Below are 56,267 nucleotides of genomic sequence, written 5' to 3' on the forward strand. Positions count from 1 at the left end.
AACCCCCCCCCGCGGGGGCGGGCGCCGGGCCCCCGCCCCCCCCCCCCCCCCCCCTCGCCCCCGGGGGGGGGCGCGGGTCCCACCCGCCGGACCCCCCCCCCCCCCACCAGTCGGCTTCAAGCCCCAGCCCGCCGTTCCTGTTGCGTAGTTCAGCGAAGCATGTCAGTCGGCCACGGGCGGCTCGGGCGCAGGCTGGCTACCCTGCTGGCGCAGCTCCTCACGCCTCGTCGCTTCAATCGCCTCCACTCGCCGGGCCTCGGCGTCGATCTCGGCTGTGCGAACTTGAGCCCGGGCACCGATCTTGGCCTGCACGACGACAGCAGCCGCTGCGGCGAAGCCTGCTGCTCCACTCACGATGTCGCCGTACGGGATGCCCCCAAGGGGCTCCAGCGGCTCGTCCGGGTCGTGATCTCTCGCGGGAACCACTTCAAGCACTTCTGCCAGGCTGTCGACAATGTCGTCAGCCGACCCTTCGTCGGGCGTATCGATGCTGTCTGCCATGCCCGTAGGCTAAAGCAGCCCCCGCGTCACGAGAAGGTCTGGGCTGACTGGTGGCTCCTCATGACGCCCGATCGGGACGAAGCCGAGCAGGATCGCTTCTGGGCTCGACCACCTGCGGGGACATCGCTATCCGGGCCCGATGCCGGCCCGGGCTCGCCGCCGAGTCGGCGCAGGGGCCGCAGGAAGCCTGTTTGCGACATCCGTGCCCACACCCCCGCGTCCGTGGGGTGAGCGGCGATCGGCCGGGCCCGGGCATCCCGGGCCCGGCCGGAGGGCGTGCTTCGCCGCCGCGCGGAGCGTCAGCGGCCGGGCGGCCGGGTGTCCGGCGGGGCGAAGCGCGGGTCGTCGGCGGCCGCGAGGGGCAGTTGCCGGTCGGCGGCCGGGGACTGCGTCTCGGCGCTGGCCGTTCTGGTCCACCGGTTGGTGCGGGTGCGGTCGCCTTGGCCGTCGGTGGGCTTGACCCTGGGGGGCTTGGGGAGCAGCTCGCCTTGGCCGGCGCCCGGGCGCAGGCTGGTGATGCGCGGGCGGTCGCCGTGGACGTCGGGCACGCCTCGGGCCCGGAGGTAGTGGGCGAACTGCCAGTTGCGGCAGGTGTTGTAGGCCTGGTCGTTGGCGTTCGGGTCGTCGTCGGGTATGTCGGCGTCGGTGAAGTGGATGGGCTTGACGCCGTCGAGGTGGACGGTGAGGCCCTTCACGTTCAGGGTCTCGGTGTGGCCGGGGGCGGCCTCGACGGCCAAGTGCGGGTTGTCGTCCCACCTGTAGGGGGCGGTGGTGACGCCGCACAGGTACCAGGCGAGTGCGTGCGGGAACTCGTCCAGGTCGATGGTGGCTTCCTGGGTTCGTTCGTCGACAAGCCGGCTGTAGCGGCCGTGGAGGGCGACCGCGCAGTGCCGGCTGAGGTCGATGCCGGTGACGTACTTGAGCCACAGGTGCCGATACCTGCGGTCTCCGACTTGGACGGTCATGGATGGCAACTTGCTTATCCCATCTGCCAGTTGAGGATTACCTTACATATCTATTCTATACTCATTGAAGGGGTTGTCCTAAGCGCCGTCGCGGTCCCGGCAGGCCCGCATCAGCGCCTCGACCAGCGGCTTGTGCCTGTTGTGCCGGTAGTCCCCCGGGTACTCCATGTTGAACTCCAGCTCCAGGGCGGCCCGCCGCTGCTCCTCCGGGATGGCCTTCGGCTTCCGGCACACGGCGTAGATGTTGCCGCCGTTGGGGTTGCCCCGGGTCTCGACCTCCTCGAAGTACCGCTCCATGAGGGCCCGCAGCGATGCGGGGTCGTGGAACCGCTGCATGGTCCAGACGCCCTGCCTGAACGACGCGGTGAAGCCGTCCTCGTCCAGGAACTCGATGCTGCGCCGGTAGCGGCCGTTGTTGCGGGCCTTCTTGCCGCTGACCCTGCGCTCGACGGAGCCGAGGGAGCGTGTCCCGGTGTAGAAGGTGCCGTCCTTGGCGAGCAGCGAGTTGCAGGCGATGACGACGGCCGCCTCGAAGTCCAGCGACGTGATCGAGTTGATCACGCTGTCGAGCACAACGACGTCGTACAGGCCGTTCGCGGGGATGTCCCGTTGGAGGTCGCGGATGTGCGAGACCGTCGCCGCGACATCCAACGCGTTCTGCTTGCCGGCGGCCTTGACGTGCGGCTCGTACCAGTGCGCATCGAAGCCCTGGGCCTTGATCCGCTTGATGTAGGCCAGCTCTCCGGCGCCGAAGTCCATGATCCGCTGGCCAGGGCGCAACGCGGGAAGGACGTGCTGCTCGTAGGTGGTGGACTTGTTGGAGTCGCCGTCGTCGCCGCCGAGGCGGTGCATCTGGCACCAGTGCTGCGAGTACGCCTTGATGCCGAGCTGGGTGTAGTCGTAGACGCCGTAGTCGCCGTCGAGCCACACCGCCAGCTCGTCGGCTTCCTGCACGGACAGCCGGTAGCACAGCAGCGGCAGCTTGAGGTCGGCGACGACCACGGCGTAGTCGTTGTTGAGGATGACCCTGCCGGCCGAGTCGGCGACGACGGACCCCCAGGTGCCGTACCGGGTGACGAGGCGCCGGATCTCCGCCTGGACAGCGGGGTTGGAGCGGGAGACTGCGGTCACGTCTTCGGGGGCGATCCACTCCCAGCCGTGGGCGTCCGGTTCGGACGCCGGCACCCGGACCTTGGAGCCGTCCGTCTCGATGCTGTTGTGGAGCAGGTTGAACTGCACTTCGTCCTGCGTACTGACGTGACCGTCGAGGAGGATCGCCGGGGCATGGGTCTGCCCGATGGCCTTCAGCGACTTGGTTCGCTGGTGGCCCGCGACGAGGATGTGGTTCCCGTTGACGATGACGGGCTTCACGCAGCCGAACAGGGCCAGGGATCGCTGGAGGCGGTCGAACGCCTCCTCGCTGAGGCGGCGCGGGTTGTAGGGGGCGGGCTTGAGCTGCCCGATCGGGTACGACTCGATGAACTCAGGCATCGGCCAGCTCCCGCTGGTCGAGGAGGTAGTGGGCGAACCCGGTGTCGGTGCCCCGCGCGGTGTAGAAGGCGTCGTGGACGTTGTTCAGCCGCTCCACCTCGTCCTTGGTGATCTGCACGCGGGTCGTGCCCCACTGGACGAAGCCCCACTGAAGGTGCTCGTCGGCGGTCTTGTCGCCTTCCCTGTCGGTGGTCTCCGCGGCGAGTTGGGACGGCAGCTCGATCGAGTCGAGGAGGTCGTCCACGGCGTCTTGGTCGTAGCCGGTGCCGTCGAGGTCCGGGAGGGAGGACAGGATGTCGGCGAGGAGTTCGGTGTCGTACCCGGCGAGGTCGGAGGTGCGGTTGTCGACGATGACGATCTTCGCGGCATCATCGTCGTCCACGTCGACCCACGTCACGGCGATCTGGTCCCAGCCGCGCTGAACGGCGGCGTCCCAGGTGTGATTGCCGGCCAGGATCTCGTTCGGGCGGCCGGTCAGCGAGCCCTTGTTGACGACGATCGGCTTGAACTGGCCGTGCCACTTGAGGGAGTCGGCGACGGAGTTGATGTCGCCGCGCCGCGGGTTGCGGTGGTAGCGGGTCAGGTCGCCGATCGGGACGGCGAGCGGCAGCAGGGAGTCGACGATCCGGTCGATCGGTTCACGCTGAGGCACGGAGCTGGTCTTTCGTAGGCCGATTCCCCGCGCCCTACGCGGCAACAGCCTAGACGACACAGCTGCGGCGTTCCTCATGTACCGGCTTGAACAGGGCGTTTGACGAGCAGCGAGAGGTTCATGAAGACTCCTGTTGGGTGGTCTGGCCGAACAGGCCGCACCCGCTCTCCCCTGATTGCAGAGGAGAGTGCTCGTATGCCTAGATGTTCTTCGTTGCGCCGGCGCGTAACGGGAACGTACGGCTACCTGCATAGTTGCGGGAAGAGCAGGCCCCGGCAGGGGCAGGTGGTTCGCCACCAGGCAGTAGAGGTGTGGATCGCGCGATCAACACCTGCTGTACGAGACGATGCGCCGGCAGGGATCTCGGTTCGAACCTTGTCCGCTTAGGCGGGAGGTCGAACCGACCTGCCCTGCGCTGGATCGGCTCGACCTCCCACAGGGAGGTAGAGCGTGGAACGTGCCCTTCTTGCTGCTTGCATCTTCTTGATCGGATTGCTGGCGGCTCTTGTCTCGGGGCTGGTGTCTCGTGCCGATGGCGCCAGCTGGCCCGCCGCCGTACGCGGCGGCGCCGCAGCGTTCTTCGCAGCCGTCATGTTGTGCATCACCGCAGCCACCTTCTTCACCGGCGGAAAGTAGCCCGCTGGGGATCCTCCCCGCGGGTGGGCGGATCGGGCGAGCTCAGTGAAACGTACTTCGCGTACCGTGCTCGCTTCACTGGGGCCGGAACATGGGTGTGCCCGGCCGGGAGGGGACTCGGCCGGGCACACGTTCGCGGGGAGGGCTTAGCCTTCGCCTCGGTCTAGATGGCGGGCCTGCTCGGGGGTGACCTCGCCGGTGCAGAGACGCCGGACGATTCCGGCTCGCTGGTGGAGCGGGCTCGTGCCGGCATGCAGGAGGTCGACGGCTGCAGCGAGGCGGGCTCTGGCGTCGGCGAGCTGGGTTTCGGCGGCGTGCGCGCGGTCCCAGAGGGCGTCCAGCTCGGGGTCGGTGATGGTGGTGGCGGTGGGCCGCTGTGGGCCTGCCTGGGGGCGCTCCTGCTGGGTCACTTCGGGCTCCGTTCCGCTGGGTCGAGTAGACGGTAGCCGGTCCGTCGGACGTGTCCCATCGCGGTGGTCGCGGTCGGGTGGAGGGCTCCGAGGAGGATGTCCCGGCGCCGGGGGTGGGCCGTCGAGGGTCTCGACCTCGGCCCGGCCGCCGCTGAGGGCGATGATCCGAATTCGGCGTCCTTCGTCGAGCGGGTGGCAGGAGATGTACTCCTGTCCGGGCGCCGGCTGGGGTCCAGTCATCGGTTGTTGCACCGGCAGAGGGCGGAGACGGGATCGCACCAGGAGTCGCACGCCTTGCACCAGATGGCTCCGGGCCAGGGCGGGGTGCGGTCGGGTTCGGTGGTGCTGGTGGCGGTCACTTCGGTGTCGTCCTCTGGCGGTGGGAGTTGAGGGCCAGGAGCAGCAGTTCGCGGTGACGGGCCGCGTTCGGGTCGGGCCAGCGGGTGCTGTATTTCCGGGGTCCGGGCTTTGTCGGCTGGGGAGGTCTGGGGTGGTCCCGTTCTGCACAGAGCGCGGAGAGGGGTCCGTATCGTTCCTGCATCAGCCGGGCGTACGCCTCGGGGTCTGCTGCGTCGTTGGCCCTGTAGGTGTCGGGCATGTGCTGCTCCTTGGGTGTGCGCAGGCCCGCCCAACGCGGAGCGGTCGGGCGGGCCTTGGTCGTGACGTGCTGGCTGGCGTTTCCCCTCGTGGCCTGCTCACGGGAGCGGCCCGGTTCTGGAAGGTGGGGCGCGGGGGGAGTGCCGCCATCCAGGACCGTGAGGGGGGTGTCACGGCGCGTGTCACCGGGGGGTGGTTCCGGATGGGGCGGTTCCGCTCCTCGGTGACATGCAGACCGTATCACCAATGAGTCCCCATACAAGTTGAGGGTCTAGGGCAGGTCCGTGGACTCCAGTTCTTCCACGGTGCAGCCGTCGAACGGGGCGGTCCCGAAGTCGTCGGTGTCCGGGTTATCGCCGGACGGGGCGAACAGTGCGTCCTGGCTCCCCTTCCCGTACCAGGCGGTGGGGGGCATCTGGATCCAGTCGGGCCGAGGCATGTGGTCCGGTCCTTCCCTGAGTGAAGTCGTTCGGGTCATCTTGCAGCGGATTCGGCCCGGAGGCGCAGCCGGGGCCGTCCACATACGGGCGGGCCCGGGGTATCACTCCGGCCTGCGGAAGCGTCCGTACGACCGGGCCCTCCCGGGCGGCCCCTTTCGGGGCCGCCGGCGGGTAGGCCGTCAGGCGGCGACGGGCACCGGGGTCTCGTCGGTGGCGGTGTCGCCGTCGGCGGTCGCACCCTCGGCCACAACCTGGGCCAGCATGTCGGCGAACTCGGCGTCGAGGTCGGCGGGCTCGGTCGAGTCGTCCTCGTCGTCGGGCTCGGCCAGGTTGGGGGCCTGAGCCGCGGCGGAGGCGACGACCTCCTTGGCGTCGGCGAGGGCCTTGGCCTGCCGGATCTGGAACTTGGCGTCCTGGACGCTCTTGGCGGTGCGCTCCAGCTGGTCCAGGCGGGTGCTCAGCTGGCCCTCCAGGGCGGTGGCCAGATCCTCGACGGGGGTCTTGGCCAGCTCCTCCAGCAGGGCGCGAACCCGCTCGATCTGGTCGAGCTTGTTGCGGGTGCTCTTCTGGACGGCGACGCGCTCGGCCTTCTCCTCCTCGCTCAGCTCCGCGATGTCGAACATCGAGGGCTGGCGCTCCTGCTCGCGGACCTGGTGGGCGAAGTGGAGCAGGGTGTTCTCGTCCATCGGCTGGCCGCCCTCTCCGCCCTTGGCCCACTTGGTGATGACGGCCTGCTGGTTCTCGGGCTTGAGCTCGGAGATGCGGTGGGCGGCGGCGGTGCCGATGTGGCCGTGGGTCAGGTGGTGCTGGACGGCGGGGATCAGGTCGAGCAGCTGGAGGCGGATCTTGATGTAGCGGGGGGTCTTGCCGAAGGACTTGGCCACGTCGGCCTCGGTGAGGGGGCTGCCGTCGTCGTTGGTGTCCTCGTCGAGGATGCGCCGGTAGCCCCGACCCTCCTCCAGCGGCGTCATGTCGGCCCGGTTGACGTTCTCGGCCATGGAGCGGACGAACGCCTTGATGTCGGAAGGGACGTCGACGATCTCGGCCTTGATGGTGGGGTTGCCGACCTCCTTGTTGGCGCGGTACCGGCGCTCGCCCATGACGATCTCGTAGCCGCCCTGGGGGCGCCGGCGGACCTCGATCGCGGTCATCACGCCGTGCTTCTTCACGGAGGCGATGAGTTCGTTCATCTTCTCCTCGTCGAAGTACTCGCGGGGCTGGGCCGGGTTGGCGTGGATCTGGGTCATCTTGAGCTGCTTGGCCATGGTGTTGTTCCCATCCGGTAGTGAGGAGGTCCGTCCCCCTCTCTCTTGTTTAGATTCTATACTCATTGAGATGGGGGCACAACACCGGGGCAGAACAAGATCAAAATTTCCCGTCGACCCGCCAGGATTATTCAGAGACCCTGAATAACCGGCTCATCGGTCACGAACCACCATGCGAGCGAGGGGTTTCAGCACGAACCGCAGGGGCATTCAGCGATATCCGATCCGCCGCCTTCGGAGTCCCGAGAAGCACGAGGGCACCAAGCACCGCGCGGCCAGCCAGGGGGTTTCCACCACCGGGCTCGGATTCCACCCCGGCCTGGCGAAGCTCTGCGAGCACGCGCGCCACCCCTGCGCTGTCGATAACCACCGAGAAGCCCCCATGTGCGGGCGCGGGTGCCTGGATGCAGCCGCGCGGACTCGGCCCCGGCATGGTTCAGCGAAGGCCAAAGGGCCGCTGAGCTGGTTGGATGGCCCGCAGCCTGCCTTAGCTTGCATGCGAATCCATGGGCTGTCAAAAGTCGGCCCGTCCATTCACAGACGGCGGAGCGGCTAGACTTCCTGTTGCCGATCGCCAACAAGAAGCCGCTGCGCGGTGCAGAAACACCGGGAATCCAAGATGTCCACGCGCTCCCCCACCGCCGACAGTATGTGGAGCCTGTCCGCGAAGCTCGCGTTCCTACGCGAACGCCTCGCCAGAGAGACAGGGAAGGTCCCCACCATCCGTGATCTTGCAGCGCGGACGGTGGATGAGAGTGGTAAGCCAAGCCTCGACCACACAGTGATTCACCACACGTTAAACGGGACTAAAGCGAATCCTCCCTGCCGTACCATTGTGGGGCTGGGCCAGGCATTCGAATGCCCGCCGGCGTTCCTTCTGCCCGGGCCCCAGGACCTGGATTCGCTGGAGGTCTACTACGGCTACGAGCAGGCCCGCGAGGCGCTGCGCCTGGTCGCCGAACTCGGCGAGAGCGGCGTTGAGGGGCTTCTTCAAGCCGCACATGCCCTTCGGGCGGCGCGCGGCTTGAAGGCCGCCCCGGACGCGACGCCCGCCGACGACAGTCGCAAGCCCCGACGACGTGGGCGGCTGTCGCGCGCCGAGGCTGCCGAGGCGAGCCGCCAGGAGATCCAAGGGCTTTACAGCTGAACCTGCCGCAGTCTGCGGCGGCACCAACCGAAAGAGAACGATGGACTTCGCGGCCCCAATCCTCGGCGCAGCCCTGGTCGTCGCCACCGCAACCGCCGCCACAACCATCCGCCTGGCGATACGAAGCCGGGGAACCCGGTACTCCCGGGCTGGCAGATGGCCCCTGGACCGCTGGAGCCGTTACGCCGCCGCTTCCAGTGGCTCCGCCTCGATCTTCTTCGCTCTGCCCGGCGTCAGCGCCCGGATCGAATCCGTCACCGGAGTCGACAACCTCGGCATGGTGATGGTGCACCTGCTCGGAATCCTGACCGTGGTGAGCCTCCAAGCGTTCCTCGTCACCTGGACCTACCAACGAGACGCCTGGCGGCGCGCCTTGCGTGTCCGCTTCGGTGCGGCCTTCGGAGTCGCCGTGGCGATCACCGTGCTGGGTCTCTCAGCGCCGAGCGGCATCGACTTGATCAACGGGTACGCCGATGCCGGCGCCGCCATCTACCTACTGGTCATCGACGCCTACTGGGCAGTGACCGGCATCGCCGTCGCCTGGGACTGCCTGCCCCTGGCGATCTGCAACGCGCGAGGGGGCCACCGCTCCATCGCCGCCGCGCAGGGGCTGATCGCCGCCAGCGGATTCGCCTCCGCACTCTGGGGAGGCACCGAGGCCGCTTTCGTCGCCGTCACCCAGATCCGGGGCGACGCGTGGAGCACCAGCGTGCAGGACGCTGTGAGTTCCTCGTCCGCCGGGCTGTTCGGGCTGTTCCTGTTCAGCGGCATCGCTGTCTCGATCCGCGCACGACACAGCAGCCGCTGACCTGCCCGCGGGTTGACTAAGCGGCGGTGCGAAGGTCGGGCGGCGGCGGCAGGTGTCGCCACCACAGCTTCACCCGGCCGGGCTTGATCGTGCGCGTCCCCCGGCCTGCCTGGAAGATGTCGATGCGGTACAGCATGAGCAACGCCAGCCCGGCCTTCGCTTCGGAGGGCGCCGTGTTCCACCAGGCGACCAACTCGTCCACGCTACCGGTGACCGGCGTCGCCGCAGCACGCTCCAGACGTCGGATCGCCCGGTTGAGGGCCTTCGTCTCCCGTGCAGCCTCGGCCTTGGCGATCCCGGCGCTCTTGGCGGTGATCTGCTTGCGGAGCACCATCGTGCCGAGGGAGTCGACCGTGGCACGGACCTCCGCCAGCCGGTCCCGGTGCGTCGCCAGCTCCCGGCGTGCCTCTTCGCGCGCGGCTTCCAGGGACTTCTGGGTGCCGGGCAGCATCAGGCGGGCGACGATCTGCTCGCCGGCGTGGTCTTCGAGGAGCCCGGCGGAGATGCGGACCTTGCCGCACTCCCCCGGCCGGTCGGCGCGGGGCCCGTCCGGGCAGCAGTAGCCGGGGTGGCCCGCGTTGGTGCGCAGCCCCTGGGTGCTGGCTCCGCACAGGCCGCACGTCACGAGATCGGTCGAGCCGAACAGATAGTCGTAGTCGGGCACCGGCTCGGCGGCGCTACCGCCCTTGTTCTTCTTCGCCGTCTCGGCGGCGTCCTGCTTCTGGAGCTGGGCGAACTGGGCAGGGGTGATCATGCCCGGGTGGCCGGCGTCGACGAGTTTGCCGTCCGGGCCGTACGTGAGACCGGCGATGGCCGGGTTTCTCAGGAGCCGGGCCAGGGTCTTGCCGGTGAACGGGGAGCCGAGAGTGCCTACGAGGCCCGCGGCGCGCAAGGAGGCCGCACCGACGGCGTAGGGCTCCCCGCCGATGCGGCGCTCCACGGCCGCCCGTACAGCCTGTGCCTCGTCTTCGAGCAAGGCGCGCTTGGCCGCGTCCGCGAAGCCGAAGATTCTCGGTGCCACCTGTGTCCCATCCCATCGCGCCACCGGCACCTCGTGATGGCGACACTTCAAAGTGTCACCATCACGTGGTGCCCGTCACGAATCCATGACAAGTCCCTCGACCTGGAGCAACCTCCACAAGGACGCGGTGAGGACACGTCGCGTGCCGCTCACGGCGATCAGGTCCAGCGGAAACGTCCCCGCCTTGATCGCCTCGTACGCCTTGTTCGGGCCCATCCCGAGCGCGCTCGCTGCCGTCGTCACACTGATCGTGACAGGCAGACTCAGAACCTCGCGCAGCGTCATGCCCCGCTCGGCCTTCACGGCCCGCTCATCAGACTTGTCGATCTTCATGTTCAGTACGTTGTCGCGATCTCCCCCGCGCCAACTTGGGTCCAGCCTACCCGGGCCGGAAAGACCGGTAAAGGTAACGATGGGCAACCAACGATAGCGAAAGTCGTGGACATACAACAATCGACCGACCCGCCCAACACCTCCACCCAACCGCCAAGTCCCCTGGCAGTAGGGGTCGTTACGTACACAACCGGCGCACGATGAGGCATAATAGAACACATATTCTAGTGACTGCCCGTGGAGGCCCACGGCCAGCAAAGAAGCGAAACGAAAGGCAAGGCTCGGACGCATGTTCGAGAAGCGGACTTACAAGAGGTGCACCTGCAAAGGCCCGAAGGTCTACCAGCGCGGCCCGAAAAAGGGCCAGCCGATCCTGAACCGGGACGGCACCCCGAAACTCGCCGAACTCGGCTCGGCCTGCCCCGACCTCGAAACACGAGGACACGGCAGCTGGTACTTCTTCCTCTACGCCGACTCCGACACCACCGGCAGGGCCCCGATCCGGGTCCGCCGCGGCGGCTTCCGGACGCAGGACGACGCGATCGCGGAGGCCAAGACGACCTGGGAGGACATCCAGGCTGGCCTGGACGTGACCGTGGAGGAGACGTTCGGCGAGTACCTGCTGCGGTGGGTGGAGAAGAAGAAGAGCGTCGCACTGTCCACCGCCGACAAGTACGAGGAGCACATCCGGCTCCACATCAACCCCTTCGCCGGCCAGGTCGACCGCCGGGCGGTGCGCAAGCACCACATCGAGGCGATGTTCGCGGGCATCCAAGACCGCAACACCACCATCCAGGCCCACCGCGAGTACGTCGCACTCCTCACCGAGGACTGCGAGCGCAAGCGGGAGGCGTGGCGCAACGGCTCCAAGACGGACCGGCCGGTCCTGCGCGCTTCCTGGCACGACGCCCGCGAACTTCTCGCCAGCGAGCGCAAGAAGATGCGGCGCATCACCGACCTCCCCACCCAGCACCGCATCAAGGCGACGCTCTCCTCAGCCCTTGCGGACGCCGTCCGCGCCGAGGAGGTCCGGAAGAACTGGGCCGAGCTGGTCGAGCTGCCCTCGGCGTCGCCGCCGAAGCCCATGCTCTGGACTCCAGCCCGAGTCGCCAGGTGGCGCGAGACCGGCGAGATTCCGGGCAAGGTGATGGTCTGGACGCCCCAGCTGACCGGCGAATTCCTCGACTTCACCGTCAACGACCCGCTGTTCGACCTCTGGCACTTCATGGCGCTCCGAGGGCCGCGCCGCGGTGAAGCGTGTGCCCTGTCCTGGACTGAGGTTGATCTCGACGCCATGTCCGTGACCATCAGCCGCCAAGTCGTCTCGATCGCCTACAAGCTGTTCGGGACGACACCGAAGGCCGGGTCCGAGCGCATCCTGTCCCTGGACACCGAGTCGGCCCGACTGCTGGAGAAGCGGCGGCTCCTCCAGGCCAAGCAGCGGATCAAGGCCGGTCCGGCCTGGAAGAACGAGGGCCGGGTGTTCGCCCAGGAGGACGGCTCCGGATACCACCCGGATTACCTCACCCACCGGTTCAAGAAGCTCGTCGAACTCGCCCAGATGCCGCCGATCACCCTGCACGGCCTCCGCCACGGGGCGGCGTGCATCGCCCACGTCGGCGGCTCGAAGCCCAAGGAGATCTCCGAACAGCTCGGCCACTCGACCATCAAGATCACGATGGACACCTACACCAACGTCCTCCCCGAGGTGCAGCGGGTCCAGGCCGAAGCCGCCCTCGCGGTCGTCCCCCGTTCCGGCCGACCGGCCGCACCAGCGCCCGCTGCGGCTACGGCCACGCCCGAGCCGCCCCCCGCGCCCGTCGCGGCTGTACCGGCCCAAGCAACACCGGCGGCAGCCCCCGAGGTGCGCCCGGCCAGCGGCGGCCGACTCACGGCGCTGCGCCGCGTCCGGGAGAAGCGAGCCGCAGAGAAGGCGCCTGCCACGGTGTAGCCGGACGCTCTCTGTCGGAGGCGGTGGCGGCCAGCAGGCCACCACCGCCTCCCGCGTTTCCGCAGCGACTCAGGCCGTGCGGTGCTCGCGCTCCAGCCAAGCCAGCTCCGCCAGCCACAGCGCCGTGTCGTCACCCGGCCGCTCGAAGGGCTGCTGGCGCGCCAGCTTGAAGAACCCGCCGGACGGCCGACCGGTCTCCCTCAGCACGACGACGGCCGACAGCATCGGCATGTCCTTCCCCCCGTGGGCGCGGGTCGCGTCCTCCAGCAGGTACGGCATCGGCCCCTCGTGCGCCGGCACCGCGTGGCCTCGGTCCGTGAGCATGTCGCTGAGCCGGGAGTAGTAGAGCGGCTGGAACGGCCGGGTAACCCAGTCGAGCAGGATCTCCTCCGCAGCCTCCAGCGCCGCCGCGTACTCTGCGTCACCACGTCGCATGGCACCCCCGCTACCCGCATCCGGTCTTCTGCCCCAGAGAATGCCTCACCAGCGAGCGGGGCGAACGGCGAACTTCGGAACTCACCGGAGGCCCGGTCTGCGGACGTTCTGCGGCGGAAGGGACTCGGCCGACGGGCCGGACTGTCAAGGTGCCGGAGGGCGGTCCCCCGCGCGGGCGTGCGGGGAGGGCTGTCCTGCGCCTGTTCCCCGGGTTTTCCCCGAGCGGGTGAATCTCAGCGTGTTGGGCGGCGGCCGGTCCGACCCCTACCCTATGCTTCTGCCCGGGAGCCCTGGCGTTTTGCCTGGTCAGGTGGCTCTTCTGCCTGACGAACCATCACGGCCGAGTGTGGGGCGGGTGGGACTCGAACCCACGACCAAGGGATTATGAGTCCCCTGCTCTAACCGGCTGAGCTACCGCCCCGGTTCGCAGTGCGCGACGGCAGGCCGGTCGCGGCAGCAGCAGACGGCCCCGAAAGGCCGTCCCGGGCAGCATAGCCGGTCGATCACCCGTGGTGCGCGCCGGGGGCGCACACGGGTGCGCGCGCGGGGGCGGGCGGACGGCGGTGGCGCGGGGCGGGCCGGACTGGTAGATCTTGGTCGCGAACGGCGGGACGCGTGAACGGCCGCTCCCGCCCCGAGGACGAGACGGAGCCCCCGATGCCCTCCCGCCCGGCCCGGACCGCGCGCGCCGCCAGGACGGCCACCGCGGCGGCGCTGCTCCTGGTCGCCGCGATCGCGTGCGGCGCGGGACAGGGCGGCGGGCGGACGGCGGTGGTGGCCCCGCAGAACCCCGCCTGGGACCGGGTCGGCACGCTGGCGGTGCACACCGCGCAAGGGCCCCGGGCGTGCACGGCGAGCGTGGTGCAGAGCCCGCGGCGCAATCTGCTGGTGACCGCCGCGCACTGCGTGGAGAACCACCGGGTCGGCCTGCTGGACGGCCTGGTGTTCACCCCCGGCTACCGCAACGGCTACTCACCGTACGGGAGTTGGCCGGTGAAGAAGGTCACCGTCGATCCCCGCTGGTCCGCCGACGCCGATCCCGAGTACGACGTGGCGTTCGTCACCGTGGGCCCGGCGGGCGGGCGGCAGGTCGAGGACGCCGTCGGCGGCAACCCGCTCGGCACCGACCAGGGCTTCGGCCTGGCGGTCTCGGTCACCGGCTACCCCAACGAGCGCGACGAGCCGATCACCTGCTCGGGCCTGACCGCCTCGCAGAGCCCGACCCAGGCGCGGTTCGACTGCGCCGGCTACACGGACGGCACCAGCGGCAGCCCCTGGCTCACCACGAACGGCCGGGTGATCGGCGTGATCGGCGGCTACCAGGAGGGCGGCGAGACGCCGGGCACCTCGTACAGCGTCACCTTCGACGACCGGGTCGCCGAGCTCTTCCAGCAGGCCGTGGCGTGACCCGGCTCACGCCGCCCGGGCCGCCCCCGGGGCGGCCCGGGCAACACGAAGGCCCCCCGGTCTACCGAGGGGCCTTCGCTCTGAGCAGTCACCGGGCGGACCCGGTGCAGCTCCCGCATTTGGACTCGAACCAAAAACCTGCCGGTTAACAGCCGGCTGCTCTGCCAATTGAGCTATGCGGGATCGCGGTACACAACTCCCGTACCACGCACGGACGCCGGACCCGAGGGCCCGCCACCCGAGCTCCCCCAATTGGACTCGAACCAATAACCTGCCGATTAACAGTCGGCTGCTCTGCCAATTGAGCTATGGGGGATCGAGCTTCCCGCTCCGGCTCCCGGTCTCCCGGGCTCCTCGGCGCTCGCTGCGGGACATACATTAGCGCACTCGGGGGGGTGGTCCGCCAATCGCTTTCCCCGGCCGCCACCGGACGACCCCGCCCGGCGCGTTCCCCGCGCGCCGGGCGCCCCGTCCGTGGATGCTGGGGTCACCGAAGGTTCACCGTCCCGGCGGACGGGGTAGGGCAATGCGGCAATGGCCGCCAGGAGAGGGTGGAATCCGACCATGTGGAAGCTGTCGTTCGGTGTCGGACTCGCGACGGGCTACGTCCTGGGCACGCGGGCGGGGCGCCAGCGCTACGAGCAGATCGCCAGGGTGACCCGGCAGGTCGCCCAGAACCCCACCGTGCAGGGCGCCGCCGGCAAGGCCCGGCAGCAGGCCGGCGCGGTGGCCGGGAAGGCCGCCGGCGCCGTGGCCGGCAAGGTCGGCGACCGGCTGCCGAACTCGGTCACCGACCGGGTGCCGTACTTCAACCGGGCCAGGAGCGAGGACGACAGCTGGGGCACCTACCGGCCCTGACCGCCGTCCCGCATCCCGGCCTCCCCGAGCCCCCTCGGCGGCCCTCCGTGACGGGCGGGTGACGGCGTGCTGAAGGCCGGCCGGGCACGGGCTCCCGGGCGCGGTACCGAACGGGCAACACTTGCCCCGCCGGGCCGCGCCCGGACGCCCGCTGAGGCATGATCTCGACCATGGCCATCGTCGCGGGGATAGACAGCTCGACCGGTCGCACCCGGATCGTCGCGTGTGACGCCGCAACCGGCGCCGTCCTGCGGTCCGGCAAGGCCCCCCACCCCACGCCCGACGACCCCGACGCCCGGCCCGGCGAGGCCGACCCGCAGATGTGGCTGCACTCGCTCGGCGACGCGGCGGCCGGGGGCCTGCTGGAGGGCGTCCGGGCGATCGGCGTCAGCGCGCAGCAACACGGCATGATCGGCCTGGACGCCGGCGGCGTGCAGGTCCGGCCCGCGATCCTGTGGAACGACCCGCGCTCCAGCGGCGCCGCCGCGGCCCTGCTGGACGAGCTGGGCGGCCCGGCGGCCTGGACGGCGGCCATCGGCGCCGTCCCCAGCCCCGCGTACACGATCGCCAAACTGCGCTGGCTCGCCGAGTTCGAACCGGCCAGCGCCCGGCGGATCGCCGAGGTGCTGCTGCCGCACGACTGGCTGGTCTGGCAGCTGCTCGGCCACCCCAAGCGCCGCACCACCGACCGGGGCGACGCCTCCGGCACCGGCTACTGGTCCCCGGTCACCGGCGAGTACCGGCAGGACCTGGTCGAGCTGGCGCTCGGCCACGAGCTGCGGCTGCCGGACGTGCTCGGCCCCGCCGAGCCCGCCGGACACACCCCCGAGGGCCTGCTGATCTCGGCCGGCACCGGCGACAACATGGCCGCCGCGCTCGGACTGGGCCTCGGCCCCGGCGACGCGGTGGTCTCGCTCGGCAGCTCCGGGACGATCTTCGCGGTGCACGAGCAGGCCGTGGTGGACGCCACCGGCCTGGTCTCCTCCTTCGCCGACGCCACCGGCCGCCACCTGCCGATGGTCGCCACCCTGAACGCCGCCCAGGTGCTGCGTTCCACCGCCGCCCTGCTCGGCCGCGACCTGGAGGGCCTCAGCGACCTCGCCCTGCAGTCCTCCCCCGGCGCGTACGGGCTGGTGCTGCTCCCCTACCTGGACGGCGAGCGGACGCCCGCGCTGCCGCACGCGGCCGGCACGCTGACCGGGATGCGGGCGGAGTCGATGGCCCCTCAGCACCTGGCCCGGGCCGCCGTCGAGGGCATGCTCTGCAACAGCGCGGACGCCCTGGACGTGCTGCGCGCCCGCGGCGTCGAGGTGAAGCGGGTCTTCCTGCTGGGCTCCGCCGGACGGCTGCCGGCGGTGCGGCACGTCGCGCCGCAGCTGTTCGGCGTGCCGGTGGTCGTCCCGCCGCCCGGCGCGCACGCGGCGCGCGGCGCGGCCCGGCAGGCGGCCTGGGCGCTCGCCGGGACCTCCGAGCCGCCGCGGTGGGACCTGCCGGAGGCCGTCACCGCGGCCCCGGACGCCGAGCACGACCTGCCGGTCGGGTCCGCGGTCCGCCAGCAGTACCGGGCCGCCCGCGAGCAGATCCACCCGGAGACGGCCGGCTGAGAGCCCCCGGGGGCCGGGCGGGCGGTGAAGATGCGTCACCCGGCGACCGGTGGCAGCGTGGGAGGCGACGCGGCCACCGCACGGAAGGGCGGCAGGATCCCATGGCACTGCACAAGGGGACCGGTGACGACCGCCGGCTGACCGTCGGACCGTTCCTCGGCACCGCCGCCGACCCGCTCGGGGCGATGGAGCTGGCGCCCCCGCTGCACCGGCTCGCCGACGGTCCCGTCCCGGCCGACACGGCGTACCAGCTGATCCACGACGAACTGATGCTGGACGGCAACGCGCGGCTCAACCTGGCGACCTTCGTCAGCACCTCGATGGAGGTGCAGGCCACCCGGCTGATGACCGAGTGTCTCGACAAGAACATGATCGACAAGGACGAATACCCGCAGACCGCCGAGCTGGAGCGGCGCTGCGTGTCCATCCTCGCCCACCTGTGGCACGCCCCGGACCCGGACGCCGCCGTCGGCTGCTCCACCACCGGCTCCAGCGAGGCCTGCATGCTGGCCGGCCTGGCGCTGAAGCGGCGCTGGATCCGCCGCAACGCCGAGCGCTACGCGGCCGGAGCCCGGCCCAACCTGGTGATGGGCGTCAACGTGCAGGTCTGCTGGGAGAAGTTCTGCACCTTCTGGGAGATCGAGGCCCGCACCGCCCCGATGGACGGCGAGCGCTTCCACCTCGGCCCCGAGCAGGCGGTGGAGCTCTGCGACGAGAACACCATCGGCGTGGTCGGTGTGCTCGGCTCCACCTTCGACGGCTCCTACGAGCCGGTCGCGGAGATCTGCGCCGCGCTCGACGACCTCCAGCGGCGCACCGGGCTGGACGTCCCGGTGCACGTGGACGGCGCCTCCGGCGGCATGATCGCGCCGTTCCTGGACGAGGACCTGCTCTGGGACTTCCGGCTGCCCAGGGTCGCCTCCATCAACACCTCCGGCCACAAGTACGGGCTGGTCTACCCGGGCGTCGGCTGGGCCCTGTGGCGGGATCACGGGGCACTGCCCGAGGAACTGGTGTTCAAGGTCAACTACCTGGGCGGCGAGATGCCGACCTTCGCGCTGAACTTCTCCCGGCCCGGCGCCGAGGTGATCGCCCAGTACTACGTCTTCCTGCGGCTCGGCCGGGCCGGCTTCCGGGCCGTCCAGGGGGCCTGCCGGGAGGTGGCGCAGTACCTGGCCGACGGGATCGAGGGGCTCGGCGGCTTCCGGCTGCTGACCCGCGGCGACCAGCTGCCGGTGTTCGCGCTCACCACGACGGACGAGGTGCCGTTCGACGTCTTCGACGTGTCGCGGCGGCTGCGCGAGCGCGGCTGGCAGGTCCCGGCGTACACCTTCCCGGCCAACCGGGAGGACCTCGCGGTGCTGCGGGTGGTCTGCCGCAACGGCTTCTCCCGCGACCTCGCGGACCTGCTGCTGGGCGACCTCGAACGGCTGCTGCCGGAGCTGCGCAGCCAGCCGGTCCCGCTCAAGGACCTCGGAGTGCCGGCCAGGACGGGCTTCCACCACTGACACCCCCCCCCCGCGCACCCCGCGGACGCGGGTGGCGGGAGATGGTCGCGGCGGGGAGGGCGGGTCGTTCGTGCGCCCTCCCCGCCGCGCGTCCCTGCGGCCCGGGGCAGCCTCCCCCCGTGGAGGCTGCCTCGTGCCGGTGGGGGCCAGGGCACGGCAGGTGCCGGTCCGTCAGAAGCGGTCCCCGGACGAAGGACCGGGCGGCGAAGCGCTCCGGTGGGAAGAACACTGCCCGACCACCACATGAATGTTCGAGCCCTGCCCGGTGTTGTGAGACACTTCCGTCCGTCTCAGCGCCAGGACCAGGGCTTTGGGACGCCGGGCCGCCGAGGTTTGAGACGCGAGCACACCCGCCCACGCCCCGAGCGGTACCACCCGTTCCAGCCCGCCGCCCCGCCCGCCTCGTATGTTGGGAAGAGACCGCATGGGTTCCGCCTGGAAGCAGCTGCCGGACGACCTCTCCGCCCCCGCCAGACGCCTGACGGAAGAGCTGCGCGCCGTCAAGGACGTGACCGGGCTCTCGCTCTCCGAACTGGCCGCCCGGACCCACTACAGCCGGGCCTCCTGGGAGCGCTGGCTCAACGGCAAGCGGATCATCACCGAGCAGGCGCTCGACGCGCTGATCTCGGCCGTGGAGTGCGACGGCCCGGCGTTGCGGGCGCTGTGGGAGCTGAGCGCGGCGACGCCGGGGACGGACGCCGCCGACGCCACCGACGCCGCCGACGCCGCCGCCGCGGACACGGACACGGACGCCACGGAGGCCACGGAGGCCACGGACGCCGGAGGCGTGCAGGGGCCGGCGGCGGAGGCCGCACCGGACGCCGTGCCCGCCACCGCACCGGACGCCGCGCCGCAGGCCTCGCCGCAGACCGCGCCGCAGGAGCAGCCGGGCAGCGGGGCGGACGCCGGCCGGACGCGGCGCCGGCCGGTGGCCCTGGCCGCCGTCTCGGTGGTGGTGGCGCTGCTGCTGGCGCTGCTCGGGCTGCAACTGCTCTCCTCCTCCGACGAGGGCGACGCCGCGGCGCCGACCGCCGCCACCGTGCCGGCGTCCGCCCCGGCCGCCCCCGCCACCCCGGCCGCCCCGCCGGTCGCGGTGCCCGCCAACCCCGCTCCGCCGGTCCCGGCCTGCCAGGCGCTCGGCTGCGTCCACAAGGACCCCAAGCCGACCGGCTGCGGCGGGGACGCCCGGACCATGCTGACCACCAATGTCGGCAAGGTCGTCGTCTACCTCCGGTACAGCCAGAAGTGCCAGGCGGCCTGGGCCTCGATCAGCGAGGGCCAGCCCGGCGACCAGGCGACCATCACCACCAGTGCCGGGGAGTCGGAGACCGCGCTGATCCACTGGGGGTACGACAACTACTCCTGGATGGTGAACGCGGCCGACCCGGCGGTCACCCTGCAGGTCTGCGGGCAGCGCAAGGAGCCGGAGGGCTCTGCCTGCTCGCCCGCGGTCTCCGACCTGGCCCGGACGGTCGCCTCGACCCCGATCCCGCCCGGCCCGGCCACCCCGCCGGCCACCCCGGCCCAGCCCGCCGCGCCGGCCGAGCCCGCCCCGACGGGCTGAGCCGGGGCCGGGCCGAGCGGGTCAGTCGAGGTAGCCCCGGAGCTGGGCGGCGAAGGCGTGGTCGCGCAGCTTCACCAGGGTCTTGGACTCGATCTGGCGGATCCGCTCCCGGGTGACCCCGAAGAGCACCCCGATCTCCTCCAGCGTGCGCGCCCGGCCGTCGTCCAGGCCGTAGCGCAGCTGCACCACCTGGCGCTCCCGCTCGCCGAGGGTGGCCAGCACCGCCTCCAGGTGCTGACGCAGCAGCAGGAAGGCGGCCGACTCGGCGGGTGAGGCCGCGTCGGCGTCCTCGATGAGGTCGCCGAGCGCGACGTCGTCCTCCTCGCCGACCGGGGTGTGCAGCGAGATCGGCTCCTGGGCGAGCCGCAGCAGCTCGCGCACCCGCTCCTCGGTGAGCTCCAGGACGGCCGCGATCTCGGCCGCGACCGGCTCGGTCCCGCGTTCCTGGAGCAGCGAGCGCTGCACCCGCACCACCCGGTTGATCAGCTCGACCACGTGCACCGGCACCCGGATCGTGCGGGCCTGGTCGGCCAGTGCGCGGCTCATCGCCTGGCGGATCCACCAGGTCGCGTAGGTGGAGAACTTGTAGCCGCGGGCGTAGTCGAACTTCTCCACGGCCCGGATCAGCCCGAGGTTGCCCTCCTGGACCAGGTCGAGCAGGGTCAGCCCGCGGCCGACGTAGCGTTTGGCGACGGAGACCACCAGCCGCAGATTGGCCTCGATCAGCCGGCGCTTGGCCAGCCGGCCGGCGGCCGCCAGGGTCTCCAGTTCGCCGGCCAGCGCGCCGGGCGGCCGCGGTTCGCGGTGCAGCCGCTCCTCGGCGAACAGGCCGGCCTCGATCCGGCGGGCCAGTTCGACCTCCTCGGCGGCGGTGAGCAGCCGGATCCGGCCGATCTCGCGGAGGTACTGGCGGAGCAGGTCGGCCGCCGGGCCGCCGGGCTCGGCGCCGGGCCGCCCCGGAGCCCGCCCGTCCTCCTCGGCGGTGTCCTCCCCGGCGTCGGGGTGTCCGGCCGGCAGGCCCTGGGCGGGCACCCGGGAGCCGTCCGGGAACGGTGCCTGCGCCCGGCCGTGGTCCTCGGACTCGGCGGGCGGGTCGGCGGCGGGCTGGGCGGTCGCGAAAAGGCCTCGGTCCACGGGCATCCCCTCTGGGCGGGCGCGACTCTGGCGGACCCGCGCTGAACGGAGACAGGACGCCCTCCAGTGTGCGGCACGCCACACTCCGTGGCCGAGACTCGTGCGCGGACTTTCTGCCGCTACAGCGCGGCGGCGCCGTGGCTGCGGAGCCGGTGCCCGTACTGCTGGAGCGCGAAGAGCTCGCCCTGGACGGCCTGGAGCTCCTCGGGGGCCGCCCGGGTGCCGATCCGCTGGAGGTGCGCCCGGACCTCGGCGACCCTCCGGTCCACCGCGTGCAGGCGCAGCGTCACCAGGAAGTTGCCCGCGTAGATCGCGTCGGCCTTGCGGACCGAGCGCACCGGCTCCACGGTGAGCTCGGTGACCAGTGAGCGCACCGTGTCGTCCGGGCAGGCCTCGCGCACCACACCGGTGAAGTCCGCGACGGTGGTGCCGTACGCGACGCCGCCCGCCCGGCCGATCACCCGGCGCACCTCGGCGTACGGCGGGGTGACGAACTCGTCCTCGCCGTAGTTGTCGAACGCGGGGCTGACCAGCTCCGGGTACTGGAGGGCCAGTTTGAGCGTCTCGCGCTCGACGAACTGGTTCGGGTCCCGCGGATCCAGCCGGAACACGGGCCGCGCCGGCGCGGCCACCGGGGCCTCGGGGCGGCTCAGCCGGCTCCCGGCGCGCGGGTTCTGCTGGCGCTCCCGGTTCCAGCGGGCGAGCTGGGTGATCCTGCGCACGACGAACTGCTCGTCACCGGGCGTGACGCCCAGCAGCCCGGCCAGCCGGACGGCGTACCCGTGCCGGACCGAGGCGTCCTTGATCTTGGCGACGATCGGGGCCGCGGCCTCCATCGCCGCGGCCTGCCCCTCCGGGGTCTCCACCCGGTGCTGCGACACGGCCGTGCGGAGCGCGAACTCGAAGAGCGGCACCGAGTTGTCGATCAGCTCGCGGACCGCCTCGTCGCCCTTGGCCAGCCGCAGCTCGCACGGGTCCATGCCGCCGGGGCTGACCGCGATGGAGGTCTTCGCGGCGAACTTCTGGTCGTCCTCGAAGGCGCGCAGCGCGGCCTTCTGGCCGGCGGCGTCGCCGTCGAAGGTGAAGACGGTCTCGCCGCGGTACTGGGAGGTGTCCATCAGCAGCCGGCGGATGATCTTGATGTGGTCCTCGGCGAAGGCGGTGCCGCAGGTGGCGACCGCGGTGGTGACCCCGGCCAGGTGACAGGCCATCACATCGGTGTAGCCCTCGACCACCACCGCCCGGCCCGACTTGGCGATCTCCTTCTTCGCCAGGTCGATGCCGTAGAGCACGTGCGACTTCTTGTAGATCGGCGTCTCGGGGGTGTTGAGGTACTTGGGCCCGTTGTCGTCCTCGCGCAGCCGCCGGGCGCCGAAGCCGATCACCTCGCCGGCGATGTCGCGGATCGGCCAGACCAGCCGGCCCCGGAACCGGTCGATCAGGCCGCCGCGCTGGCCCTGCGAGGCCAGGCCGCCGAGCAGGATCTCCTTGTCCGTGAACCCCTTGCCGCGCAGGTAGCGGACCAGGTGCTCCCAGCCGGCCGGGGCGTAGCCGACGCCGAAGGTCTTCGCGGCCTCCTCGTCGAAGCCCCGCTCGGCCAGGAAGCGGCGGCCGATCTCGGCCTCGGGCGAGGCCAGCTGCTCCTGGTACCAGGCGGCGGCCACCTTGTGCGCCTCCACCAGGCGGGTGCGTTCGCCCTGCTGGTGGCGGGGGCTGTAGCCGCCCTCCTCGTAGCGCAGGGTGATGCCGGCCTGGGCGGCCATCCGCTCGACGGCCTCGGCGAAGGTGAAGTGCTCGATCTTCATCAGGAAGGCGATGGTGTCGCCGTTCTCCTGGCAGCCGAAGCAGTGGAAGACGCCCTTGGAGGGGTTGACGTAGAAGGAGGCGGACTTCTCGTCGTGGAAGGGGCAGACGCCCTTGTACTCGCCGCCGCCACCGTTGGTCAGCTGTACGTAGTCGCCGACCACCGCGTCGATCGGCAGTGCGCTCCGCACCGCCTGTACGTCTTCGTCCCTGATCCGCCCGGCCACCCCGGAAGTCTACTGGGGCGGACGGGCCGGACGGCGTGGTCGGCCGCGTGATCCGGGCCGTGATCGGCCGGTGTGGCCGGGCCGGTCCGGGTCAGCTCGGGCCGGCGCCGGTCAGCCGGGCGTGCAGGGCCAGGGCGGAGGCGTCGGTGAGGGTGGCGATCTGGTCGATCACCGTGCGCAGCGCGGCCCGGTCGTCCTCCGCCTCCCGGTACATCGCGGCGAAGACCGGGTCGAGCGTCCCGGGGGCGCGCCGGCCGAGGGCCTCGGCCAGCTCGGCGATCACGATCCGCTGCCGGGCCCGCAGCTGCGCCTGCTCGTCGCGCTGCATCACGTAGCGGACGGCGACCGCCTTGAGCACCGCGCACTCCAGCCGGACCTCCCGCGGCACCACCAGCTCGGCCGCGTAGCGGGTGAGCCGGCCGGGGCCGTAGCGGGCCCGGGTGGCCTGCTCGGCGGCCAGGCAGAACCGGCCGATCAGCTGGCTGGTGAGGTCCTTGAGCCCGGCGCGGGCGCGGGCGGTGCCGTCGTAGGACTCCGGCCACCACTCCTGGGCGAGCAGCCGGTCCAGGGCGGCGGCCAGTTCCTCGGGCCCGGCGTCCCGGGCGTAGCGCCCGGCGACCTCGAACAGTTCGGCGCGCTCGCCCGGGGCGCGCAGCGCGGCCGGGTCGATGTGACCGGCCTGGAGGCCGTCCTCGACGTCGTGGGTGGAGTAGGCGACGTCGTCGGACCAGTCCATGACGGTGGCCTCGAAGCACCGGCGTCCGGGCGGGGAGCCGGCCCGCAGCCAGCGGAAGACCGGCAGGTCGTCGGCGTAGACGCCGTACTTGGGCGAGGCCGGGTCGGCGGGGTGGGCGCCGTGCGTCCACGGGTACTTGGTGGCGGCGTCCAGGGCGGCGCGGGTCAGGTTGAGGCCGACGCTGCGGCCCGGCCAGGGGGCGAGCCGCGCGGGGGTCTCGTCCTGCGGGGCGAAGCGCTTGGGCTCCAGCCGGGTCAGGATGCGCAGCGACTGCGCGTTGCCCTCGAAGCCGCCGCAGTCCTCGGCGGCCTGGTCGAGCGCCTCCTCGCCGGTGTGGCCGAACGGCGGGTGGCCGATGTCGTGGGCCAGGCAGGCGGCCTCGACGAGGTCGGGGTCGCAGCCGAGGGCGGCGCCGAGTTCACGGCCGACCTGGGCGCACTCCAGCGAGTGGGTCAGCCGGGTGCGCGGGAAGTCGCTGCGCATCGGGGCGACGACCTGGGTGGTGCCGGCGAGGCGGCGCAGGGCCGCGGAGTGGAGCACACGGGCGCGGTCGCGCTGGAACGCCGTGCGGCCGGGGCGCTTGTCCGGTTCCGGTACCCAGCGGGCCTCGGCGGCGTGATCGTACGGGTTCGGGGTCGGGGCGGCGGTGAGGCGGTGCGCGGTGTCGTCCATATGACCCTCACGGTACGCCGCGGCTGTGACACCGCAGGTGTGCCGCGCGCGACGGCGCGCGGGCCGGGGCGTGAACCCCCGGGTCCGCGCGCCGAGCCCTCGGACGCGCCCCGGCTGCGGCCCCCGGGTCAGCCCCGGACGGCCTTGAGGACGGCCTCGGCGGCGCCCTCCTGGCCCTTGGCGTTCGGGTGGATCGCCGCCAGGCCGTGCGCCGGGAACGGCGGTTCCACCCAGCGGGCGCCCTCCCCCGCGCACATGTCGTGACCGGCCGAGGGCGCCGCGAGGTCCACGAAGACCGCCCCGGCCGCCTCCGCGCGCCGCTTGAGCATGGCGTTGAGCTGCTGCTCCTTCTCCACCAGGAAGCCGAGGTCCCCGCCGGTCAGGGCCGAGCCCAGCACCGGGACGCAGGCGGCCGGGTCGGCGGGCAGCAGCGACGGGTAGCCGACCACGTAGACCCGGGCCTGCGGGGCGCGGCGCCTGATCTCCTTGAGCTGCTGGCCGAGCTTCTCGCCCGCGGCGTCCACCTTGTGCTGCACCTGGTCGCCGCCGTCCCCGGCGGCGTAGGAGTCGCGGCACGGCGCGGCGGCGCGGCCGGAGCCGACCATGCCCTTCAGCGCGTCCACCAGGTTCTCCTTGGCGCACTGGCCGACGACGTCCATGAACCCGGCGTCGTTGCCGCCGATGCCGACGGTCACCAGGCGGGTGGCCGGGGAGAGCGCGTCCAGCTGCGGCGGGTTGCTGCCGTCGTCGGTCTCCTGGGCGCCGGCCAGGTCGCCGGTGCGGGCGCCGCTGCAGCTGACGTCGCGGAACCGCTCCCCGGACAGGCCGAGCGCCTTGGCCACCAGGGAGGGGTAGTTGACCGCCGAGCGGGAGCAGCCCCTCGGCTCCGCGGCCTGCTGCGGGCTGATCTTCAGACCCGAGGTGTAGGAGTCGCCGAGCGCCACGTACGGCCCGGTGGGCGTGGGGGTGGGCGTCGGGGTGACCACGGCGGCGGCCCGCGGCGGCGCGGAGCCGTCCTGGACGGCGGCCGCCACGGTGGCGGAGCCGGCGGAACCGGAGCAGCCGGCGACCAGCACGGCGGCGAGGCCCGCGCCCACCGCGCCGGTGAGCGCGGCGGTCGGGCGTACGGACAGTGGCACGGGATCCCCCCGGGTAGGAGCCGGTGGCGTTCTTCCTACGACGGCCCGTCCCCCGGGCACCGCTGTACCCAACGGACGGGCGCGTCCGATCGCTCCCGCCCGGGGGCGTGGATTTCCGGTGGGGGCGCGCGGCGCCCACCGCTCCGCCCCCTCTGGCCCGGTACCCGGCCCGTTACTCCGGACCGCGCTCGTGCTCGGCCAGGAACTGCTCGAAGCGCCGGCCCAGCTCGTCCGCCGACGGCAGGTCCACCGGCTCGGCCAGCAGGCTCTCCCGCCCCTCGGCGCCGGCCACCGCGTCGTACTGGCCCTCCATGCCGCGGATCGCCGACCGCAGCTCGACGTCACCCTGCGCCAGCTGCTCCTCGATGTCGGCGTACACCACGTCGACCTTCTCGCGCAGCAGGGTGCCGGGCAGCACCAGCCCGGTCGCGGACTGCACCGCCTCCAGGATCATCACCGCGGCCGCCGGGTACGCCGAACGCGCCACGTAGTGCGGCACGTGCACCGCGAAGCCCAGCACGTCGTGCCCGGCCTCGGCGAGCCGGAACTCCAGCAGGGCCTGGGCGCTGCCCGGCACCTGGGCCTGTTCGAACCACTGCGGGTAGCCGGCCGCGAGGTCCAGCCGGTTGCCGTGCGGCGTCAGGCCGACCGGGCGGGTGTGCGGCACCCCCATCGGGATGCCGTGGAAGTCCAGACTCAGCCGCACGCCGAAGCGCTCGACCAGCTCGCGGACGGCGGCGGCGAAGCGCTCCCACTCGACGTCCGGCTCGGGCCCGGTGAGCAGCAGGAACGGCGAACCGGCCGTGTCGTGGACCAGCTGGAGCAGGATCTCCGGCGGCTCGTAGGAGGTCCACCGCTCGCGGTCGAAGACCATCGGGGGGCGGCGGGCCCGGTAGTCCACCAGGCGGTCGTGGTCGAAGCGGGCCACCACCTGCGGGTCGCCCGTCTCCAGCAGGTGGGCGACCACCTGGCCGCCCGCCTCGCCGGCGTCCATGAAGCCCTCGAAGTGGTGGAGCAGCACCAGGCCGGCACCGGTGTCCGCCAGCGCGGCCCTCGCCGCGGCCACGGCGGCCACGCCCTGCTGGTCCAGCTCGTACAGCGCCTGGGGATCACGCACCGCTCACCCACACCCCGTTTCTCTCCTCGTCGCGGTCCGCCGCGTCCGCTCCCCCGCGCGTCGGCCCGCGCGAGGGCTCGTGCCCGGCTCTCCTCGTCCAGCGTGCGGGGCGCCGCCGGAATTCCCGGCGGGCCGTTCCCGTTGCCCGGGCCGCCCGCGGCGGGCCCGGCGGGCCGGCCGGACCATGATCGCACCCGGGGGGAAAGCCCCTGGTCAGGGGGGAGCGGAAGGCCGCCGCCGCCCGTCCGGGCGCTGCCGCAGGGGCCATTCGTGTGCCGCGAAGTGACGCACCGCCTTCTGACGGGTATCGTCCTCTCGCTGCCTCGCATCGTCGCGTCGTCGTCACGTCGTCCGTAACGCCGTCGACCACGTCCCGGACCGATGCTCGGCCAGCCACCCACGACGCATCTTGCCTTCACCTGGCCGCCTGCTTCCCTTCGCGCACTCGTTTCCTCCTCGGCCATCTCGCGGACGCACACTGTCCCCTCGCTCATCCCGCCGGACCGGTCCGTGGACCCGTGTCCGTTCCGGCACCGCGCTGCCCGTCTCCGGGCCGTCGCTCCCCGCTCCGCCCGACCGGGCTTCCGGCGTGCGCGGGCACCGGTGGGCGCACTCCGGGGCGGGGCGAACCAGTCATCGCTCGCCCGTGCCGCACCCCGGCACGGGCCAGTGCCCTCCGACCGATGAAGGACCGAAGGTTCCGTGCCCGTACCTGTCATCCTCACCGGCCGCACCGTGCGGCTGGAGCCCCTCGCCGCGCACCACGCCGAGGCCATCGCCGAGGCCGGCGCCGAGGACCGTACGACCTACGCCTTCACCCCCGTTCCGCACGGCCTGGAAGCGGCCCGCGAGTACGTCGCCCGCGCCCTGGCCGACCAGGCCGCGGGCCGGTCGGTGCCGTTCGCCACGGTGAACCAGGCCGACGGCCGGGTGGTGGGCTCCACCCGGTTCCTGGAACTCGACTACTGGCAGGGGCCGCTGGTCTGGCCGCCGGTGCCGGGCGTGCCGTTCGGCGATCCGGACACCGCCGTCCCGGACGCCGCCGAGATCGGCAACACCTGGCTGTCGCCGCGCGCCCAGGGCACCGGCATCAACACCGAGGCCAAGCTGCTGATGCTCCGGCACGCCTTCGAGGTGTGGGGCGTGCAGCGGATCTCGCTGCGCGCCGACGCCCGCAACCTGCGCTCGCGCACCGCCATCGAGCGGCTCGGGGCGACCTCCGAGGGCGTCCGCCGGGCGCACTCGCGCGGGCTGGACGGGGTGGTCCGGTCGACCGCGTTCTACTCGATCCTGGACAGCGAGTGGCCGGCCGTCCGGGACATCATCGAGCTGCGGATCGCCGCCGCCACCTCGCCGAGCGCCCCGGATCCGGCGATCAACCAGGAGTGCCTTAGACACGGCGGCGGCGCCGGGCACCTGATCACGGCCTGACCCGTCAGGTGCCGGCGGGCTCCCCGCCGGCGACGGCCCGCAGCAGCCCGGCCGGCAGGCCGCCGTCCGCGCCGTCGCCGCCGTCACCGCCGTCCGCGCCGTCCCGCGGCCCGGGCGCGCGGTGCGGGCAGGTCTCGACGACGGCGGCCACCGGGCGCCACCCGGCACGGCCCGGCGCGACGGTCAGCTCCCAGACGGGGTGGCCGTCCGCCCGGCAGACCCGCAGCGTGCCCTCCCGGGTGTGCAGGCGCCAGCGGCGGTCCGCCGTCGCGCCGGTCCGCAGCCGCTGCCACTGCGCGTCCGTCCACACCACGTCCGGCACCGGGCACGACCGCGGCACCAGCAGCTCCGCGTCGTCCCGGCCGCCGGACACGCCGCCCGGCACCGGGAACGCCCAGGCGGGCAGCGGCTCGCGGGCGGCCAGCCAGGCGGCGGGGATGCCGGCCGTCCCGGTGTGCGCGGCGACCACCCCGCCGGTGATCGCGGCCACGGTGTCGGCGTCCCCGCCGACGGACACGGCGTCCAGGATCGCCGCCGGGTAGTCGGTGAGCCGGCGGGCCGCGCACCACAGCGCGTACGGCACGGTGTCGGCGGCGCTGGTCCGGCTGCCGTTGCCGAGGACCCAGGCGGCGCGGTCGCAGCCCGGGTCCTCGGCGAGCAGGGCGATCGCCTTGGTCAGCCCGTCCTGGACGGCGCCGCGCGGAGTGAGGCGGCGGACCTCCGCCAGGAAGCCCTCCGGCGTCGTCCGGGTGGTCCTGGCCCGCACCGCGACGGCAGCGGCCACCGCGACGGCGACCGCGCCGTCCACCGCCTGGGGGTGGGTGTGGGTGATCAGCGCGGAGGCGACGGCCGGGCGCACCGCCCGCACCGGGTCGTCCGCGTACGCCGCCCCGAGCGGGGCGACCCGCATCGCGGCGCCGTTGCCGTACGAGCCCCGGCCGTCGAACAGCCCGGCGGCCAGCGCCCTCGCGTCGCCGCCCTCCCGGACCAGCCGCAGCAGGCGGTTGGCGGACGGGCCGTAGCCGCGGTCGAAGTCGTGCCGGCGGGCGAAGGCGTGGGTGAGGTCGAACACGTCGATCCCGCCGCGCTCGGTGTGCGCGGCGTACACCGAGCAGGCCATCTCGGTGTCGTCGGTCCACGGCCAGGGGCCGGGCGGGACGGTGCGGGCGTGCAGGTGGGTGCGGGCGGTGGCGGGGACGAAGAACTGGGCGCCGAGGGCGTCACCGACGGAGAGGCCGTTGAGCGCGTCGAGCGCGGGGCCGGTGTGAGGAGTCGTCATCGGGGCAAGCACAGCCCTCCGTCCGCCCCCTCGTCAACCGCGTTTGACCGGGCAGTCCCCCGGCGGGCGATGTTCCGCATACTCCCGATCCGGGCGGGAACCACCCGGGCATGACCCGCGCCGGCTCCCTCGTCGACCCGCTGCTGCTGCTCGGCGCCGACCAGCAGCACATCGCCACCCGCGCCCAGCTGCGCGGACTCGGCGTGCCGTCCGGCACCATCGCGCACCGGCTGCGGCCCGGCGGGCCCTGGCAGCGGGTGCTGCCCCGGGTGATCTGCCTGCAGACCGGGCGGCTGACGGCGCACCAGCGGCTGCGGGCCGCCGTCGCCTACGCGGGGCCCAAGGGGCTGGCCGCACCGCCCGGCGGCGAGGTGCTGCTCACCGGGGCGGCGGTGCTCGCCGACGCCGGGCTCCCCTCGGCCGGCCACCCGGCGGACCTCACCGAGGTGGACGTGCTGATCCCCGCCCGGCGCAAGGTCGCCGACCGGGGGTTCGTGCGGGTCCACCGGGCGAACGGGGCCATGCCCGGCGGCTTCGAGCGCGACGACGGGCTCTGGAGCACCACCGTCGCCCGGGCGCTGGCCGACCTCGCGCCCCGGGAGAGCGGACGGCACCGGTTCCGCGCGCTGTGCGCCGAGGCCGTCCAACGCCGGCACTGCGAACTCGGCGAGCTGCTCGACCAGTTGCTCGCCCGGCCGGACGCCCGCGAACTGCCCCGGCTGGCCGGGGTGGTGGAGGAGCTGACCGCCGGGGTGCGCTCGGTCGTCGAGGGCGAGGCGCGGGACGCGGTGCGCGGGGCCGGGCTGCCCGAGCCGCTCTGGAACCCGGTGCTCCTCCTGGACGGGCGGTTCCTGGCCGTGCCGGACGCCTACTGGCCGCAGGCCTGCGTCGCCCTGGAGATCGACTCCCGGGCCTGGCACCTGCGCCCGGCCGACCACGAACGGAGCCTGACCCGCGCCAACCGGCTGACCGCCGCCGGACTGCCGGTCGTCCGCACCACCCCCGTCCAGCTGCGCCGCGACCCGGGGCCGGTGCTGCAGGAGCTGGCCGTCCTCCTCGCGGCCGGCCCGCACGGACCGCATGCCCGGATCACGTGGCGCCGGGCCCGCTGACCGGCCCGGGCCCGGGGCCGTGCCCGGGCTCTGTGCTCACCCCCGGAGCCCCGTCGTCGGGAGCGGTCGTTCCCTGCCCCCGGCCGCTCAGCAGCGGGCGTCGATCTCCTGGAACGTGCCGTAGTGGTCGGCGGTCCAGTACTGCTCGCCGGAGTCGCCGGTGACCACCCGGCGGGTGCCGCGGTCGGCGGAGCCGGGGGTGACCACGGTGAACTCGTGGTAGTAGCCGGAGGCCTTGCGCGGGAGGCGGCTCTCGCGGTTCTCGAAGACGATGCCGTCCGAGCGGTAGGGGTAGGGGCCGCCCTTGGCGATCAGGCCGAGGGTGTCGAGGGCCTGGCCGGGCAGCGTGGTGCGGCAGACGTCGGCCATCGCCGGGTCGGTCGGCACCCAGCCGGTGGCGGCGCCCGCCGGCGCCGTGCCGGCCGGTGCGGAGGGCTTGGGCGCACTGGGCTTGGGGGCGCTCGGCTTCGGGGCCGTCGGGGTGCCCGACGCGGCGGCCGGGCCGGTGGAGGTCGCGGCGGCCGTCGGGGTGCCGTCGCCGGCGCCGTCGGACGCGACGTAGCCGACTGCGGCGGCGATCGCGCAGAGCAGCACGGCGAGGACGGTCCACAGGCGGTTCTTGCTGGTCATGGGCTCCAGCTTCGCAGCCGGCGGCCCCGCGCGCGGCCAGCCACACACGTGGCCGCGGCCACATCGGGGCGCCCCGGGAGTCCTGGCACCCGGGTACCCGGTGCCGCCCCTGGCGTCACGCCCCGGTGTTCCGCGGTGTTCCCCGGTGTTCCCCGGTGTTCCGCCCGGTGTTCCGCCCCGGAGGCGGACATGCGCACGGCCGGGGCGGGTACGGACGCCGTTGTCCGTTCCCACCCCGGCCGCCTTACGTACGCCGGTTCTCCTGCGCCGAGCTCCGGTGTACGCCCCTCCCCGATGGAGGGGACGCGGTCAGCGGTCCGGCTGTGCCGGGGGCTCGGAGAGCCCCCGGCGTTCAGCGCGAGTCGCTGCCCGCAGACTCGATGGCGGCGCGGCCGGCCTCCAGGCGCGCCACCGGGATCCGGAAGGGGGAGCAGGAGACGTAGTCCAGCCCCACCTCGTGGAAGAAGTGGACCGAGTCCGGGTCGCCGCCGTGCTCGCCGCAGACGCCGAGCTTGAGGTCGGGGCGGGTGGCCCGGCCGGCCTCCACGGCGTGCTTGACCAGCGAGCCGACGCCGTCGCGGTCGATGGTCTCGAACGGCGAGACCCCGAAGATGCCCTTCTCCAGGTAGGCGGTGAAGAAGGAGGCCTCGACGTCGTCGCGGGAGAAGCCCCAGACCGTCTGGGTGAGGTCGTTGGTGCCGAAGGAGAAGAACTCGGCGGCCTCGGCGATCTGGCCGGCCGTGACGGCGGCGCGCGGCAGCTCGATCATGGTGCCCAGCTTGATGTCCAGCTGGACGCCGGTGGAGTGGGCGACCTCGGCGAGCACCCGCTCGCACTCGTCGCGGACCAGCTCCAGCTCCTGGACGGTGCCGACCAGCGGGATCATCACCTCGGGGCGCGGGTCCCCGCCGGCCAGCTTGCGCTCGGCGGCGGCCTCGGCGATGGCGCGGACCTGCATGCCGAACAGGCCGGGGATGACCAGGCCGAGGCGCACACCGCGCAGGCCGAGCATCGGGTTCTGCTCGTGCAGCTTGTGCACCGCCTGGAGCAGGCGCAGGTCGTTCTCGTTCGGGTCCTTGCGGGCCTCGGCGAGGGCGACGCGCACCGACAGCTCGGTGATGTCCGGCAGGAACTCGTGCAGCGGCGGGTCGAGCAGGCGGACGGTGACGGGCAGGCCGTCCAGCGCCTGGAAGAGCTCGACGAAGTCGCCCTTCTGCATCGGCAGCAGGGTGGAGAGCGCCTGCTCGCGGTCCTTGTCGTTGTCCGCGAGGATCAGGTGCTCGACCTCCTTGCGGCGCTCCTCGCCGAGGAACATGTGCTCGGTGCGGCACAGGCCGATGCCCTGGGCGCCGTAGCGGCGGGCGCGCGAGCCGTCCTCGGCGTTGTCGGCGTTGGCGCGCACGGCGAGCCGGCGGCGGCCGTCGGCGTGCGACATCAGCCGGTGCACGGCCTGGACCAGACCGCCCTGGACGTCGGCGCCGGCGTGCAGGGTGCCCTCGAAGTACTCGACCACCGGGGAGGGCAGCACGGGTACCTCGCCGAGGTAGACCTTGCCGGTGGCACCGTCGATGGAGACGATGTCCCCCTCCTCCAGCACCAGGCCGTCGGCGGTGGTCATCCGGCGGCGCTTGGTGTCGACCTCCAGCTCCTCGGCGCCGCAGACACAGGTCTTGCCCATGCCGCGGGCGACGACGGCGGCGTGCGAGGTCTTGCCGCCGCGCGAGGTGAGGATGCCCTCGGCGGCGATCATGCCGTCCAGGTCGTCCGGGTTGGTCTCGCGGCGGACCAGGATGACCTTCTCGCCGGAGCGCGACCACTTCACGGCGGTGTAGGAGTCGAAGACGATCTTGCCGATGGCGGCGCCGGGCGAGGCGGCGAGGCCCCAGGCGATCTGCTTGGACTCGGCGTTCGGCGCGAAGCGCGGGAACATCAGCTGGGAGAGCTGGCCGCCGGTGACCCGCATCAGGGCCTCGTCCAGGTCGATCAGGCCCTGGTCGACCAGCTGGACGGCGATCCGGAAGGCGGCTGCGGCGGTGCGCTTGCCGACCCGGGTCTGCAGCATCCAGAGCTTGCCGCGCTCGATGGTGAACTCGATGTCGCAGAGGTCGCGGTAGTGGTTTTCGAGCGTCTGCATGATCGTCATCAGCTCGTCGTACGACTTCTTGTCGAGCTTCTCCAGCTCGGACAGCGGCAGGGTGTTGCGGATGCCGGCGACGACGTCCTCGCCCTGGGCGTTGGACAGGTAGTCGCCGTAGACGCCCTGGGTTCCGGTGGAGGGGTCACGGGTGAAGGCGACACCGGTGCCGGAGTCCTCGCCGAGGTTGCCGAAGACCATGGTGCAGACGTTGACCGCGGTGCCCAGGTCGTTCGGGATGCGCTCCTGGCGGCGGTAGAGCCGGGCGCGGTCGCCGTTCCAGGAGTGGAAGACGGCGTGGACGGCGAGGTCCATCTGCTCGCGCGGCTCCTGCGGGAAGGCCCGGCCGGTCTCGCGCTCGACGATCCCCTTGAAGACCTCGACCAGCCGCTTCAGGTCCTCGGCGTCCAGGTCGAGGTCATTGGTGGTGCCCTTGGCGTGCTTCGCCTCCTCCAGGGCCTCCTCGAACAGCTCGCCGTCGACGCCCAGCACGGTCTTGCCGAACATCTGGACCAGGCGGCGGTAGGAGTCCCAGGCGAAGCGCTCGTTGCCGGACTGCGCGACCAGACCGGCCACCGAGGCGTCGGAGAGGCCGATGTTCAGGACGGTGTCCATCATGCCGGGCATGGAGAACTTGGCGCCCGAACGCACCGAGACGAGCAGCGGGTTGTCGGCCTGGCCGAGCTTCTTGCCCATCTGCTGCTCAAGGGCGTCCAGGTGGGCGCTGATCTCCTCGTGGAGCGAGGTGGGCTCGCTGCCGGTCTCCAGGAAGACCTTGCAGGCCTCGGTGGTGATGGTGAACCCCGGGGGGACCGGAAGGCCCAGGTTGGTCATCTCGGCCAGGTTCGCGCCCTTACCGCCGAGAAGGTCCTTGAGGTCCTTGTTTCCTTCAGTGAAGGAGTAAACAAACTTCTGCTGGGACGCCACGGGTCGGTCTCCTCGCACACGGTTGCCCTGACGCCGGAGAACATACCCATTTCGAAGGCACTTCCGCGCCGCCAATGGGGCGTACGTCGCCAGGATCGCCTGGTAACCCGCTAGATCCAATGCACTGAAGGGCGTTCACCTCTGGTGGTGAAATCGTCCGGCTGACGCTAGCGAGCATTCAAGTCTTGAAGGCGGCGAAACCGGAAGATCACAGCGCGGGAACGCTCGGTAGTCGCTGACGCTCCGGCCCGGCGAACCGGCTTGATTTCCTGCACCCTCAGTGCCCGATCCGCCGCCACTCCCCTTCGGGAAGCGATCCACCCCCGACTTGTTCATTTCGTCCTGTCGGCCACCTCCGACCGCCAGCGTATGTGGCCAGCGTCACGAGCGCATCTCAGCGTTCGGGCGTAGGACTCCTCCGCCAACCGTCGCACAGCGTCCAGGAATGTGTCCGCTCCGTGATGTCCGCTTGCCGAAAAGGAGCCCTCTTGGCCAGATTGGCCAAGAGGGCTGGGACGCCGTGGCAGTCGACCCCAGGGGCCCGTTTTTGCCACTTCGTCAGGGGTCACCCGCCAGAGGTGTCCGATTCGGCATCTTCGCCCGGCCGGGCGCAGTCATACGGATCGTCCAACCAGCCTTCGGGCAGGACGACCCGGTTGTTGCCGCTGGTCCGTCCGCGCGGACCGTCCGCACCGGCCGGCCAGGCCTGGGACTGCTCCACCAGGGCGAGGGTTTCGGCCAGTTCGGCGAGCGAGGAGGAGTTGGCCAGCTTCACCCGCAGCTCCGAGCCCACCGAGAAGCCCTTGGTGTACCAGGCGACGTGCTTGCGGAAGTCGATCACGCCACGGGCCTCGTCGCCCAGCCATTCGCCGAGCAGCTGCGCGTGCCGGACCATCGCCCGCGCCACATCGGCGAAGGTCGGGCGGGCGTGGTCCACCTCGCCCTCGAAGATCGCCACCAGGTCCTTGAACAGCCACGGCCGGCCCAGGCAGCCCCGGCCGACCACCACGCCGTCGCAGCCGGTCTCGCGCATCATCCGCACCGCGTCGTCGGCCGACCAGATGTCCCCGTTGCCGAGCACCGGGATCTCCGCCGGGACGGACTCCCGCAGCCGGGCGATCGCCGACCAGTCGGCGGTGCCGCCGTAGTGCTGGGCGGCGGTGCGGCCGTGCAGGGCGATCGCGGAGACGCCCTCCTCGGCGCCGATCCGGCCGGCGTCCAGGTAGGTGAGGTGGTCGTCGTCGATGCCCTTGCGCATCTTCATGGTGACGGGCAGGCCGCCGGCGTTGGAGACGGCCTCGCGCAGGATCTCGCGCAGCAGGTTGCGCTTGTACGGCAGCGCCGAGCCGCCGCCCTTGCGGGTCACCTTGGGGACGGGGCAGCCGAAGTTGAGGTCGATGTGGTCGGCCAGGCCCTCGTCGGCGATCATCCGCGCCGCCTTGCCGACGGTCACCGGGTCCACCCCGTACAGCTGGATCGAACGCGGCTTCTCGCTCGGGTCGAAGGTGATCAGCTGCATCGTCTTGGCGTTGCGCTCCACCAGGGCCCGGGTGGTGATCATCTCGGAGACGAAGAGGCCCTTGCCGCCGCTCTGCTCGCGGCACAGGGTGCGGAACGGCGCGTTGGTGATGCCGGCCATCGGCGCCAGCACGACGGGCGGCCAGACCTGCAGCGGGCCGACGGACAGCGGGGCGAACTCGGCTCCGGCTCCGGTGGCGGCGGATGCTCCGGTGGCGGCGGGTGCTGCGGGGGCGGTCGCGGTGGTGTCGCCGTCGGCGGGGCCGGTCGCGGTGGCGGTCGCGGTGCTCGGCTCGGTGGGTGCGGGCGGGACTGTCATGCGCGGCTGACCTCGGGGACGGTGGATGGGGGACTCTTCATTGTCCCCCACCCGGCCGAGCGGCCCGGGGCCTCCGTTCCGGGGCCTTCTCCGTTCCCCGGCCGTCACTCCTCGGTGGGCTCCTCCTTCGCCGGCGGGGTCTCGGTCGCCGGCGGGGTCTCGGTCGCCGATGGGGCGCCCTTCGCCGGTGGAGCGTCGTTCGCCGCAGGACCGTCGCTCGCCACCGTGTCCTTCCCGAAGACCGACAGCGAGCCGGAGGTGACCGAGACCCTGATCTTGTTCGGGCTGGAGCGGTCGGCCAGTGTCGGATCGATGCCGCCGCGGGCCAGCGGGGACGCCCCGCCGTCGAAGTCGTAGCGCGACCCCCTGGGCAGGCCCAGCACCACCGAGCCGGAGGTCACCCCGATGTCCACGCTCCGCGGGGCGGCGGCGAAGCCCAGCTGCATCGAACCGGAGGTCGCGGCGGCGATGACGGTCGGGGAGGTGAGACGGCTGCCCTGGACGGAGCCGGAGGTGGTGCGCACGGTCACCGGACCGGACACGTCGGCCAGCGCGACCTCCCCGGAGGCGGAGAGCAGGTCGATCGCCCCCGTCACCCCGGCGACGTCGACGCTCCCGCTGCTCAGCCTGCCGGTCACCGCGACCCCGGGCGGCACGTCCAGCTCGATCACCGCCCCGCAGCCGAGGTCCTTGGCCGGGAGCACCTGGCTGCAGCGCATCCGGACGTCGAGCCGGTCCTGCTCGAAGAGCGCCGAGACGACCGGCATCCGGATCATCCAGTTCAGGTACTGGCGGACCACCACCCGGCCCTCCTCCCCCGGCCGGATCCGGACGGTCGCGCTGCCGGTGTCCAGCCGCACCGTGGTCACCGCGACCGGGTAGGACATCTCGGAGTGCGTGCGCTGCTGCACCGCGATCGCCCAGGTCTGCACGGCGCCGACGACCAGCGTGACGGTGAGCGCCAGCGTGCCGAGCACCCGCCAGACCAGGTGCCCGCGGCGGGCGCGCCCCGGTGCCCGTTTCCCCGGGCCGGCCGCCGTGCCGCTCCGCGTTCTCATCGTCATCCCACTTCCAGGAAGCGCAGCACCGCCAGCACCCGCCGGTGGCTCTCGTCGGCGGGCGGCAGGTCGAGCTTGGCGAAGATCGAGTTGATGTGCTTGGCCACCGCGCTGTCGCTGACCACCAGGGCGGTGGCGATCGCCGCGTTCGAACGGCCCTCCGCCATCAGGGCGAGCACGTCCCGCTCGCGCGGGGTCAACCGCTCCAGGGGGTCGCGGTGGCGGCGCACCAGCAGCTGGGCGACCACCTCCGGGTCCAGCGCGGTGCCGCCCTCGGCGACCCGCTGGAGGGCGTCCACGAAGTCGTCGACATTGGCCACCCGCTGCTTGAGCAGATAGCCGACGCCGCTGGTGTTGGTGGTCAGCAGGTCCGCGGCGTAGCGCTCCTCCACGAACTGGGAGAGCAGCAGCACCGCCACCTCCGGCCACTGCCGGCGGATCACCAGCGCGGCCCGCACCCCCTCGTCCGTGAAGCCCGGCGGCATCCGGACGTCCGCCACCACCACCCGCGGCCGGTGCTCCTGCACCGCGGCGAGCAGTTCCTCGGCGTCCCCGACGGCGGCGGCCACCTCGTAGCCCACCGCCTCCAGGACCTTGACCAGGCCGACCCTGAGCAGGACCGAGTCCTCGGCGATCACAGCACGCACGGCAACTCCACGGTGATGGTGGTCGGGCCCCCGACGGGGCTGAGCACGGACAGGGACCCGTCGACCGAGGCGGTGCGCTGGCGCAGGCCGTTCAGGCCGGTGCCGCGCGAGGCGTCCGCCCCGCCCACGCCGTCGTCGCTGACGACCAGGCGCAGCCGGCCGCCGGCCGTGCGCACCGAGACGTCCGCCCGGGAGGCGCGGGCGTGCTTGGCGACGTTGGCCAGCGCCTCGGAGACGGTGAAGTAGGCGACCGCCTCGACGGTCGGCGCTATCCGCTCGGCCACCTCGACGTCCAGCCGGACGGGCAGCGGGGCGCGGGCCGCGATGCCGGAGAGCGCCGCGTCCAGGCCGCGGTCCTCCAGGACGGCCGGATGCAGGCCGCGGACCAGGTCGCGCAGCTCGTCGATGGCCGCCTGGGCCTCCTCGTGGGCCTCGACGATCACCTGCATCGCCTCCGGCGGGACGTCCTTGAGGGTGCGGCGGGCCAGGCCGAGGTTCATGGCGAGCGAGGTGAGCCGCTGCTGGGCGCCGTCGTGCAGGTCGCGCTCGATCCGGCGGCGCTCGGCGTCCACCGCGTCGACCAGGCCGGCCCGGCTCTCGACCACCTCCTCGATCCGGTGCTCCAGCTCGGCGGTGCGGCCCGGCCCGAGCATCCGCACGGCGAGCGCCTCGTCCAGCCGGGCCAGCAGGCCGGCCGCGGCGGGCAGCACCGCGATCAGCAGCAGGCCGCCGACGGTGAGCGGGACGTCCAGCTCGCTCCAGTCGTCGCGGACGGGCGAGGAGGCCGGCATCAGCCAGGCCCAGCCGAAGACCGTCGAGGCCGCCAGGGCCGCGCCCCACCCGTACACGATCGCCACCGAGCCCGCCGCGACCAGCGGGCCGGCCACCAGGTGGTAGCCGACATGGCTCCAGCTGACGCCGGTGCGCAGCCTGGTGAGCACACCGGCGGGGGTGACGGAGGCCCGCAGCAGCGGCGGGATCTCCACCCCGCGCAGCGCGCGCAGCCGGCCGCGCTGGGCGGCGGTGAGCAGACGGATGGAGAGCAGGATCGCGCCCAGCAGGACCAGCGTCACCTTCGGGGTGAGGACGATGAGCCAGGCGGGCAGGGAGAGCGGGATCCCTGCGGCGAGGAAGCGGGTGTCCCGCCAGGCGGCCGCCGACCACGGGGGCCGGGCGACGCTCCCGGCGGGCGTGCGGCGCGGCGTCGTGGAGGACATGGCGGACAGCCTAGAGCGAGGTGATCAAGCGTCACCATGAAGGGGGCTGCCCGGAAATGGTGAAGCTAGGTACACCCTCGATTCGGATCGGCGCACTACCGACAACGCCGTCCGCAACGGGGAGTCTTGACGGCATGACGAGCACCGCATCGCACTCCGCCACCCCGCCGCACGGGCGTCCGGCCCACGGCACCGCCCACGCCGTGTCCGCCGCCCTGGCCGCCGTGGCCGAGGACCGGCTGCCGGTCGGGCCCGCCGGTGCGTTCGACGGGTTCGACGGCCCGGACGTGCTCTCCGGCTTCGCCGGGTCCGGCGCACCGGCTGTGCCCTGCGGCCCGGCCGGGCCGTGGTCGGTGCGCAGCGTGCCGGCCGGGCGCGGTCGCGGACGGGCCGCGCTGGAGGTGTACGAGCACGGCGAGCTGGTGGACGTGGTGGTCGCGACCCGGCTCGGCCGCGGTCTGCTGCGCGGCGCCCGGGCCTGGGCCGGTGCCGGCACCGGTGCCGGCGGGCGCCGCCGCACCCGGCACGGGCTCGCCTGGGGGCGGCTGCCGCAGGGCGGCGCCGTCCCGGCCGTCGGGTTCACCGGCGGGCGGCTGCTCCGGCTGCCGGGGCGGCCCGCGCCGGTGGTCGAGGCGGCCGAGGTGGTCACCGTCGCCGGGACGTTCTGGCTCGCGTGGGCCGAGGGCGTCTTCGACGGCGTGCTCGTCGAGGCGCCCGGCGGGGCCGGTGCCGAGCGCGCCCCGCTGGCCCGGGTCCGTGCCACCCCCGCCGCCCCCGCCGCCGCCGACGTGGTGGAGTCCGGGGGTGCCCGATGAGCGCCGCCGTGCTGGCCGGCCGCCCCGGCCCCTCCTCGTTCGCCCCGTTCGCCTCGCGGGTGCCCGTCGTCGCCGCCTTCGCGCTGCTGCCCTGGGTGGCGGTGCTCGCGGCGGCCGGCGAGACGGCCTGGGTCGTCCTCGACCTGTGCGAGTTCGCCGCCCTGCTCCGGCTGGACGCCGTGCTGCGCCACCGGCACCCGGCCGCGGCCGCGCCCGCCGCGGTGGTCGCCCTGCTGCTCGCCGGTGACGCCCTGGCCGACGTCGCCACCGCGGGCCCGGGCGCCGAGACGCTCGCCGCGCTGATGATGGCGGGCTGCGTCGAACTCCCGCTCGCGGCGCTCTGCCTGGTCCTCGGGCTGGCCCGCGCCGGGCGGCGCTCAGCGGGCCGGCGTCACGGCGGCGGCCGACGGCAGCCGGGTGGGCAGTCGCGTCAGCAGCGCGGCGGTCTCCTCGTCCTTCGGGGTGTAGACGACCATCCGCGGGCCCTGGGACGGTCCCAGCCAGAAGCTCGTGTACTCGAAGCGCAGCAGCCCCACCTCCGGCAGGAGGAAGCGCTTCAGCCCGTTCCCCGGCCGCAGCACGTCATGCCGCTGCCAGGCCTCGTCGAACACCGGGGAGGCCTGGCGCAGCCGGCAGAGCAGCGTCCGCCAGGCGGGCTCGTCCCCGTGCTCGCCCATCCCGGAGCGGAACCGGGCCACCATGACCTCGCGCTCGTCCTCGTGGTCCACCAGCACATCGCGGAAGCGCGAGGGGGTGAACGCCAGCCACATCAGATTGCGGTCCTCGGGCGCCAGCGCCTCCAGGTCGCCGACGACGCCGGTGTACTGGGCGTTGTACGCCAGCACGTCGTAGCGGGAGTTGATCACCGCGGCGGGGTACGGGGCCATCCGGTCCAGCGTCAGCCGGACGCCCGCCGTGACGGTCGGGCACTCCTGCACCGGCGTCGGGTCCTCCGCCCCGGCCAGGGTGAACAGATGGGCCCGCTCGCTCGGGTCGAGCAGCAGGGCGCGCGCCACCGCGTCCAGCACTTGCACGGACACCTGGATCTCGCGCCCCTGCTCCAGCCAGGTGTACCAGGTGACCCCGACGGCGGCGAGCTGCGCCACCTCCTCGCGGCGCAGCCCCGGCGTGCGCCGCCGGCCGGTCATCGGCAGCCCCACCTGCTCGGGGGTGATCCGTTCCCGGCGGCTGCGGAGGAACGCCGCCAGCTGTTGCCGCCGCGGATCGGCGGGCGCTCTCCCGGTGGTTGCCGTCACGGTGGTCAGACTCATTCCACCAGGATGCGCCACTCGGCATCCTGTTTCCAGGTACTGCTTATACCTGGATAAGCACACTCTGGTACCAGGGTGCGGTTGGTCGGATCGTAGGACCGTGACCCAGCAACTGACCACCGCCAGGCCCCTTGCCCCTGCCTCACCGACCGCCACACCCGCCCCCTCCGCCTCCCCCTCCTCCAGCCCCTCCTCCGGCCCCTCCCTCGGCACCGCCGGACTGGTCACCGTCCTGCTCGGGGCGTTCCTCCCGATGCTCGACTTCTTCATCGTCAACGTCGCCCTGCCCACCATCGACCACGACCTCGCCGCCGGCCCCGCCGTGCTGGAACTGGTCGCCGCCGGGTACGGCATCGCCTTCGCCGTCCTGCTGGTCCTCGGCGGCCGGCTGGGTGACATCTTCGGCCGCCGCCGCCTCTTCGTCGCCGGGGCCGCCGCCTTCGCCGTCACCTCGCTCGCCTGCGGGCTCGCCCCCGGCGCCTGGTCGCTGGTCGCCGCCCGCGCCGCCCAGGGCGCGTCGGCCGCGCTGCTGATCCCCCAGGTGCTCGGCACCATCACCGCCGCCACCCACGGCGCCCGGCGCGGTCGCGCACTGTCCGTCTACGGCGCGGTCGGCGGCATCTCGGTGGTCATCGGACAGGTGCTCGGCGGGATGCTGGTCGCCGCCGACCTCTTCGGCAGCGGCTGGCGCTCGGTCTTCCTGCTGAACGTCCCCTTCGCCCTGCTGACCCTCGTCCTCGCCCTGCGCTTCGTCCCCGAGAGCCGCGCCGAGCAGGCCACCAAGGTCGACATCGCGGGCACCGTGCTGCTCACCGCCGCCCTGCTCGCCCTGCTCGTCCCGCTGATGGAGGGCCGCGCCGCCGGCTGGCCGCTCTGGTCCTGGGTGCTGCTGGCGCTGTTCCCGGTGCTCGCCACCGCCTTCGCCCTGGTCGAGCGCGGGGCCGAGCGCCGCGGTGACACCCCGCTGGTGCCGCCCACCCTGCTGCGGATCCCCGAGATGCGGCGCGGGCTCGGCATCGCCCTGCCCTACTTCGGCGGATTCGGCGGCTTCATGTTCGTCGTCGCGGTCGCCCTGCAGCAGGGTCTGCACCTCGGCCCGGTCGCGGCCGGCTGGGCGCTGGTCCCGATGGCCGTCGGCTACTTCACCGCCTCGCTCTCCGGCCCGCGCCTGATCGGCCGCTTCGGCAGCCGCGTCCTCACCGCCGGCGCCGCCATCCAGGCCACCGGCCTGGCGACCCTCGCGATCACCGTGCTCGCCGACCCCGACGGCTTCTCCGCGCTGCGGATGGCCCCCGGTGTCGCCCTCGCCGGCATCGGCCAGGGCCTGATCGGCACCCCGCTGTTCCGCGTCGTCCTCTCCAAGGTCCCCGCCGCCCGGGCGGGCGTCGGCAGCGGCGTGCTCGCCACCAGCCAGCAGTCCAGCCTGGCCCTGGGCGTCGCCACCCTGGGCTCGCTCTACCTGGCCCTCTCGCCCACCCTCGGCATGGCCGACACGCTCGCCCTCTGCCTGGGCATCCAGCTCCTGGGCTCGTTCACCGTCTTCTACCTGACGACCCGCCTGCCGCGGTCCATCGGCTGACGGCGGGGCCCGGGTCCCCGGCCGCGTCGTGGCCACCCACTCCCCCGTGGTGGGTAGCCACGACGCGGCTACGTCCCCCCGGCCTTCCTCAACCCGCACCGCCCGTCGGCACACTCACGCTGCAACCGCCCACGCGACACCGTCTCCATCAGCCCGATCACCCAGCACGTCGGACACCCGCGGAAGGCCAGCAGCCCGACCGGCAGCAACAGCAGCGCCACCGGCCCGGCGAACGGCAACAGTGCGAACGCCCCCACCAGCGCCACGAACCCCACGGCGCCCCGGACCAGGTGCTCGGCCAGCGTCCGGCTGGCGTACCCCGGCTCCCCGGCCCTCACCGCTCCCCTCCGACCGTGACCGCCCGGACCGCCGCCCGCGCCCGGTGCAACCGCGACTTCATGGCGGCGGTGCTGAGACCCAGCCGATCGGCGACCGTCCGCCCACTGAGCCCCTGCACGTCCCGCATGATCAGCACCCGCCGCTGGTCCGCCGGCAGTGCGGCGATCGCCTCGGCGACCCGCCCGGCCTCCAGCCGGCCCAGCACCTCGTCCTCCACGGAACGGGACAGCCCGTCGTGGGGCTCCGGCCGCACCCTCAGCGCCGGGCGCGCCCGCCGCAGGCACTCGTTGCGCACGATCCGGAACATCCACGAGGCCAGCGCCCCGGTCGCCCGCAGCATCCCGATCTTGCGGTACAGGATGATCAGCGCCTCCTGCGCCGCGTCCTCGGCGTCCTCCGGCGTCGCGCACAGCGACCGCGCGAACCGCTGCACATGCGGATGCGCCCCCGACACCAACGCGGCGATCGCCTCCACGTCCCCGTCCTGCGCCGCGGCCACCACCGCGTTCCCCGGCCACTCCCGCACCTCAGCCACGCCGACGCCCCCACTTCCGCAGCACCGTCACGCTGCACGTCACGACCAGCGCCGCGCCGACCGCCACGGCCACCCAGACCATCATCACCGTCTCCTCTTCCGCCCGGCCCTCGCCGCAGCTGTCCATAAGAGACGTCGATGCCCCAGAAGGATTCACGCCGGTTCCGTCCCGCGCGCTACGGTTCTCGTCACCCGGGGTGGGGAACGAGGGGGGAGCCGTGTCGCTCTGGTCGTGGAAACGGAAGCCGTCGGATCCGGCGAACAGCCAGAAGCTGAGCGGCAGTACCGTCGGCGGGTCCGTGGTGATGAGCAACCACGTGGGGGAACTGCACATCCACCAGGGATCCGCCCCCGAGCCCCCGCCCACCGACACCGAGGCGGCCGTCCAGGCCTACCTCCAGCGCGTCCGCGAGGTCTACCGCCGCCTCAACCTGGACGTCCTCGGCCCCACCGGCCAGTCCGGCGAGCAACCGCTGATCGAGCTGCGACAGGTCTTCATGCCCCAGCTCGCCCGAATCTACGAGAAGCGGATACCGGACGAGGTCCGGCAGTTGCTGGTGAGCACCGGCGAACTGGTCGAGGCGGACGACGTGGCGGAACCACAACGCACACTCCCCGCCGGACCGGTGCTCCAGATCATCGCAAGCGAGGCCGGCCGGCGCCTCGTCGTCCTGGGCGACCCCGGCGCGGGAAAGTCAACGCTCTCCAAGTACCTGGCGCTCGTCCTGGCCGGAGCCCTGGAGGAAGTCCCCGCCGAGATCACCGGCCTCGCTGGACTCGTGCCGGTGGTCGTCGAACTGCGCCAGTACGCGCAGGCCGCGTGGCGCGAGCGGACCATCGAGGACTTCCTCGACCACCTCCACCGGCAAGAGCGAATGTGCCTGCCTCGGACGGTCCTCGAAGAACTCCTCGTCAACGGCCAGGCCCTGGTGGTCTTCGACGGCCTGGACGAGATCTTCGACGCGGAAGTCCGCTCCGAGACGGCCCGCAGGATCACCGCTTTCGGCGCAGCGCACCCCGATGTCCGACTAATTGTGACATCACGTAAATACGGCTACCGGTCGGGTGAGTTCACGACGACAGGCTTTACCCAGGTCATGCTGCAGAACCTGGAGCGGACCCAGGTCGAGTCGTTCATCCGCCGCTGGTACGCCGCTGCGCACCCTGAGGACCTGAACCAGGCCGATCGGCTGGCCCAACGTCTCCTCAGCGCAGTGCGCGAACTGCGCGCGGTCGCGGACCTGGCCGGAAATCCGATGCTGCTGACCATCCTCGCCGCCATCGGCCTCGGTCGTACGATCCCCCGCGAGCGCCGAGAGGTCTACGCCCACGCGGTGGAGGTCCTGATCAGCCGATGGGACAAGGACGCCAAGTTCCTCACCCCGCAGTACCCCGCCAACGCCGAGGCGGCGCAGGCCCTGGAGTGGCTGAACACCAGCCGCCGCCTCAAGCTGCTCGAACGCGTCGCCCGCCGCATGCAGAACGGCACCGGCAAACCCAGCGGCACCTACGTCCAGCGCGACGAACTGACCGGGATCATCAGCGGCTACCTCACCGAGCACAACATTTCCCGCCCTGCCGCCGACATCGCCGCCGACCACGTCGTGGAGCACCTGAGCACCCGCAACTTCCTCCTGGCCCACTACGGCGGCGGGATCTACGGCTTCGTCCACCGGACCTTCCTGGAGTACCTCGCCGCCGCCGACATCCTGCGGCGGCGCGAGGAGGAGGAGTGGAGCCGGGACGAGCTGGTCGACGTTCTCGACGCAAGGATCGCCGACCCGGCGTGGCACGAGGTGTTGCTACTGACCGCAGGCAAGCTGAAACAGCGGGACGTCTCTGCGTTCATCGACCGCCTGTTGCAGCGACACCGCCAGAAGGAGAAGGGCCGCAGGGCTCCGGCTCTGATCCTTGCCGTACGCACACTGGCCGAGATCGAGGAATTCGGCAACCCGCCGATTTCGGCTGCCGGAGGCAGGGAACTCTCGGTGACCGCCAAGAGCGATGCCGTCATCGACGCGCTCTGCATCGCACTGACCCGATTGCCGGATCTCAACTTGACCACAGCCCTCCCCGCCCTGGCGACATTCGACCACTTCTGGACGGGAAGAGAGCGGTACCTGCGGTGGTACTACGCCGACCAGGCCGAGTTTCCAGGCCATTCCGCTTCCTCGGGGTCGGACATCGCTTCAGCCCTCACGCAGAATCTTGACGAAATCACCCGCCAGACCCTGATCGCCTGGGACCCGGGCGTCCGCAGTGCCGCCTTGCGCACCTTGGTCGCGCGCCGGCCGGACCGGCCGAACACCTACGCCGCCATCCAGCGAGCTGCCACCGACCCCGATCAATCCGTCCAGATCACCGGGCTGTATCTGCTGGCCCGGCACTGGGCTCACCACCCTGATGCCCGTGCCACGCTCCACCGCGTCGCCACCGGCTCCGTGGGCGTCGTGCGCACCATGGCGACGACCCTGCTGGCCGAACACTGGCCCGACCACCCCGGCACCTTCGCGGCTGCATCCGATTCCGATCCGGGCACCCGTGCCGACGCCTTGCGGATCCTGGCGGCGTTCTGGCGTGACCACCCGGACACCCACCCCGCTGTCCACCGCGCCACCACCGACCCCGAGTCCACAGTGCGCAACGTGGCGCTGCACATGCTTGCGAGGTTCTGGCGTGACCATCCGGACACCCACCCCACCGTCCAGCGCGCCGTCGCTGCCCCGGAGACCGATCTCCGTCGTACGGCACTCCGGGCATTGGCGGACTACTGGCGCGGCCACCCCGGCACCTACCCCACGATCCACCGAGCCGCCGACGACGCCGAGGGAACCATCCGCATCGACGCCCTGCGCATGCTCACGGGGTACTGGGACGACCATCCTGACACCTACCCCACGATCCACCGAGCCGCCCATGACGCCGAGAGAACCATCCGCATCGAAGCCCTGCGCATGCTCCCGACGCACTGGCATGCCCAGCCGGACACCCACCCCACCGTCCAGCGCGCCGCCACCGACCCCGACGCACGGATCTGCAGTCTCGCGGTGCGCCTGCTGGGTGTGCACTGGCCCGGTCACCCTGACACCCGGGCCACCGCGCGCGCAGCCCTCGCCAGTGCCGACCCACGCGTACGCAACGCCGCCTTGCGTACGTTTGCGGAGTCCTGGCCCGACCACCCCGGCACCCTGTCCACCGTCCAGCGCGCCATCACCGACCCCGACGCCGGGATCCGCGCTACGGCGCTCCGCACTCTTGCGCAGTCCTGGCCCGACCACCCCGACACCGTTCCCACCATCCAGCGCGCCGCCACCGACCCCGACCACATCGCCCGATGCGCAGCACTGCCTGCCCTCGCCTGGAGGGCCGGGGACTCGGCCCTTCCCCTCGTCAAAGCTGCTGCCAGGACCGATGGGTCACCAGAGGTGCGGGCCATCGCCATCAGGCTGCTCGCCACTCTCTGGCCTCATGAACCCGACGTTCCCGGTCTCATCAGAGATCTCGTGCGGGGCGACGACGAGGGCATTCGCACCATCGCGGTCCAGGCGCTCGCGCTGCTTGAGTAGCGTGGCCGGCCGTTCCCCCGCCGTGGACGGGCGCCTGCGCCAGTAGCAGGAGTCGTGTGCTGCAGCTCGCGGAACGCGCGGACGCCGTCGGGTGAACCGGTAGGCGTCAGTCCGCGGCCGGGTCCGGGTCGCCGAGTTCGGTGAAGAGGGTGAGCTGGAGGGCGCCGGGGGCTTCCAGGCGGCAGTTGAGGGAGTTCCAGGGGGTGCGGACGGGCTCGGCGAGGACTTCGGCGCCGGCGGCGGCGAGGCGGGCGGTGGCGGCGGTGGCGTCGTCGACCTGGAAGGCGACCCGGAGGTGGCCGGCGACGCGGCGGCCGACCTCCACCTCGTCGATGAAGTCGGCGTGGTGGGGGTCGGCGATCTCCAGGGTGGCGCGGCCGGCTTCGAGGATGGTGACCCGGCCGTCGGGGGAGGTGAAGGCGCCGCGTTCGGGGAGGCCGAGGACGTCACGGTAGAAGTGCAGCGCCTGTTCGTAGTCGGCGGCGGTGACGACCAGGCGCAGTTCACGGACGGCGGGGGTCTCGTCGGACGGCCGGGACACATCGGCTCCTCGGGACAGGGGAAGGCGGCCCCACCGACAACAGGGGTGGGGCCGCCTTCATTTCCGGCTCAGGGCGTGTCAGTGCCGCCGGCGCCGGCGGCGGGAGGCCAGGACGAGGGCCGCGCCGGCGAGGGCGACGGCGGCGCCGGTGCCGCCGATCAGGGCGACCTGGCTGCCCGTCGCGGCGAGGTTGCCGCCGCCGGGCTGCTGCGGCGTGCCGGTGGGCTCCGGGTGGGAGCTCGGGTGGCCGGTCGCGGTCGCGGCCGCCGAGGGCGAGGCGGTCGGGGAGCCGGTCGGCTCGGGGGACGGGGAGGAGGTGGCGGACGGGGACGCGGTCGGGGAGGCCGTGGGGGACGGCGAGGACGTGGTCACCGTGACGGTGGCGGTGCACTCGCCCGCCGTCGAGCCGGCCGGGCAGTTGCCGCCGGGCCGGTCGGCCATCACGGTGTTGCGCAGCACGTGGTCCCCGGCGGCCTGGTCCTTCACCTTCACCGTGTACGTCAGCCGGGCGCTGGCGCCGACCGGCAGGTCACCGGTCCAGCCGAGCACCGGCTGCGCGTAGGACGCCGTGCCGGCGGTGGCGGCGGCGTCGCCGTTGTAGTCGGCGTCGTCGAGGACGGCGCGCAGGTCGTCGGTGACGGTCAGAGCGGTGAGCGGCGCGTTCCCGGTGTTGGTGATGTCCACCCGGTACGTCACGGTGTCGCCGGGCAGGGCCTGGGCCTTGTCGGCGGTCTTGGCGACCCGGTAGCCGGCATGCTCGGCGACGGTGTTGCGCACGGTGTTGCTGGTGCGCTGCTGCTCGCGGCCGGTCTGGGCGCCCCGGTAGGCGAGCGAGGCGGTGTTGTCGAGCCTGGTGCCCGGCGCGAGGCCCGCGTCGACCCGGGCCCGGAAGGAGACGGTGGTCTCGGCGCCCGGCCTGAGGTCGCCGACGGCGCAGGTGACGTTGCGTCCGGCGGCGGTGCAGCCGGGGCCGGAGCCGTCGACGTAGCCGGTGCCGGCGGGCAGCACGTCGGTCAGGGTGACGCCGGTGGCGGTGTCGAGGTCGGCGGCGGTGCCGTCCTTGTGCCGGTTGGCGACGGTGAAGGAGTAGGTGATCTCGGCGCCGCGGTCGACGTTGCCGGGCGGGTTGTCCGTGGTGGAACCGGCCGGCTGGTTGGCCTTGGTGAGCTGCAGATCCGGTTCGAGGGCGTCGACGGCGAGCCAGACGGCCTGCGGGTGCAGCGCGTCGCCCGCGCCGCTGATCCGGAGCACGGCCTGGGTGCTCCCGGCGGGAATCCTGCCGGTGACGTCGATCGTCCGGGCGTCGTAGCCGTAGTTGTTGACCGGCGCGGGGTCACGGGTGGTGGTGTTGGCGCCGGTCCCGTCCGCCGCGACGTGGTCGATCCGGCTGGTGAAGGCGTTGTCGGTGGCGGCGCCGGCGGGGCCGGGCATCGACAGCAGCGTCAGGTTGTCGGTCGTGGAGCCGACCATCAGCTGGTCGCCCTGGATCGGCACGTCGCCGTCGCCGACGGTGACCCCCATGGTGGCGGGCGGGGCGGTGGCGGGCGTGTGGATGCCGGAGAGGGTGAGCGTCGCCAGGTTGTCGGGGCTGCGCAGCAGCTGGAAGCCGTCCCAGACCTGGAGGTAGCGCAGCGGCTCCGCCTGGTTCTCGTAGGCGACGACCAGCGACCAGCCGCCCCAGCAGCCGACGTTGTTGCCGCCGTAGTTCTGCGCGGAGGAACGTCCGGCGCAGGCCTGGATGCCGGCGACGGTGTAGTTGCCGGGGCCGGCCGCCCTGACCTGGGCGGTGACGTCCTTCACGCCCGCCCCGGCGAGCAGCGGCTCCGGCGGGGTGCCGCCGACCTGCTGGTCGAACCAGTCGTAGGTGTCGGCGGTGAGCTGCTCGTAGGAGGAGCTGCCCGGGACCTTCCAGGACACCTTGTCACCGGCGTTGATGTCGCCGGAGGTGCCGCCCGCGTTGCTGGTGTTGGTCGGGTTGAACTGCCAGTACAGGCGGGCCGACCGCACCTGGGAGCCGGCGGGGATCACCAGGTGCGCGGAGGACGCGTTGCTGCCGGGCGCGCCCGGGTCGGACTTCACGTACTTGGTGCGGTTGTTGTTGGTGCCCTCGGTGTCGTTGCAGACCGAGCCGTCGCTGTCGTCACAGGTCAGCACGGAGTTGGACGCCATGGTGAGGTTGCCGTGCGCGAGCAGGTCGACGGCCGGGTCCGGGCCGATCGGCCGCTGGGCACCGAGCCCCCGGGCCGCCTTGCCCGCGGGTGCGGCGGCCGCCGACGGGGCGGCGAGCGGCGCGGCCACCGCGAGCGCGAGCGCCGAGGCGGCCAGGGCCCCGAGGACCGCCCTGCCGGGCGGCAGGGGCCGGGACCGGCGTGCGCGTGCCGGGCGTTGCCCGCCCGTGGCGGAGGGTATGCGGTCGCTCATGGGGGACTCCAGGAGGTGTTCGAGGGTGCGGAGGGTGAGGGCGCCCTCCGGGAAGAATCGTGACGATACGTCCGGATTCGACCGAGCCCGATACTATGTCACATTCTTTAGTTCATGGCTCAACTGTTGTGCCGCCACCACCGCGCGGCCGGGACCGGGAAAACCCGTGGTCGCCGCCGACCCCTTCGTGTCAGCATGACGATATGAGCGACGAACGCACGACCGACCCCCTCGACACCCGTGACCGCGCCGCGCTGACCGCCGCCGTGGCGGCCGGGGCGGAGCCCAGGTGGCTGATGTTCTGGGGGCACCAGGAGCAGCGGGACGGTTCGCCCGGCCCCGGGGTGCTGAGCCAGTGGTGGCCCGGGCACCCGTTCACCGTCGACGGCGTCGCGTACTCCACCGCCGAGCACTGGATGATGGCGGGCAAGGCCCGGATGTTCGGGGACGAGCGCACGCTCGCCCGGATCCTCGCGGCCGCGAGCCCCGCCGAGGCGAAGAAGCTCGGCCGGCAGGTCCGCGGCTTCGACGACACGACGTGGACGGCCGGCCGGTTCGAGCTGGTGGTCCGGGGCAACGTGGCCAAGTTCGGCGGCCACGAGGAGCTGCTCGGCTACCTGCTGTCGACGCACCGGCGCGTCCTGGTGGAGGCCAGCCCGCTCGACCGGATCTGGGGCATCGGCCTCGGCGCCGACAACGAGCGCGCCCGGCGCCCCGCCGAGTGGCGCGGCGAGAACCTGCTCGGCTTCGCCCTCATGGAGGCCCGCTCCCGGCTGGCGGCGGCCGCGGCGGCCGCCGCCGGGTAGGCGCTCCGGCCGGGCGCGCACGCCGGGGTGCTCACCACGTCGGCGCCCCGCGCGCTCCCGGACACCACTCGCAAGCCAGTGGACGCACTGCCGTAACGCCACCGCCGTATTCCGACGCGAGGATGTCTTGCCGTCAGGGCCCAGTTGGACAGGTTGCGGTGATCATGCGTACACGGCAGACGGAACAGCCCCCCGCCCCGGACGCGGGCGGCAGCGAGAGCGAGCAGGCCGCTCTCGAACTCAGAGCGCAGCTGGACGAGTTACTCCGTGCCCGGCAGTACGCGGGGCAGCGCGAGCGCCGGCTCACCGAGGCGCTGCGGGCCCTGCCCGAGCGGCAGCGGCCGGACGGTGAGCTGCTGCGGCAGCTGACCCAGGCGCGGACGCTGCGCGAGGGGCTGGGCGCCCGCTGCCTGGAGCTCAGCGACCGGCTCAAGGCGCTGGAGGACCGGTTGCGGCAACCGGCGCCGCGCCGCTGGATCCCGCGCCAGCCCACCGGCACGCCCACCGACCCGCCGCCCGCGCCTCCGGCCCCGCCCGCCCCGCCCGCCGCCGACGGCCCCACCACGAGCACGCGCACGAGCGGGCAGGACAGCGCGCACACCAGCGGGCACGACAGCGGCACCGGCCGCCCCCACGACGCCGGGCAGGCCCCCGCCGGGAGGCAGACGCCCCCCGCCCCGCCCCGGCGCCGCACCCCCGGCGAACTGTCCGCCCTCGCCGAGCGCATCACCACCCTGTACCGCCAGGCCTCCCCCGAGGAGGCCGCCGCCGTGCTGGAGCAGGGCGCCGAGCACCTCACCCCGCACGACACCGCCCAGCTGGCCGCCCTGCTCACCCGCCGCGGCCCGGCCGGCGCCTCCGTCCAGCTGGTCCGCAGCGCCGTGCACGCGGGCCCCCTGCACGCCGCCACCACCCTCGCCGAGCTGCGCGAGGCGGGGCTCGCCGAGGAGGCCGGCCACCTGTTCCACGCGCTGCGCTCCTGCCCGGCCGCCGCCCTGCCCGCGCTGCTGGACGCCCTGGAGCGGGCCGGTCAGCACGCCGACGGCGTCACCCTGCTCTGGGAGTGGGGCTCCGCGCCGACCGCCGAACTGGCCGCCCTGGCCACCGGGCTCTACCGGGCGGACCGCGCCGCCGACGCCCGGACCCTGCTGCGCCAGGCGGCCGGCCGGCCCGCCGGGGACCTCGCCGCGCTCGCCGTCACCATGGCCCCGCCGCTGCCCGCCCTGCTGCTGGGCGGGCTGCCGGCGATCCGCCCGCCGGCCGAACTGGTCCGGCTGGCCGCCGCGCTGGCCGGCCGCCCGGACCTGTACGAGGCACTGCTCACACCGCTGCTCGACGACCCCGCGCGCCACCGCACCACGCTCGCCGCGCTGCGCACGGCCGGTCTGCCGACCGCCCCGGCCGCCCGCCCGCGCTCCCGCTGGGGCCGCCGCTGACCGCGGCGGAGCGGCCGGCGAAACGGCTCGCGAAACGGCTCGCGAAACGGTCGGCGCGACGGCCCGGGAACAGCGAGGAGCCCCCGCCCGCCCGCAAGGGGCGAACGGGGGCTCCCGGCGAAGCGGTCGGGCGTCAGCAGCCGATGAGGCGCGCGGCCAGGTAGGACTTCACCTGGTCGAGCGAGACGCGCTCCTGCGTCATGGTGTCGCGCTCGCGCACGGTCACCGCGTTGTCCTCCAGGGTGTCGAAGTCGACCGTCACGCAGAACGGCGTGCCGATCTCGTCCTGGCGGCGGTAGCGCTTGCCGATGGCGCCGGCGTCGTCGAACTCGACGTTCCACGCGGTGCGCAGGTCGGCGGCCAGGCCGCGGGCCTTCGGCGAGAGGTCGGCGTTGCGCGACAGCGGCAGCACCGCGACCTTGACCGGGGCCAGCCGCGGGTCCAGGCGCATGCCGACGCGCTTCTCCATGACGCCCTTGGCGTTCGGCGCCTCGTCCTCGAAGTAGGCGTCGAGCAGGAAGGCCAGCAGGGCGCGGTTGAGGCCGGCCGCCGGCTCGATGACGTACGGGAAGTACCGCTCGCCGGACTCCTGGTCGAAGTACTTGAGGTCCTGGCCGGAGGCCTCGCTGTGCACCGACAGGTCGTAGTCGGTGCGGTTGGCGATGCCCTCCAGCTCGGAGAACTCGGTGCCGCCGAAGTTGAAGCGGTACTCGATGTCCACCGTGCGCTTGGCGTAGTGGGAGAGCTTCTCCTTCGGGTGCTCGAACAGGCGCATGTTCTCGGTGCGCAGGCCGAGGCCGACGTACCAGTCCCAGCGCTGCTGCAGCCAGTACTCGTGCCACTGCTCGTCGTCGCCCGGCTTGACGAAGAACTCCATCTCCATCTGCTCGAACTCGCGGGTCCGGAAGATGAAGTTGCCGGGGGTGATCTCGTTGCGGAAGCTCTTGCCGACCTGGGCGATGCCGAACGGCGGCTTCTTGCGCGAGGTGGTCTGGACGGCCTTGAAGTTGGTGAAGATGCCCTGGGCGGTCTCCGGGCGCAGGTACGCCAGGCCGCTCGCCTCCTCGGTGACGCCGAGGTGGGTCTTCAGCATGCCCGAGAAGTCCTTGGGCTCGGTGAACTGGCCCTTGGTGCCGCAGTCCGGGCAGTTGATGTCCTGGAGGCCGTTCGGCGGCGGGAAGCCGTGCTTGGCCTCGTACTTCTCCTCCAGGTGGTCGGCCCGGTGGCGCTTGTGGCAGGAGAGGCACTCGGTCAGCGGGTCGTTGAAGGTCTTGACGTGGCCGGACGCCTCCCAGACCTCGCGGGCCAGGATCACCGACGAGTCGAGTCCGACGACGTCCTCGCGGGCCTGGACCATCGCACGCCACCACTGGCGCTTGATGTTCTCCTTGAGCTCGACGCCCAGCGGACCGTAGTCCCAGGCGGCACGCGTGCCGCCGTAGATCTCGCTGCAGGGGTAGACGAAGCCACGGCGCTTGCTCAGGCTGACGATCGTCTCGATCTTGTCGGCTGCCACAGTGCTCTCTTCAGTACGTACGGCCCGGTCAGGGCACGGCTGGTTGCGCGTACCCGAATACCTCAGGTTACCGGCCATATGGGTACGGGGTTCAAATCGGTATCGCCGGTACCCGCCCACTCACCGTCACCGCCCGTTCACCCGTCCGAGTGATTTGACAATCATTTCCATCTAATCTGAGAATGGTTGTCATGATGATCCGACGACGTGCTCGCAACACTCTGGCCCTGGCCGCCACCGCCCTCGCCGCCGCCCTCACGCTGACGGCCTGCGGCAGCAGTGCCGGCGCCCAGGGCTCGGACGGCCGGCTGAACGTCGTCGCGTCCTTCTACCCGATGGAGTACCTCGCCACGAAGATCGGCGGCGAGCACGTGAAGGTCACCGGCCTGACCGCCGACGGCGTCGAGCCGCACGACCTCGAACTCACCGCCAAGCAGGTCGGACGCGTCCAGAAGGCCGACGCGATCGTCTACCTCAAGGGCCTGCAGCCCACCGTCGACAAGGCGGTCGCCGGCTCCCACGCCAAGGTCACGGTGGACGCCGCCACCGCCGTCCCGCTGGAGGACCACCACCTCCCGGAGGGCCACACCGAGGACGACGGCCACGACCACCATGCCGAGGACGACGGCCACCACCACGACGAGGCCGCCGGCGACCCGCACATCTGGCTCGACCCGACCCGCTACGCCGCCGTGGCCCGCAGCGTCGGCGCCGGCTTCGCCGAGGCCGACCCGGCCCACGCCGACGACTACCGCAGGAACACCGACGAGCTGGTCGGCAGCCTCACCGCCCTGGACCGGGAGTTCAAGGACGGACTGAAGGACGCCCGGGGCCGCACCTTCGTCACCAGCCACGCCGCCTTCGGCTACCTCGCCGAGGCCTACGGCCTCGTCCAGGTCCCCATCAACGGCGTCGACCCCGAGTCCGAGCCCACCCCGGCCCGCCTCGCCGAGGTCCAGAAGGCCGCCCGGGACAACGGCGTCACCACGATCTTCTTCGAGACCCTGGCCAGCCCCAGGCTCGCCGAGACGGTCGCCAAGGACCTCGGCCTCGGCACCGCCGTCCTCGACCCGCTGGAGGGCGTCAAGGACCGGTCCAAGGACGACTACCTCACCGTCATGAGGCAGAACCTGGCCAACCTCCAGGCCGCCCTGGGCACCGGCGCGAACGCCGGCCCGGGCGCCACCGCCATCCCCACCAGCTGACGGGACCACCGGCATGACCCCCCCGACACCCCCGGCCGTCCGCCTGCACGACGCCGTCGCCTCGCGCGGCGGACGCCCGGTGCTGCGCGGCGTCGACCTCACCGTCCGCCCCGGCGAAGTGGTCGCCCTGCTCGGCGCCAACGGATCCGGCAAGTCCACCACCGTCAAGGCCGTCACCGGCGCCGTCCCGCTGGAGCGCGGCGGCCTGGAACTGTTCGGCACCCCGCTCGCCCGGTTCCGCGCCTGGCACCGGATCGGCTACGTCCCGCAGCGCACCACCGCCGCCTCCGGCGTCCCGGCCACCGTGCGCGAGGTCGTCTCCACCGGCCGGCTGCCGCTGCACCGGCTGCTGCCGTTCCGCCGCGCCGACCGCGCCGCCGTGGACCGCGCGCTGGCCGCCGTCGGCATGCTCGACCGGGCCGGCGACGGCGTCGCCGACCTCTCCGGCGGCCAGCAGCAGCGGGTGCTGATCGCCCGTGCGCTGGCCGGCTCCCCCGACCTGCTGATCATGGACGAGCCGATGGCCGGCGTGGACGCCGCCAGTCAGCAGGTGCTCGCCGACACCCTGCGCGCCGAGGTCGCGCGCGGCGCCGCCGTCCTGCTGGTGCTGCACGAACTCGGGCCGCTGGAACCGCTGATCGACCGCGCCGTGGTGCTCCGCGACGGCTGCGTCGCGCACGACGGCCCGCCCGTCCCCAACACCGGCCTGCACGCCCTGCCCGGCCACGACCACGTCCACCCGCACGCCGACCACGGCCACGACCACGAACGGATCCGGGGACTGCTGTCATGACCGAGATGCTCAGCTACGACTTCATGCAACGGGCGCTGATCGCCGCCGTCCTGGTCGGCTTCACCGCCCCCGCCGTCGGCATCTACCTGGTGCAGCGCCGCCAGGCGCTGATGGGCGACGGCATGGGACACGTCGCGATGACCGGCGTCGGCCTCGGCTTCATCTTCCAGACCAGCCCGGTCTGGATGGCCGTCCTGGTCTGCGTGCTCGGCGCCGTCACCATGGAGCTGGTCCGCTCGCGCGGCAACCAGCGCGGCGACATCGCCCTCGCGATGCTCTTCTACGGCGGCATGGCCTGCGGCAAGCTGCTGGTCTCCAAGTCCGCCGAGGCGGGCGCCGGTTCGCTGGAGAGCTACCTCTGGGGCTCCATCCTGACCGTCTCCCCCGCCGACCTGGCCGCGATCGCCGCGCTCGGCGCCGTCGTCGTCGCCGTCACCCTCGGTCTGCGCCGCCAGCTCTTCGCGATCTGCCAGGACGAGGACTTCGCCAAGGTCACCGGCGTCCCGGTGCGGCTGCTCAACCTGCTGCTCGCCGTGATGGCCGCGGTCACCGTCACCGTCGCCATGCGGGTGGTCGGCCTGCTGCTGGTCAGCGCGCTGATGGTGGTCCCGGTGGCCGCCGCCCAGCAGCTCACCCGCTCCTTCGCCGCGACCCAGGCCGGCGCGATCGCGGTCGGCGTGATCGTCGCCCTGGCCGGCGTCACCGGCTCCTACCAGCTCGACGTGCCCTCCGGCCCGGCCATCGTGCTGCT

At 72.8% G+C, this 56,267-nt stretch carries 48 protein-coding genes and 3 tRNA genes (1 of these 51 only partly in view); 19 read left to right on the top strand and 32 right to left on the bottom strand.

The window, feature by feature from the left end:
• Positions 1–162: 162 nt before the first annotated feature.
• The 4 genes from ACF1AK_RS03065 to ACF1AK_RS03080 form a co-directional block, all read right to left on the bottom strand.
• The gene (locus ACF1AK_RS03065) at positions 163–501 is read right to left on the bottom strand and encodes a hypothetical protein (RefSeq protein WP_391497009.1); all 339 of its coding nucleotides are present in this window, start codon (positions 499–501) and stop codon (positions 163–165) included.
• Between the two features lie 299 nt (positions 502–800).
• Positions 801–1,466 (bottom strand): hypothetical protein, encoded by a 666-nt coding sequence (locus ACF1AK_RS03070; protein ID WP_391497010.1) that lies wholly within the window; start codon positions 1,464–1,466, stop codon positions 801–803.
• Between the two features lie 78 nt (positions 1,467–1,544).
• Positions 1,545–2,957 carry a ParB N-terminal domain-containing protein gene (locus tag ACF1AK_RS03075; RefSeq protein WP_391497011.1) on the bottom strand — a complete coding sequence of 471 codons (1,413 nt, stop codon included), beginning with the start codon at positions 2,955–2,957 and terminating at the stop codon, positions 1,545–1,547.
• On the bottom strand, positions 2,950–3,609 hold the full coding sequence (locus ACF1AK_RS03080; RefSeq protein WP_391497012.1) for a ParB N-terminal domain-containing protein: 660 nt from the start codon (positions 3,607–3,609) through the stop codon (positions 2,950–2,952). The genes ACF1AK_RS03075 and ACF1AK_RS03080 overlap by 8 nt, the downstream gene beginning before the upstream one ends.
• Before the next feature lie 450 nt (positions 3,610–4,059).
• Between ACF1AK_RS03080 and ACF1AK_RS03085 the strand changes: the two genes are divergently transcribed.
• Complete coding sequence (locus tag ACF1AK_RS03085) at positions 4,060–4,245, top strand: hypothetical protein (RefSeq protein WP_391497013.1); 186 nt, start codon at positions 4,060–4,062, stop codon at positions 4,243–4,245.
• Between the two features lie 146 nt (positions 4,246–4,391).
• Here the strand turns inward: ACF1AK_RS03085 and ACF1AK_RS03090 are convergent, their stop codons facing one another.
• The 3 genes from ACF1AK_RS03090 to ACF1AK_RS03100 form a co-directional block, all read right to left on the bottom strand.
• Positions 4,392–4,655, bottom strand: a complete 264-nt coding sequence (locus ACF1AK_RS03090; protein WP_391497014.1) for a hypothetical protein — start codon at positions 4,653–4,655, stop codon at positions 4,392–4,394.
• Between the two features lie 868 nt (positions 4,656–5,523).
• Positions 5,524–5,691: a hypothetical protein gene (locus ACF1AK_RS03095; RefSeq protein ID WP_391497015.1), complete on the bottom strand. Its 168-nt coding sequence runs from the start codon at positions 5,689–5,691 to the stop codon at positions 5,524–5,526.
• Positions 5,692–5,871: 180 nt separating this feature from the next.
• Positions 5,872–6,957, bottom strand: coding sequence for a ParB/RepB/Spo0J family partition protein (locus tag ACF1AK_RS03100; RefSeq protein ID WP_391497016.1), 1,086 nt, complete (start codon positions 6,955–6,957; stop codon positions 5,872–5,874).
• 619 nt (positions 6,958–7,576) lie between these two features.
• Between ACF1AK_RS03100 and ACF1AK_RS03105 the strand changes: the two genes are divergently transcribed.
• Complete coding sequence (locus ACF1AK_RS03105; protein ID WP_391497017.1) at positions 7,577–8,104, top strand: hypothetical protein; 528 nt, start codon at positions 7,577–7,579, stop codon at positions 8,102–8,104.
• A gap of 40 nt (positions 8,105–8,144) precedes the next feature.
• Positions 8,145–8,912 (top strand): hypothetical protein, encoded by a 768-nt coding sequence (locus ACF1AK_RS03110; RefSeq protein WP_391497018.1) that lies wholly within the window; start codon positions 8,145–8,147, stop codon positions 8,910–8,912.
• A 16-nt stretch (positions 8,913–8,928) separates the two neighbouring features.
• On the opposite strand, the gene ACF1AK_RS03115 is transcribed toward ACF1AK_RS03110, so the two are convergent.
• Together ACF1AK_RS03115 and ACF1AK_RS03120 are read right to left on the bottom strand one after the other, a co-directional pair.
• Positions 8,929–9,933, bottom strand: a complete 1,005-nt coding sequence (locus ACF1AK_RS03115; protein WP_391497019.1) for a recombinase family protein — start codon at positions 9,931–9,933, stop codon at positions 8,929–8,931.
• Between the two features lie 75 nt (positions 9,934–10,008).
• Positions 10,009–10,266, bottom strand: coding sequence for a DNA-binding protein (locus tag ACF1AK_RS03120; RefSeq protein ID WP_391497020.1), 258 nt, complete (start codon positions 10,264–10,266; stop codon positions 10,009–10,011).
• 289 nt (positions 10,267–10,555) lie between these two features.
• On the opposite strand from ACF1AK_RS03120, the gene ACF1AK_RS03125 reads away from it, so the two are divergent.
• Positions 10,556–12,217, top strand: a complete 1,662-nt coding sequence (locus tag ACF1AK_RS03125) for a tyrosine-type recombinase/integrase (protein WP_391497021.1) — start codon at positions 10,556–10,558, stop codon at positions 12,215–12,217.
• Positions 12,218–12,286: 69 nt separating this feature from the next.
• Here ACF1AK_RS03125 and ACF1AK_RS03130 read toward each other — a convergent pair whose 3' ends face one another.
• Complete coding sequence (locus ACF1AK_RS03130) at positions 12,287–12,652, bottom strand: hypothetical protein (RefSeq protein ID WP_391497022.1); 366 nt, start codon at positions 12,650–12,652, stop codon at positions 12,287–12,289.
• A 347-nt stretch (positions 12,653–12,999) separates the two neighbouring features.
• A tRNA-Ile gene (locus tag ACF1AK_RS03135) sits at positions 13,000–13,073 on the bottom strand.
• Positions 13,074–13,309: 236 nt separating this feature from the next.
• On the opposite strand from ACF1AK_RS03135, the gene ACF1AK_RS03140 reads away from it, so the two are divergent.
• A complete protein-coding gene (locus tag ACF1AK_RS03140) occupies positions 13,310–14,059 on the top strand; it encodes a trypsin-like serine peptidase (RefSeq protein WP_391497023.1) in 750 nt (249 codons plus the stop codon).
• Between the two features lie 110 nt (positions 14,060–14,169).
• Here the strand turns inward: ACF1AK_RS03140 and ACF1AK_RS03145 are convergent.
• Positions 14,170–14,242: transfer RNA gene (locus ACF1AK_RS03145), tRNA-Asn, on the bottom strand.
• A gap of 60 nt (positions 14,243–14,302) precedes the next feature.
• Positions 14,303–14,375, bottom strand: a tRNA-Asn gene (locus tag ACF1AK_RS03150).
• Between the two features lie 248 nt (positions 14,376–14,623).
• On the opposite strand from ACF1AK_RS03150, the gene ACF1AK_RS03155 reads away from it, so the two are divergent.
• The 4 genes from ACF1AK_RS03155 (at position 14,624) to ACF1AK_RS03170 (ending at position 19,593) form a co-directional block, all read left to right on the top strand.
• A complete protein-coding gene (locus ACF1AK_RS03155; RefSeq protein ID WP_391497024.1) occupies positions 14,624–14,917 on the top strand; it encodes a hypothetical protein in 294 nt (97 codons plus the stop codon).
• A 170-nt stretch (positions 14,918–15,087) separates the two neighbouring features.
• A complete protein-coding gene (locus tag ACF1AK_RS03160; protein ID WP_391497025.1) occupies positions 15,088–16,521 on the top strand; it encodes an FGGY family carbohydrate kinase in 1,434 nt (477 codons plus the stop codon).
• 101 nt (positions 16,522–16,622) lie between these two features.
• Positions 16,623–18,029, top strand: a complete 1,407-nt coding sequence (locus ACF1AK_RS03165) for a glutamate decarboxylase (RefSeq protein WP_391497026.1) — start codon at positions 16,623–16,625, stop codon at positions 18,027–18,029.
• 424 nt (positions 18,030–18,453) lie between these two features.
• Positions 18,454–19,593, top strand: coding sequence for a DUF2690 domain-containing protein (locus ACF1AK_RS03170; RefSeq protein WP_391497027.1), 1,140 nt, complete (start codon positions 18,454–18,456; stop codon positions 19,591–19,593).
• A gap of 21 nt (positions 19,594–19,614) precedes the next feature.
• On the opposite strand, the gene ACF1AK_RS03175 is transcribed toward ACF1AK_RS03170, so the two are convergent.
• The 5 genes from ACF1AK_RS03175 to ACF1AK_RS03195 form a co-directional block, all read right to left on the bottom strand.
• Positions 19,615–20,733 (bottom strand): sigma-70 family RNA polymerase sigma factor, encoded by a 1,119-nt coding sequence (locus tag ACF1AK_RS03175; RefSeq protein WP_391497028.1) that lies wholly within the window; start codon positions 20,731–20,733, stop codon positions 19,615–19,617.
• A gap of 113 nt (positions 20,734–20,846) precedes the next feature.
• Complete coding sequence (gene dnaG / locus ACF1AK_RS03180; protein WP_391497029.1) at positions 20,847–22,757, bottom strand: DNA primase; 1,911 nt, start codon at positions 22,755–22,757, stop codon at positions 20,847–20,849.
• Between the two features lie 91 nt (positions 22,758–22,848).
• Positions 22,849–24,165, bottom strand: a complete 1,317-nt coding sequence (locus tag ACF1AK_RS03185; RefSeq protein WP_391497030.1) for a deoxyguanosinetriphosphate triphosphohydrolase — start codon at positions 24,163–24,165, stop codon at positions 22,849–22,851.
• A gap of 128 nt (positions 24,166–24,293) precedes the next feature.
• Positions 24,294–25,304, bottom strand: a complete 1,011-nt coding sequence (locus tag ACF1AK_RS03190; protein WP_391497031.1) for an SGNH/GDSL hydrolase family protein — start codon at positions 25,302–25,304, stop codon at positions 24,294–24,296.
• Between the two features lie 172 nt (positions 25,305–25,476).
• A complete protein-coding gene (locus ACF1AK_RS03195) occupies positions 25,477–26,421 on the bottom strand; it encodes a PAC2 family protein (protein WP_391497032.1) in 945 nt (314 codons plus the stop codon).
• Positions 26,422–27,123: 702 nt separating this feature from the next.
• Here ACF1AK_RS03195 and ACF1AK_RS03200 point away from each other — a divergent pair.
• Positions 27,124–27,852 (top strand): GNAT family N-acetyltransferase, encoded by a 729-nt coding sequence (locus tag ACF1AK_RS03200; protein ID WP_391497033.1) that lies wholly within the window; start codon positions 27,124–27,126, stop codon positions 27,850–27,852.
• Positions 27,853–27,856: 4 nt separating this feature from the next.
• Here the strand turns inward: ACF1AK_RS03200 and ACF1AK_RS03205 are convergent, their stop codons facing one another.
• A complete protein-coding gene (locus ACF1AK_RS03205; protein ID WP_391497034.1) occupies positions 27,857–29,131 on the bottom strand; it encodes an ADP-ribosylglycohydrolase family protein in 1,275 nt (424 codons plus the stop codon).
• Positions 29,132–29,241: 110 nt separating this feature from the next.
• On the opposite strand from ACF1AK_RS03205, the gene ACF1AK_RS03210 reads away from it, so the two are divergent.
• Positions 29,242–30,243 (top strand): hypothetical protein, encoded by a 1,002-nt coding sequence (locus ACF1AK_RS03210; RefSeq protein WP_391497035.1) that lies wholly within the window; start codon positions 29,242–29,244, stop codon positions 30,241–30,243.
• An 87-nt stretch (positions 30,244–30,330) separates the two neighbouring features.
• On the opposite strand, the gene ACF1AK_RS03215 is transcribed toward ACF1AK_RS03210, so the two are convergent.
• From ACF1AK_RS03215 to ACF1AK_RS03240, 6 genes are all read right to left on the bottom strand, one after another.
• Positions 30,331–30,873, bottom strand: a complete 543-nt coding sequence (locus ACF1AK_RS03215; protein WP_391497036.1) for a ribonuclease domain-containing protein — start codon at positions 30,871–30,873, stop codon at positions 30,331–30,333.
• A gap of 352 nt (positions 30,874–31,225) precedes the next feature.
• A complete protein-coding gene (ppdK, locus tag ACF1AK_RS03220; RefSeq protein ID WP_391497037.1) occupies positions 31,226–33,934 on the bottom strand; it encodes a pyruvate, phosphate dikinase in 2,709 nt (902 codons plus the stop codon).
• Positions 33,935–34,499: 565 nt separating this feature from the next.
• Positions 34,500–35,771 carry a tRNA dihydrouridine synthase DusB gene (gene dusB / locus ACF1AK_RS03225; protein WP_391497038.1) on the bottom strand — a complete coding sequence of 424 codons (1,272 nt, stop codon included), beginning with the start codon at positions 35,769–35,771 and terminating at the stop codon, positions 34,500–34,502.
• 104 nt (positions 35,772–35,875) lie between these two features.
• Positions 35,876–36,835 carry a hypothetical protein gene (locus ACF1AK_RS03230; RefSeq protein WP_391497039.1) on the bottom strand — a complete coding sequence of 320 codons (960 nt, stop codon included), beginning with the start codon at positions 36,833–36,835 and terminating at the stop codon, positions 35,876–35,878.
• Positions 36,832–37,476 (bottom strand): response regulator, encoded by a 645-nt coding sequence (locus ACF1AK_RS03235; protein ID WP_380294993.1) that lies wholly within the window; start codon positions 37,474–37,476, stop codon positions 36,832–36,834. Before ACF1AK_RS03235 ends, ACF1AK_RS03230 begins: the two co-directional genes overlap by 4 nt.
• On the bottom strand, positions 37,464–38,693 hold the full coding sequence (locus ACF1AK_RS03240) for a sensor histidine kinase (RefSeq protein ID WP_391497040.1): 1,230 nt from the start codon (positions 38,691–38,693) through the stop codon (positions 37,464–37,466). The genes ACF1AK_RS03235 and ACF1AK_RS03240 overlap by 13 nt, the downstream gene beginning before the upstream one ends.
• A gap of 134 nt (positions 38,694–38,827) precedes the next feature.
• Here ACF1AK_RS03240 and ACF1AK_RS03245 point away from each other — a divergent pair, with 134 nt between their 5' ends.
• The gene (locus ACF1AK_RS03245; RefSeq protein WP_391497041.1) at positions 38,828–39,508 is read left to right on the top strand and encodes a hypothetical protein; all 681 of its coding nucleotides are present in this window, start codon (positions 38,828–38,830) and stop codon (positions 39,506–39,508) included.
• Between the two features lie 377 nt (positions 39,509–39,885).
• Here the strand turns inward: ACF1AK_RS03245 and ACF1AK_RS03250 are convergent, their stop codons facing one another.
• Positions 39,886–40,779 (bottom strand): helix-turn-helix transcriptional regulator, encoded by an 894-nt coding sequence (locus ACF1AK_RS03250; protein ID WP_391497042.1) that lies wholly within the window; start codon positions 40,777–40,779, stop codon positions 39,886–39,888.
• 100 nt (positions 40,780–40,879) lie between these two features.
• Here ACF1AK_RS03250 and ACF1AK_RS03255 point away from each other — a divergent pair, with 100 nt between their 5' ends.
• On the top strand, positions 40,880–42,358 hold the full coding sequence (locus tag ACF1AK_RS03255; protein ID WP_391497043.1) for an MFS transporter: 1,479 nt from the start codon (positions 40,880–40,882) through the stop codon (positions 42,356–42,358).
• A gap of 68 nt (positions 42,359–42,426) precedes the next feature.
• Here ACF1AK_RS03255 and ACF1AK_RS03260 read toward each other — a convergent pair whose 3' ends face one another.
• From ACF1AK_RS03260 to ACF1AK_RS03270, 3 genes are read right to left on the bottom strand one after another with little or no spacing between them, the layout of a single operon-like run.
• A complete protein-coding gene (locus ACF1AK_RS03260; RefSeq protein WP_391497044.1) occupies positions 42,427–42,696 on the bottom strand; it encodes a hypothetical protein in 270 nt (89 codons plus the stop codon).
• Positions 42,693–43,232, bottom strand: coding sequence for an RNA polymerase sigma factor (locus ACF1AK_RS03265; RefSeq protein ID WP_391497045.1), 540 nt, complete (start codon positions 43,230–43,232; stop codon positions 42,693–42,695). Before ACF1AK_RS03265 ends, ACF1AK_RS03260 begins: the two co-directional genes overlap by 4 nt.
• Positions 43,225–43,545, bottom strand: coding sequence for a hypothetical protein (locus tag ACF1AK_RS03270; RefSeq protein ID WP_391497046.1), 321 nt, complete (start codon positions 43,543–43,545; stop codon positions 43,225–43,227). Before ACF1AK_RS03270 ends, ACF1AK_RS03265 begins: the two co-directional genes overlap by 8 nt.
• Here ACF1AK_RS03270 and ACF1AK_RS03275 point away from each other — a divergent pair.
• Positions 43,538–46,798 (top strand): HEAT repeat domain-containing protein, encoded by a 3,261-nt coding sequence (locus ACF1AK_RS03275; protein ID WP_391497347.1) that lies wholly within the window; start codon positions 43,538–43,540, stop codon positions 46,796–46,798. The two genes, ACF1AK_RS03270 and ACF1AK_RS03275, sit on opposite strands and share 8 nt — an antisense overlap.
• Before the next feature lie 106 nt (positions 46,799–46,904).
• Here ACF1AK_RS03275 and ACF1AK_RS03280 read toward each other — a convergent pair whose 3' ends face one another.
• Both ACF1AK_RS03280 and ACF1AK_RS03285 read right to left on the bottom strand, forming a co-directional pair.
• The gene (locus ACF1AK_RS03280; RefSeq protein ID WP_391497047.1) at positions 46,905–47,339 is read right to left on the bottom strand and encodes a VOC family protein; all 435 of its coding nucleotides are present in this window, start codon (positions 47,337–47,339) and stop codon (positions 46,905–46,907) included.
• 78 nt (positions 47,340–47,417) lie between these two features.
• Positions 47,418–49,760, bottom strand: a complete 2,343-nt coding sequence (locus ACF1AK_RS03285; protein WP_391497048.1) for a hypothetical protein — start codon at positions 49,758–49,760, stop codon at positions 47,418–47,420.
• Between the two features lie 203 nt (positions 49,761–49,963).
• Here ACF1AK_RS03285 and ACF1AK_RS03290 point away from each other — a divergent pair, with 203 nt between their 5' ends.
• Together ACF1AK_RS03290 and ACF1AK_RS03295 are read left to right on the top strand one after the other, a co-directional pair.
• The gene (locus ACF1AK_RS03290; protein ID WP_391497049.1) at positions 49,964–50,566 is read left to right on the top strand and encodes an NADAR family protein; all 603 of its coding nucleotides are present in this window, start codon (positions 49,964–49,966) and stop codon (positions 50,564–50,566) included.
• Between the two features lie 164 nt (positions 50,567–50,730).
• Positions 50,731–52,002 (top strand): hypothetical protein, encoded by a 1,272-nt coding sequence (locus tag ACF1AK_RS03295; RefSeq protein WP_391497050.1) that lies wholly within the window; start codon positions 50,731–50,733, stop codon positions 52,000–52,002.
• A 133-nt stretch (positions 52,003–52,135) separates the two neighbouring features.
• On the opposite strand, the gene ACF1AK_RS03300 is transcribed toward ACF1AK_RS03295, so the two are convergent.
• Positions 52,136–53,518, bottom strand: a complete 1,383-nt coding sequence (locus ACF1AK_RS03300; RefSeq protein ID WP_380289066.1) for a glycine--tRNA ligase — start codon at positions 53,516–53,518, stop codon at positions 52,136–52,138.
• 191 nt (positions 53,519–53,709) lie between these two features.
• Between ACF1AK_RS03300 and ACF1AK_RS03305 the strand changes: the two genes are divergently transcribed.
• The 3 genes in view from ACF1AK_RS03305 to ACF1AK_RS03315 are tightly spaced (at most 13 nt apart) and all read left to right on the top strand, a layout consistent with a single transcriptional unit that may run on beyond the window.
• A complete protein-coding gene (locus ACF1AK_RS03305; RefSeq protein WP_391497051.1) occupies positions 53,710–54,723 on the top strand; it encodes a metal ABC transporter substrate-binding protein in 1,014 nt (337 codons plus the stop codon).
• 13 nt (positions 54,724–54,736) lie between these two features.
• The gene (locus tag ACF1AK_RS03310; RefSeq protein ID WP_391497052.1) at positions 54,737–55,516 is read left to right on the top strand and encodes a metal ABC transporter ATP-binding protein; all 780 of its coding nucleotides are present in this window, start codon (positions 54,737–54,739) and stop codon (positions 55,514–55,516) included.
• Positions 55,513–56,267, top strand: partial view of a metal ABC transporter permease gene (locus tag ACF1AK_RS03315; protein ID WP_391497053.1) — the 5' portion only. Its footprint extends 190 nt past the window's final position; 755 of the gene's 945 nt are visible here — the first part of the coding sequence; it begins with the start codon at positions 55,513–55,515; its stop codon lies off the right edge, out of view. The genes ACF1AK_RS03310 and ACF1AK_RS03315 overlap by 4 nt, the downstream gene beginning before the upstream one ends.

Source organism: Kitasatospora sp. NPDC015120, assembly GCF_043080305.1.
Classification (GTDB): Bacteria; Actinomycetota; Actinomycetes; order Streptomycetales; family Streptomycetaceae; genus Kitasatospora.

Excerpts from the sequence above, each read along its gene's own strand:
- ACF1AK_RS03065 (WP_391497009.1), bottom strand. The coding sequence starts at position 501 with ATGGCAGACAGCATCGATACGCCCGACGAAGGGTCGGCTGACGACATT.
- ACF1AK_RS03070 (WP_391497010.1), bottom strand. The coding sequence starts at position 1,466 with ATGACCGTCCAAGTCGGAGACCGCAGGTATCGGCACCTGTGGCTCAAG.
- ACF1AK_RS03075 (WP_391497011.1), bottom strand. The coding sequence starts at position 2,957 with ATGCCTGAGTTCATCGAGTCGTACCCGATCGGGCAGCTCAAGCCCGCC.
- ACF1AK_RS03095 (WP_391497015.1), bottom strand. The coding sequence starts at position 5,691 with ATGCCTCGGCCCGACTGGATCCAGATGCCCCCCACCGCCTGGTACGGG.
- ACF1AK_RS03100 (WP_391497016.1), bottom strand. The coding sequence starts at position 6,957 with ATGGCCAAGCAGCTCAAGATGACCCAGATCCACGCCAACCCGGCCCAG.
- ACF1AK_RS03105 (WP_391497017.1), top strand. The coding sequence starts at position 7,577 with ATGTCCACGCGCTCCCCCACCGCCGACAGTATGTGGAGCCTGTCCGCG.
- ACF1AK_RS03110 (WP_391497018.1), top strand. The coding sequence starts at position 8,145 with ATGGACTTCGCGGCCCCAATCCTCGGCGCAGCCCTGGTCGTCGCCACC.
- ACF1AK_RS03120 (WP_391497020.1), bottom strand. The coding sequence starts at position 10,266 with ATGAAGATCGACAAGTCTGATGAGCGGGCCGTGAAGGCCGAGCGGGGC.
- ACF1AK_RS03125 (WP_391497021.1), top strand. The coding sequence starts at position 10,556 with ATGTTCGAGAAGCGGACTTACAAGAGGTGCACCTGCAAAGGCCCGAAG.
- ACF1AK_RS03130 (WP_391497022.1), bottom strand. The coding sequence starts at position 12,652 with ATGCGACGTGGTGACGCAGAGTACGCGGCGGCGCTGGAGGCTGCGGAG.
- ACF1AK_RS03140 (WP_391497023.1), top strand. The coding sequence starts at position 13,310 with ATGCCCTCCCGCCCGGCCCGGACCGCGCGCGCCGCCAGGACGGCCACC.
- ACF1AK_RS03155 (WP_391497024.1), top strand. The coding sequence starts at position 14,624 with ATGTGGAAGCTGTCGTTCGGTGTCGGACTCGCGACGGGCTACGTCCTG.
- ACF1AK_RS03160 (WP_391497025.1), top strand. The coding sequence starts at position 15,088 with ATGGCCATCGTCGCGGGGATAGACAGCTCGACCGGTCGCACCCGGATC.
- ACF1AK_RS03165 (WP_391497026.1), top strand. The coding sequence starts at position 16,623 with ATGGCACTGCACAAGGGGACCGGTGACGACCGCCGGCTGACCGTCGGA.
- ACF1AK_RS03170 (WP_391497027.1), top strand. The coding sequence starts at position 18,454 with ATGGGTTCCGCCTGGAAGCAGCTGCCGGACGACCTCTCCGCCCCCGCC.
- ACF1AK_RS03175 (WP_391497028.1), bottom strand. The coding sequence starts at position 20,733 with ATGCCCGTGGACCGAGGCCTTTTCGCGACCGCCCAGCCCGCCGCCGAC.
- ACF1AK_RS03185 (WP_391497030.1), bottom strand. The coding sequence starts at position 24,165 with ATGGACGACACCGCGCACCGCCTCACCGCCGCCCCGACCCCGAACCCG.
- ACF1AK_RS03205 (WP_391497034.1), bottom strand. The coding sequence starts at position 29,131 with ATGACGACTCCTCACACCGGCCCCGCGCTCGACGCGCTCAACGGCCTC.
- ACF1AK_RS03210 (WP_391497035.1), top strand. The coding sequence starts at position 29,242 with ATGACCCGCGCCGGCTCCCTCGTCGACCCGCTGCTGCTGCTCGGCGCC.
- ACF1AK_RS03215 (WP_391497036.1), bottom strand. The coding sequence starts at position 30,873 with ATGACCAGCAAGAACCGCCTGTGGACCGTCCTCGCCGTGCTGCTCTGC.
- dusB (WP_391497038.1), bottom strand. The coding sequence starts at position 35,771 with ATGACAGTCCCGCCCGCACCCACCGAGCCGAGCACCGCGACCGCCACC.
- ACF1AK_RS03230 (WP_391497039.1), bottom strand. The coding sequence starts at position 36,835 with ATGACGATGAGAACGCGGAGCGGCACGGCGGCCGGCCCGGGGAAACGG.
- ACF1AK_RS03240 (WP_391497040.1), bottom strand. The coding sequence starts at position 38,693 with ATGTCCTCCACGACGCCGCGCCGCACGCCCGCCGGGAGCGTCGCCCGG.
- ACF1AK_RS03245 (WP_391497041.1), top strand. The coding sequence starts at position 38,828 with ATGACGAGCACCGCATCGCACTCCGCCACCCCGCCGCACGGGCGTCCG.
- ACF1AK_RS03250 (WP_391497042.1), bottom strand. The coding sequence starts at position 40,779 with ATGAGTCTGACCACCGTGACGGCAACCACCGGGAGAGCGCCCGCCGAT.
- ACF1AK_RS03275 (WP_391497347.1), top strand. The coding sequence starts at position 43,538 with ATGAGCAACCACGTGGGGGAACTGCACATCCACCAGGGATCCGCCCCC.
- ACF1AK_RS03285 (WP_391497048.1), bottom strand. The coding sequence starts at position 49,760 with ATGAGCGACCGCATACCCTCCGCCACGGGCGGGCAACGCCCGGCACGC.
- ACF1AK_RS03290 (WP_391497049.1), top strand. The coding sequence starts at position 49,964 with ATGAGCGACGAACGCACGACCGACCCCCTCGACACCCGTGACCGCGCC.
- ACF1AK_RS03295 (WP_391497050.1), top strand. The coding sequence starts at position 50,731 with ATGCGTACACGGCAGACGGAACAGCCCCCCGCCCCGGACGCGGGCGGC.
- ACF1AK_RS03305 (WP_391497051.1), top strand. The coding sequence starts at position 53,710 with ATGATGATCCGACGACGTGCTCGCAACACTCTGGCCCTGGCCGCCACC.
- ACF1AK_RS03310 (WP_391497052.1), top strand. The coding sequence starts at position 54,737 with ATGACCCCCCCGACACCCCCGGCCGTCCGCCTGCACGACGCCGTCGCC.